Annotated in this window: 45 protein-coding genes and 2 pseudogenes (1 of these 47 running past the window's edge); 23 read left to right on the forward strand and 24 right to left on the reverse strand. The window is 60.3% G+C overall.

Annotated elements, in window-relative coordinates:
* From ASD95_RS29355 to ASD95_RS09360, 5 genes and pseudogenes are all read left to right on the forward strand, one after another.
* Positions 1-282, forward strand: a pseudogene (locus ASD95_RS29355) (calcium-binding protein); the annotation flags it as partial.
* A 54-nt stretch (positions 283-336) separates the two neighbouring features.
* Positions 337-1,047 carry a hypothetical protein gene (locus tag ASD95_RS29115; protein WP_156385755.1) on the forward strand — a complete coding sequence of 237 codons (711 nt, stop codon included), beginning with the start codon at positions 337-339 and terminating at the stop codon, positions 1,045-1,047.
* A 683-nt stretch (positions 1,048-1,730) separates the two neighbouring features.
* Positions 1,731-2,378, forward strand: a complete 648-nt coding sequence (locus ASD95_RS09350; protein WP_056724018.1) for a hypothetical protein — start codon at positions 1,731-1,733, stop codon at positions 2,376-2,378.
* A 264-nt stretch (positions 2,379-2,642) separates the two neighbouring features.
* Positions 2,643-4,682, forward strand: a complete 2,040-nt coding sequence (locus ASD95_RS09355; RefSeq protein WP_056724021.1) for an oxidoreductase — start codon at positions 2,643-2,645, stop codon at positions 4,680-4,682.
* A 69-nt stretch (positions 4,683-4,751) separates the two neighbouring features.
* Positions 4,752-5,678 carry a 1-aminocyclopropane-1-carboxylate deaminase/D-cysteine desulfhydrase gene (locus ASD95_RS09360; RefSeq protein ID WP_056724024.1) on the forward strand — a complete coding sequence of 309 codons (927 nt, stop codon included), beginning with the start codon at positions 4,752-4,754 and terminating at the stop codon, positions 5,676-5,678.
* 137 nt (positions 5,679-5,815) lie between these two features.
* On the opposite strand, the gene ASD95_RS09365 is transcribed toward ASD95_RS09360, so the two are convergent.
* The 3 genes from ASD95_RS09365 to ASD95_RS09375 all read right to left on the reverse strand — a co-directional run bounded on the left by ASD95_RS09365 (position 5,816) and on the right by ASD95_RS09375 (position 8,650).
* On the reverse strand, positions 5,816-6,376 hold the full coding sequence (locus ASD95_RS09365) for a cytochrome b (protein ID WP_056724026.1): 561 nt from the start codon (positions 6,374-6,376) through the stop codon (positions 5,816-5,818).
* Between the two features lie 181 nt (positions 6,377-6,557).
* On the reverse strand, positions 6,558-7,385 hold the full coding sequence (gene phnX, locus ASD95_RS09370; protein WP_056724028.1) for a phosphonoacetaldehyde hydrolase: 828 nt from the start codon (positions 7,383-7,385) through the stop codon (positions 6,558-6,560).
* A gap of 155 nt (positions 7,386-7,540) precedes the next feature.
* Entirely contained in the window at positions 7,541-8,650 is a 1,110-nt protein-coding gene (locus tag ASD95_RS09375; RefSeq protein ID WP_056724030.1) for a 2-aminoethylphosphonate--pyruvate transaminase, read from the reverse strand.
* 109 nt (positions 8,651-8,759) lie between these two features.
* On the opposite strand from ASD95_RS09375, the gene ASD95_RS09380 reads away from it, so the two are divergent.
* Positions 8,760-9,620: a LysR substrate-binding domain-containing protein gene (locus ASD95_RS09380; RefSeq protein ID WP_056724032.1), complete on the forward strand. Its 861-nt coding sequence runs from the start codon at positions 8,760-8,762 to the stop codon at positions 9,618-9,620.
* A 91-nt stretch (positions 9,621-9,711) separates the two neighbouring features.
* Here ASD95_RS09380 and ASD95_RS09385 read toward each other — a convergent pair whose 3' ends face one another.
* A complete protein-coding gene (locus ASD95_RS09385; protein ID WP_056724034.1) occupies positions 9,712-10,584 on the reverse strand; it encodes a LysR family transcriptional regulator in 873 nt (290 codons plus the stop codon).
* A 268-nt stretch (positions 10,585-10,852) separates the two neighbouring features.
* Here ASD95_RS09385 and ASD95_RS09390 point away from each other — a divergent pair, with 268 nt between their 5' ends.
* Together ASD95_RS09390 and ASD95_RS09395 are read left to right on the forward strand one after the other, a co-directional pair.
* Entirely contained in the window at positions 10,853-12,178 is a 1,326-nt protein-coding gene (locus ASD95_RS09390) for an MFS transporter (protein ID WP_056724036.1), read from the forward strand.
* A gap of 70 nt (positions 12,179-12,248) precedes the next feature.
* A complete protein-coding gene (locus ASD95_RS09395; RefSeq protein WP_056724038.1) occupies positions 12,249-13,640 on the forward strand; it encodes an FAD-dependent oxidoreductase in 1,392 nt (463 codons plus the stop codon).
* 3 nt (positions 13,641-13,643) lie between these two features.
* Here ASD95_RS09395 and ASD95_RS09400 read toward each other — a convergent pair whose 3' ends face one another.
* Positions 13,644-15,065, reverse strand: coding sequence for a type VI secretion system Vgr family protein (locus ASD95_RS09400; RefSeq protein WP_056724040.1), 1,422 nt, complete (start codon positions 15,063-15,065; stop codon positions 13,644-13,646).
* A gap of 225 nt (positions 15,066-15,290) precedes the next feature.
* On the opposite strand from ASD95_RS09400, the gene ASD95_RS09405 reads away from it, so the two are divergent.
* Positions 15,291-15,995 carry a YebC/PmpR family DNA-binding transcriptional regulator gene (locus ASD95_RS09405; protein WP_056724042.1) on the forward strand — a complete coding sequence of 235 codons (705 nt, stop codon included), beginning with the start codon at positions 15,291-15,293 and terminating at the stop codon, positions 15,993-15,995.
* A 118-nt stretch (positions 15,996-16,113) separates the two neighbouring features.
* Here ASD95_RS09405 and ASD95_RS09410 read toward each other — a convergent pair whose 3' ends face one another.
* From ASD95_RS09410 to ASD95_RS09425, 4 genes are all read right to left on the reverse strand, one after another.
* A complete protein-coding gene (locus ASD95_RS09410; protein ID WP_056724044.1) occupies positions 16,114-17,427 on the reverse strand; it encodes a leucine-rich repeat-containing protein kinase family protein in 1,314 nt (437 codons plus the stop codon).
* Positions 17,428-17,552: 125 nt separating this feature from the next.
* On the reverse strand, positions 17,553-18,677 hold the full coding sequence (gene zapE, locus ASD95_RS09415) for a cell division protein ZapE (RefSeq protein WP_056724046.1): 1,125 nt from the start codon (positions 18,675-18,677) through the stop codon (positions 17,553-17,555).
* 156 nt (positions 18,678-18,833) lie between these two features.
* Complete coding sequence (locus tag ASD95_RS09420; RefSeq protein ID WP_056724048.1) at positions 18,834-19,586, reverse strand: anti-sigma factor family protein; 753 nt, start codon at positions 19,584-19,586, stop codon at positions 18,834-18,836.
* Complete coding sequence (locus ASD95_RS09425; protein WP_056724050.1) at positions 19,583-20,089, reverse strand: sigma-70 family RNA polymerase sigma factor; 507 nt, start codon at positions 20,087-20,089, stop codon at positions 19,583-19,585. The genes ASD95_RS09420 and ASD95_RS09425 overlap by 4 nt, the downstream gene beginning before the upstream one ends.
* Before the next feature lie 163 nt (positions 20,090-20,252).
* On the opposite strand from ASD95_RS09425, the gene ASD95_RS09430 reads away from it, so the two are divergent.
* Positions 20,253-21,338: a catalase family peroxidase gene (locus tag ASD95_RS09430; RefSeq protein ID WP_056724051.1), complete on the forward strand. Its 1,086-nt coding sequence runs from the start codon at positions 20,253-20,255 to the stop codon at positions 21,336-21,338.
* Entirely contained in the window at positions 21,335-21,880 is a 546-nt protein-coding gene (locus ASD95_RS09435) for a cytochrome b (protein ID WP_056724053.1), read from the forward strand. Before ASD95_RS09430 ends, ASD95_RS09435 begins: the two co-directional genes overlap by 4 nt.
* A 102-nt stretch (positions 21,881-21,982) precedes the next feature.
* Here ASD95_RS09435 and ASD95_RS09440 read toward each other — a convergent pair whose 3' ends face one another.
* Positions 21,983-23,134, reverse strand: a complete 1,152-nt coding sequence (locus tag ASD95_RS09440; RefSeq protein ID WP_056724055.1) for a M14 family metallopeptidase — start codon at positions 23,132-23,134, stop codon at positions 21,983-21,985.
* Positions 23,135-23,621: 487 nt separating this feature from the next.
* The gene (locus ASD95_RS09445; protein ID WP_056724057.1) at positions 23,622-23,963 is read right to left on the reverse strand and encodes a DUF6124 family protein; all 342 of its coding nucleotides are present in this window, start codon (positions 23,961-23,963) and stop codon (positions 23,622-23,624) included.
* 129 nt (positions 23,964-24,092) lie between these two features.
* Here ASD95_RS09445 and ASD95_RS09450 point away from each other — a divergent pair, with 129 nt between their 5' ends.
* Positions 24,093-24,740: a LexA family protein gene (locus ASD95_RS09450; protein ID WP_056724059.1), complete on the forward strand. Its 648-nt coding sequence runs from the start codon at positions 24,093-24,095 to the stop codon at positions 24,738-24,740.
* Between the two features lie 39 nt (positions 24,741-24,779).
* Here ASD95_RS09450 and ASD95_RS09455 read toward each other — a convergent pair whose 3' ends face one another.
* The 4 genes from ASD95_RS09455 to ASD95_RS09470 all read right to left on the reverse strand — a co-directional run bounded on the left by ASD95_RS09455 (position 24,780) and on the right by ASD95_RS09470 (position 30,446).
* Entirely contained in the window at positions 24,780-26,735 is a 1,956-nt protein-coding gene (locus tag ASD95_RS09455; RefSeq protein WP_056724061.1) for an acetyl/propionyl/methylcrotonyl-CoA carboxylase subunit alpha, read from the reverse strand.
* Positions 26,735-27,547 carry a gamma-carboxygeranoyl-CoA hydratase gene (locus ASD95_RS09460; protein ID WP_056724063.1) on the reverse strand — a complete coding sequence of 271 codons (813 nt, stop codon included), beginning with the start codon at positions 27,545-27,547 and terminating at the stop codon, positions 26,735-26,737. Before ASD95_RS09460 ends, ASD95_RS09455 begins: the two co-directional genes overlap by 1 nt.
* Positions 27,548-27,662: 115 nt before the next feature.
* Positions 27,663-29,270 carry a carboxyl transferase domain-containing protein gene (locus ASD95_RS09465; protein ID WP_056724065.1) on the reverse strand — a complete coding sequence of 536 codons (1,608 nt, stop codon included), beginning with the start codon at positions 29,268-29,270 and terminating at the stop codon, positions 27,663-27,665.
* A 12-nt stretch (positions 29,271-29,282) separates the two neighbouring features.
* Positions 29,283-30,446, reverse strand: coding sequence for an isovaleryl-CoA dehydrogenase (locus tag ASD95_RS09470; protein WP_056724068.1), 1,164 nt, complete (start codon positions 30,444-30,446; stop codon positions 29,283-29,285).
* 206 nt (positions 30,447-30,652) lie between these two features.
* Here ASD95_RS09470 and ASD95_RS09475 point away from each other — a divergent pair, with 206 nt between their 5' ends.
* Positions 30,653-32,347, forward strand: coding sequence for an AMP-binding protein (locus tag ASD95_RS09475; RefSeq protein ID WP_056724070.1), 1,695 nt, complete (start codon positions 30,653-30,655; stop codon positions 32,345-32,347).
* A gap of 665 nt (positions 32,348-33,012) precedes the next feature.
* Here the strand turns inward: ASD95_RS09475 and ASD95_RS09480 are convergent.
* The 3 genes from ASD95_RS09480 to ASD95_RS09490 form a co-directional block, all read right to left on the reverse strand.
* The gene (locus ASD95_RS09480; protein ID WP_056724072.1) at positions 33,013-33,912 is read right to left on the reverse strand and encodes a hydroxymethylglutaryl-CoA lyase; all 900 of its coding nucleotides are present in this window, start codon (positions 33,910-33,912) and stop codon (positions 33,013-33,015) included.
* A 143-nt stretch (positions 33,913-34,055) separates the two neighbouring features.
* Positions 34,056-34,457: a MerR family transcriptional regulator gene (locus tag ASD95_RS09485; protein WP_046037804.1), complete on the reverse strand. Its 402-nt coding sequence runs from the start codon at positions 34,455-34,457 to the stop codon at positions 34,056-34,058.
* A 204-nt stretch (positions 34,458-34,661) separates the two neighbouring features.
* A complete protein-coding gene (locus ASD95_RS09490; protein ID WP_056724073.1) occupies positions 34,662-35,591 on the reverse strand; it encodes a LysR family transcriptional regulator in 930 nt (309 codons plus the stop codon).
* Positions 35,592-35,755: 164 nt separating this feature from the next.
* Here ASD95_RS09490 and ASD95_RS09495 point away from each other — a divergent pair, with 164 nt between their 5' ends.
* Positions 35,756-36,985: an acyl-CoA dehydrogenase gene (locus tag ASD95_RS09495; protein WP_008053616.1), complete on the forward strand. Its 1,230-nt coding sequence runs from the start codon at positions 35,756-35,758 to the stop codon at positions 36,983-36,985.
* A gap of 196 nt (positions 36,986-37,181) precedes the next feature.
* On the opposite strand, the gene ASD95_RS09500 is transcribed toward ASD95_RS09495, so the two are convergent.
* Together ASD95_RS09500 and xthA are read right to left on the reverse strand one after the other, a co-directional pair.
* A complete protein-coding gene (locus tag ASD95_RS09500; RefSeq protein ID WP_056724075.1) occupies positions 37,182-38,522 on the reverse strand; it encodes a substrate-binding domain-containing protein in 1,341 nt (446 codons plus the stop codon).
* 141 nt (positions 38,523-38,663) lie between these two features.
* Positions 38,664-39,476: an exodeoxyribonuclease III gene (xthA, locus tag ASD95_RS09505; protein WP_056724077.1), complete on the reverse strand. Its 813-nt coding sequence runs from the start codon at positions 39,474-39,476 to the stop codon at positions 38,664-38,666.
* A 309-nt stretch (positions 39,477-39,785) separates the two neighbouring features.
* On the opposite strand from xthA, the gene ASD95_RS09510 reads away from it, so the two are divergent.
* The 7 genes from ASD95_RS09510 to ASD95_RS09540 all read left to right on the forward strand — a co-directional run bounded on the left by ASD95_RS09510 (position 39,786) and on the right by ASD95_RS09540 (position 50,962).
* Positions 39,786-40,436 (forward strand): GNAT family N-acetyltransferase, encoded by a 651-nt coding sequence (locus ASD95_RS09510; protein ID WP_056724079.1) that lies wholly within the window; start codon positions 39,786-39,788, stop codon positions 40,434-40,436.
* A gap of 65 nt (positions 40,437-40,501) precedes the next feature.
* Complete coding sequence (locus tag ASD95_RS09515; protein WP_056724081.1) at positions 40,502-42,229, forward strand: autotransporter assembly complex protein TamA; 1,728 nt, start codon at positions 40,502-40,504, stop codon at positions 42,227-42,229.
* Positions 42,226-45,897, forward strand: a complete 3,672-nt coding sequence (locus tag ASD95_RS09520) for a translocation/assembly module TamB domain-containing protein (protein WP_056724082.1) — start codon at positions 42,226-42,228, stop codon at positions 45,895-45,897. Before ASD95_RS09515 ends, ASD95_RS09520 begins: the two co-directional genes overlap by 4 nt.
* Before the next feature lie 213 nt (positions 45,898-46,110).
* The gene (locus tag ASD95_RS09525; protein WP_056724084.1) at positions 46,111-46,584 is read left to right on the forward strand and encodes a MarR family winged helix-turn-helix transcriptional regulator; all 474 of its coding nucleotides are present in this window, start codon (positions 46,111-46,113) and stop codon (positions 46,582-46,584) included.
* Positions 46,581-48,050 (forward strand): efflux transporter outer membrane subunit, encoded by a 1,470-nt coding sequence (locus tag ASD95_RS09530; protein ID WP_056724086.1) that lies wholly within the window; start codon positions 46,581-46,583, stop codon positions 48,048-48,050. Before ASD95_RS09525 ends, ASD95_RS09530 begins: the two co-directional genes overlap by 4 nt.
* Positions 48,051-48,065: 15 nt before the next feature.
* Complete coding sequence (locus ASD95_RS09535) at positions 48,066-49,268, forward strand: HlyD family secretion protein (RefSeq protein ID WP_056724089.1); 1,203 nt, start codon at positions 48,066-48,068, stop codon at positions 49,266-49,268.
* 164 nt (positions 49,269-49,432) lie between these two features.
* Positions 49,433-50,962, forward strand: coding sequence for a DHA2 family efflux MFS transporter permease subunit (locus ASD95_RS09540; RefSeq protein WP_056724092.1), 1,530 nt, complete (start codon positions 49,433-49,435; stop codon positions 50,960-50,962).
* Between the two features lie 86 nt (positions 50,963-51,048).
* Here the strand turns inward: ASD95_RS09540 and lpxH are convergent, their stop codons facing one another.
* Positions 51,049-51,777 (reverse strand): UDP-2,3-diacylglucosamine diphosphatase, encoded by a 729-nt coding sequence (lpxH, locus tag ASD95_RS09545; RefSeq protein ID WP_056724094.1) that lies wholly within the window; start codon positions 51,775-51,777, stop codon positions 51,049-51,051.
* Entirely contained in the window at positions 51,774-52,277 is a 504-nt protein-coding gene (locus ASD95_RS09550) for a peptidylprolyl isomerase (RefSeq protein WP_034146890.1), read from the reverse strand. The genes lpxH and ASD95_RS09550 overlap by 4 nt, the downstream gene beginning before the upstream one ends.
* A 267-nt stretch (positions 52,278-52,544) precedes the next feature.
* On the opposite strand from ASD95_RS09550, the gene ASD95_RS09555 reads away from it, so the two are divergent.
* Both ASD95_RS09555 and cysS read left to right on the forward strand, forming a co-directional pair.
* The gene (locus tag ASD95_RS09555) at positions 52,545-54,242 is read left to right on the forward strand and encodes a glutamine--tRNA ligase/YqeY domain fusion protein (RefSeq protein ID WP_056724095.1); all 1,698 of its coding nucleotides are present in this window, start codon (positions 52,545-52,547) and stop codon (positions 54,240-54,242) included.
* A gap of 20 nt (positions 54,243-54,262) precedes the next feature.
* Positions 54,263-55,645: a cysteine--tRNA ligase gene (gene cysS / locus ASD95_RS09560; protein WP_056724097.1), complete on the forward strand. Its 1,383-nt coding sequence runs from the start codon at positions 54,263-54,265 to the stop codon at positions 55,643-55,645.
* A gap of 54 nt (positions 55,646-55,699) precedes the next feature.
* Here cysS and ASD95_RS28545 read toward each other — a convergent pair.
* Both ASD95_RS28545 and ASD95_RS09570 read right to left on the reverse strand, forming a co-directional pair.
* A pseudogene (locus ASD95_RS28545) lies at positions 55,700-56,203 on the reverse strand (transposase).
* Positions 56,204-56,283: 80 nt separating this feature from the next.
* Positions 56,284-57,671, reverse strand: the 3' portion of a protein-coding gene (locus tag ASD95_RS09570; protein WP_056724101.1) for an acyltransferase family protein. The gene runs 658 nt beyond the window's last position; the window shows 1,388 of its 2,046 coding nt (coding positions 659-2,046); the start codon falls outside the window, past its right edge; it ends in the stop codon at positions 56,284-56,286.

Consider the following 57,671-nt stretch of genomic DNA (forward strand, 5'->3'; position numbering starts at 1 on the left):
GGCAACGACACGATGGTTGCTTCTAATGGCGACGATATCTTCGTGTTCGCCGCGGGCTTCGGCAATGACCGGATCCTCGGCTTCGATACCGACGCGGCGGGAGGCCAGGATCTGCTCAACTTCGCCGCTCTCAACATCACGGCGGCGACCTTTGGCAGCAGTGTCAATGTCGTTGATCTCGGTGCGGATACGTTGCTCAACTTCGGTGCGGGTTCCATCACCCTGGTAGGTGTGGGTGATCCAAACACCGTTTCGGCCACAGACTTCATTCTGGCCTCTTGAGGTCCTGGCAAGGACTGTCGCAGGGAGCGTGGACCACGGAGGGGAGGGCAATGGATGCCCTCCCTTTCTCCATCCACTCAATTGCCCATTAGCTATCGGGGTGCCAGCAGCGTACTGGAACTCATCAAGGCGGCAGGTTGGAACCGAACTGCGAAATCAAAGAATCAATTGAAAAAGGGAAACCCGGCCTTGAACATTTCAGCCATCTGCCTCTTGAGCAGTCTATTGGTTTCGGTCGCGGCTTTTGCTACCGGTGTTAATCCGGTGTTCGACCTGGATTTCACCAGGTCAGCCACGGAAACGCTGAAAAAACTGGATATCAACGACGCTTGTATTGTCGCCATCTCAAGTCCTGCTGCTTTTACGTTCTGTCGAGAAGGGTCATCAACGCTCTGGAAGTATCAGGCGCTGGATCTGGAGCAACAGGCGGTGATCCAGATTGGCCAAAAGCGGTCTTCGGCGGACTACCGGCAAATAACCCTTGTGGAAGTCGATAGCGTTGCTTGCGAACAGGATCACCTTGTGGAATTGGTTGAACCGGCTATCAGGCATGGACTTGTCCTTGGCCTGATTACCCTGTTTCTGTTGGTCGGCCTGCGATATACCTACCGGGCGATCATGTATTGCTGTTATGAACAGGTCGGCTTTTCGAAGTTCGGCTTGCGGCGCCTGGACAAATCCCGGTCAACGCAAAATTCAACGGTAATGGCGTTGGTCGCATGGGGTGTCGTGGCCGCTACGGCATTTATCTACTTCGGATTTTGAGCGAGACCACAATTAGCGGGTATGCCGTTTCAAGGTACTTGCCATCCGATAGGGTTTGAATGCGTGCAGTTTCATTCGCTGACGACTAATTTGCTTTTAATATCCTGTTCCTTTCAGTTGATCCTGTATTGCTGTCTGCCTGAAAGGGTGGCTGGATCACCGTGAAGTCCGTCGTTGGAGTTTGCCTTGGATGAGAGTTACTCGCTATTGCGAGACTTATGGGATGTATAACAACTAGCGGATCCAATATGCAATGCTCGAAGTGCATCCAGGCAAGCAGGCCAGTTGCTGTGGGCAATAGCGGGGAAGTTGACTCATTGCTGTCGCTTCAGGCGAACTTGCGCTACGCACCGTTTGTCGGTGGCTTGTGCGGAAAATGAACATTGTAGCGTCTGTGGCCTCTGATCCTTGAGCACGTCAGCCATGACCTGCCCCCGCGATTGAAAAAAAAGAAGTGGAAATAGAATCTCAAGTGCAGTGAATGCCACTGGGGGTTTTTATCTGAAACTCAGGGAGGCGATAAATCAACCGGTCATTGATTCGCCAGGTGAATCAATGAGGTTGAGAGTGCCGAGTCCATGATTTGGCTTATCTTTTAGAAGTAAGGTCGTACAGAATTTTTAATAATTAAAGATTCTGTCAAGTAGTCGATCCGTACTCTCGAATAAGGTGGAGAAAATACCGTGGCGATAAATACCATTATGAGTCTGCTGGAAAATAAGGAATTCCTGGAGTTTTTGCGTCTGGGGGTTATTTATGTTCATTTGGTGGCGTGTTGTGTGGCCATCGGGCTGGTGTTGACCAGTGATGTCGCGATGGTCAGGGATCTTTTAAAACGGAAAATATTAACTGAGCATGATAATGCTCACATGGAAAGTCTTCAAAGATCTGTCATCGTTTCACTAATAGCGCTGTGGGTAACGGGCATCGCTGTCGTCGGTATCGATTACCTGGAAAAAGGTGTCGAGTACTTCATGAATCCAAAACTTCAAGCCAAAGTCATTATTGTGGCGTTGTTGACTTACAACGGCATCTTGTTGCATCGCCTGGTACTGCCGGCCCTGCAAAAGGCAGGCTCCTTGCTCAATCTCCGATTCAGTGCACGAATGCTGGCGTTGGCCTGCGGTTCGTTGTCGGCGGTGTCCTGGATGTATGCCGCCATGCTGGGTGTCGGTCGTCCCTTGGCTTGGAAGTATTCCCTTTCCGAACTGTTGATGGCCTATCCGGTACTGATTGCGCTCGGGTTCCTGACGATGCTGGTGTTGACCCAGCGAGCGAAACAACAGGACGTCTGCGTTGCGCCGGCGCGGGCAGTAGCAAGCGCATGCTAAGCCGGTTCTTCGCGTAAATCTTGCGGACTTGTCCAGAGCCCGAAAGGCGGCCTTCAGGGTGCAGGTTTCAATCCGGACCTGCACCGCAAGGTCGTTTTTGTTTTGAATCATTCCCGGCGGCCCAAAGCTTCTGCTCATTTCGATCAATAATTTGTCAGTTACGGTCATTGAGGGATGGTGGCGTGACTCTTAGTCTGTCGAACATGACTGACGGGGGCCGTAGAGCTCCTGCACTTTCCGTGATCGCTCGATGTGGAGTTACCGATGACCGCCGCTCAATACCCGCACCTGCTGGCTCCGCTGGACCTGGGTTTCACCACGCTGCGCAATCGCACCCTGATGGGGTCGATGCACACGGGCCTGGAAGAGAAACCGGGTGGCTTCGAGCGCATGGCGGCTTACTTTGCCGAGCGTGCCCGTGGCGGTGTCGGCCTGATGGTCACCGGCGGTATCGGCCCGAACGAAGAGGGTGGCGTGTATTCCGGCGCGGCCAAGCTGACGACAGAGGAAGAGGCGCTCAAGCACCGTATCGTCACCCGTGCCGTACATGACGCGGGAGGCAAGATCTGCATGCAGATCCTCCATGCCGGTCGTTATGCCTATAGCCCGAAACAGGTTGCCCCTAGCGCGATCCAGGCGCCGATCAACCCGTTCAAGCCCAAGGAGCTGGACGAGGAAGGCATCGAGAAGCAGATCAGCGATTTCGTCACCTGCTCGGTACTGGCGCAAACCGCCGAGTACGACGGCGTGGAAATCATGGGTTCCGAAGGTTATTTCATTAACCAGTTCCTCGCCGCGCACACCAACCACCGTACCGATCGTTGGGGTGGCAGCTATGAAAACCGCATGCGTCTGCCGGTGGAGATCGTTCGTCGCGTTCGTGAAGCGGTAGGCCCGAACTTCATCATCATTTTCCGACTGTCGATGCTCGACCTGGTCGAAGGCGGCAGCACCTGGGAAGAGATCGTGCAGTTGGCCAAGGCCATCGAACAGGCCGGCGCGACCATCATCAACACCGGTATCGGCTGGCACGAAGCGCGGATTCCGACCATCGCAACCAAAGTGCCGCGCGCGGCCTTCAGCAAGGTCACGGCCAAGCTGCGTGGTTCGGTCAATATTCCGCTGATCACCACCAACCGTATCAACACCCCTGAAGTCGCCGAGCAGATCCTCGCCGAGGGCGATGCCGACATGGTGTCCATGGCGCGGCCGTTCCTCGCCGACCCGGACTTCGTCAACAAGGCCGCTGAAGGTCGCGCCGATGAAATCAACACCTGCATCGGTTGCAACCAGGCCTGCCTCGACCACACCTTCGGCGGCAAGCTGACCAGTTGCCTGGTCAACCCGCGTGCCTGCCATGAAACCGAGCTCAATTACCTGCCGGTGCAGCAACTGAAGAAAATCGCCGTGGTCGGTGCCGGCCCGGCCGGTTTGTCCGCCGCGACCGTGGCCGCCGAGCGTGGCCATCAAGTGACGCTGTTCGATTCGGCCAGCGAAATCGGTGGTCAGTTCAACATCGCCAAGCGTGTTCCGGGCAAGGAAGAGTTCTTTGAGACCATTCGCTACTTCAACCGCAAGTTGCAGACCACCAACGTCGAGGTGTGCCTGAACACCCGCGTCGATGTGGCCGGGCTGGTCGAGGGCGGCTACGACGAGATCATTCTGGCCACCGGCATTGCGCCGCGCCTGCCGGCCATTCCGGGGGTGGAAAACGCCAAGGTGCTGAGCTACCTGGACGTGATCCTGGCGCGCAAACCGGTCGGCAAGCGCGTCGCGGTGATTGGCGCCGGTGGTATCGGTTTTGACGTCTCGGAATTCCTCGTCCATGAAGGCGTAGCGACCAGTCAGGATCGTGCCGCGTTCTGGAAAGAATGGGGTATCGATACACACCTTGAAGCGCGCGGCGGTGTCGCCGGTATCAAGGCCGCGCCCCATGCGCCGGCCCGCGAGGTATACCTGCTGCAACGCAAGAAATCCAAGGTCGGCGACGGCCTGGGCAAGACCACCGGCTGGATTCATCGCACCGGTCTGAAGAACAAGCAGGTGCAGATGCTCAACAGCGTCGAATACCTGAAGATCGACGACGAAGGCCTGCACATCCGCATCGGCGAAACCGGCGAGCCGCAGCTGTTGCCAGTGGACAACATCGTGATTTGCGCCGGGCAGGACCCGCTGCGCGAGTTGCATGACGGCCTGGTGTCGGCGGGGCAGAGCGTGCACCTGATCGGCGGCGCGGATGTCGCGGCAGAGCTGGATGCCAAGCGGGCGATCAATCAGGGTTCGCGTTTGGCGGCGCAGTTGTAACGCACATCGTTCGGGTTCACAGCACAAGTCGGCTGTTAAGATGCCGGATCTTTCCATAGATCCGGCATCATGCTTTCTCCTCCAGACAATTGGTTTCTTCAAGCCCCCCTCGACCCCCTTCACCTCGACTGGCTCACTCGAGCCGGCATCGAAGTGGCGGTCCTGCGGCTGGACCAGATCGACCCGCTGATCAGCGGCAACAAATGGTTCAAGCTCATCGAACACCTGAAAACTGCTGACCGCCTGGGGGCCGAAGGCATCATCAGTCTCGGTGGCGCGCACTCCAATCACCTCCACGCGTTGGCGGCGGCGGGCAAGCGTTTCGGCTTTGCCACCGTCGGCCTGTTGCGCGGGCATCCTCAGCAAACCCCGACGGTCAAGGACTTGCAGGCGTTCGGCATGCAGTTGCACTGGCTGGGGTATGCAGGCTATCGGGCAAGGCATGAAGCGGGTTTCTGGCAACCCTGGCAAACCCGCTACCCGAGGTTGCATCCGGTGCCTGAAGGGGGAGGCGGTTTGCCTGGTGCCTTGGGTTGCATGCAGTTGCGGGCCACTGTTTGCGCGCAATTGCCGGGCTTGGGCTGGAGCGACCATGACGGCTGGTGGCTGGCCTGCGGCACCGGCACGACCCTGGCCGGCCTGGTGCTGGCCGAAGCGGGGGATCATCCGGTGTACGGTGCCCTGGCGGTGCCTGACGATCATGGGGTGGCGCAGATGGTCGAGCGGATCGTGCAGGAAGCCGGTGTAGTCAATGCGAGGTATGAACTGATCGATGCAAGTCGCGGCGGCTTCGCCAAGGTGGATCCGCTGCTGCTCGACTTTATCGAAAAGACAGAGCAGGCCGGGAGTATTCCATTGGAGCCGCTGTACACCGGCAAGGCACTCATGGCCCTCAAGCAACAAGTCGAGGCGGGCAAGTTCGCCCGGGGCACACGACTGATCTTTGTCCACACGGGCGGCTTGCAGGGGCGGCGGGGATTTGACTCACAAGCCTGAAACGCACCGCAAACCAATGTGGGAGCGAGCTTGCTCCGGGCGGCGTTCCGACGATGGCGGTGGGTCAGTCGACAAATGCGCCGAATGCAACACCCTCATCGCGAGCAGGCTCGCTCCCACACTGCAATTCATTGGTCTCAGGAGTCGCGGTTCACGCGCTTGGGCATCATCCGCAGCAAGGTGTTATCGCCCACCACATAATGGTGATACAGCCCGGCCACGGCATGCAGGCCGATCAGCCAGTAGCCGATAGTGCCGCCGAGCTCGTGCCAGCCCTGGAGCTCTTTGGCCAGGTCCTTGTTTTCCGCTACCAGCATCGGCAGGTCGACACCGTAGAACATCACCTGATTGCCTTTGGCGCTGGTGACCAGCCAGCCGAGAATCGGCGTGACGATCATGAAAATGTACAGCGCCCAGTGCATCAGCCTGGCCAGCGTCGTTTGCCAGTGCGCCGAGGCCGGGAAGATCTGCGGCGCCGGGCCGAGGCTGCGTGCGAACAATCGCACCCAGACCAGAACGAATACGGTCAGGCCGAGCATGAAGTGTGTTTCGACGATCAGCGTGCGCCCGCCACTGCCCTTGGGAAAGAGCCCGCGAAACTCGATACAGGCGTAAACCAGCACCAGCAGGACCAGCATCAACCAATGCAGCGCGATCGATACGGTGCTGTAGCGCGATTCGGAGTTTTTCCACGGCATACGGTGTTCCTCAGAGGTCCGGTTTAAAGCCACCGCTCTTATCCGACGGTGTGCTCTAACTGTAATCCTGTTTCACCGGGTTTGCCTGAGGCGATTGGTCGCTGGATGCTCTGGTTTGGGTAATGCACAGAAGAAACCTGTGGGAGCAGGCTCGCTCCCACAGGGGCAATGCGGGGACTTATCAGCTCGACTGAGGCATTTCGCCGTTGGCCAGGCGCTTGTTGATGTCGGCGATCACTTGCGGCAGATCGGTGATGGTATCGATCATGTAGTGCGGACGCGAGCCTTCGAACATTGCGTGGATGCGCTTGCGCTCGCCGTCCAGTTGGTCGCAGCCCAAGGCGCGATAACCTTCGTAGTCCAGGCCCAGGGCGTTGCCCGAGCAGATCAGCGCCACGGTCCACATGCCGGCGCGGCGCCCCTCGAGAATGCCCGGCACCGTGTCATCGATCTTCACGCACGCGGCGACATCGTCGATGCCCAGGGCAATGACGTTGGCCAGCGCCTGGGCGGGCCATGGACGACCATTCGGGACTTCATCGGTGGCAACCACGTGATCGGCCACGTAGCCGTTGGTGGCAGCCAGTTCAACCACTTTGTCCATGACCTGTTTCGGGTAGCCGGAGCAGGAGCCGATCTTGATCCCTTGCTGGCGCAGGTTGGCGATGGTCTCCAGCGCTCCGGGAATCAGCGCCGAGTGTTCGGCGATTTTTTCGATCTGCAGCGGCATGAAGCGTTGGTAGATGGCGGTCACGTCATCGTCGGTCGGCGTGCGGCCGAACACTTTGCGATAGCGCTCGGCAACCTCCGGCAGATCGCACAGGGTGCGGATGTGGTCCCACTTGCCCATGCCCATCGGGCCACGGGCCTCTTCGATGGACACCTGGACGTCGAATTCGGCGAAGGCTTCGACGAAAATCTGCGTCGGGGCGAAGGAGCCGAAGTCGACCACGGTGCCGGCCCAGTCGAGGATGGCGGCTTGCAGTTTGCTTGGGTTGGAGTAGTTCATGGCAATTAATTTCCTGTAGAAAACTGACGATTGGAGAGCCGCTTTTACTGTGGGAGCGAGCTTGCTCGCGATGGCGGTCTTCCATTCAACCAAGGTGCTGACTGATCGGGCCCCATCGCGAGCAAGCTCGCTCCCACAGGGGAATGTGGTGTGGGTTAGATCTCTAACACTTCCATCTCGCGCAACACTTCAGCAATCGCCGCCACGGCTTCGCGCATTTCGGCTGGCTGGACATGGCCGATGCAGCCGACGCGGAAGGTTTCGACCTGGGTCAGTTTGCCGGGGTAGAGGATGTAACCCTTGGCCTTGACCCGCTCGTAGAACTCCTTGAATGCGTAGCGTGGATCTTTCGGGGCGTGGAAGGTGGCGATGATCGGCGCCTGGATAGCCGCCGGCAGGAAGCTGCGCAGCCCCAGTCTGCCCATCTCTTCCATCAATGCCTGGCAGTTGGCGGCGTAGCGTTCGTGCCGCGCCGGCAAGCCGCCTTCTTCGTTGTATTGCAGAAGGGCTTCGTGCAGCGCCGCGACCACATGGGTCGGCGGGGTAAAGCGCCACTGGCCGGTCTTGGCCATGTAGGCGTGCTGGTCCTGCAGGTCCATCGCCAGCGAATGCGAGTTACCAACGGCGTTGGCCAGGGACTCTTTGCGAGCGAAGACAAAACCCATGCCCGGCACGCCTTCCAGGCATTTGCCCGAGGCGGCGATCAGTGCGTCGAACGGCACTTGTTGCGCATCCACTGGCAGGGCGCCGAAGGAGCTCATGGCGTCGATGATCAGGCGCTTACCGTGTTGCGCAATGACCTGGGCGATCTCTGGCAGCGGATTGAGGATGCCGGTGCTGGTTTCGCAGTGAATCAGGGCGACATGGGTAATGTCTTGATCGGCACGAAGCAGGCGGTCGACGTCGGTGGCGGTGGTCGGTTCGTCCTCGGCGGTTTCGAAAGTGCTGAACGAGCGCCCCAGCACTTCGCAGATTTTCGCCAGGCGCTTGCCGTAGGCGCCGTTGATCAATACCAGAATCTTGCCGTCCCGAGGCACCAGCGTGCCGATCGCCGCCTCGACCGCGAAGGTGCCGCTGCCTTGCAGGGGCACGCAGTGGTGGGTGGCGGCGCCGTTGATGATGGCCAGCAGTTGCTCGCAGAGGCTGGCGGTCAGTTGATTGAAGCGGTCATCCCATGATCCCCAGTCAACCATCATTGCCTGACGGGTGCGGGCCGACGTGGTCAACGGGCCGGGGGTGAGCAGGATGGGTTCGGCAGTACTCATTCTCGTGTCCTCGCAATCGATGGGATGAAGCGTTGGTGCCTAAATTGCAATTTGCCGTGTTATCAATCAAATTGTTTGTTGTTATGCCAACCATCAATGAGGGTTATTCATGAACCTGTTCCAGCTCCGCGCCTTCGATGCCGTGGCCCGGGAAGGCAGCTTTACCCGGGCGGCGGCGCGGCTGTTCATCAGCCAGCCGGCCGTCACCGGGCACATCAAGGCCCTGGAGGAGCACTACCAGATCACCCTGCTGCGCCGCACCGCCCGCCGCGTGGAACTGACGGAGGAGGGCACCAAACTGGCGGCAATCACCCGGGCGATGTTCAGCTTGGCCGAAGAGGCGCAGGTAATGCTCGAAGCCAACCGGCAATTGCTGACCGGGCGCCTGGAAGTGGCGGCGGACGGCCCGCACATGGTCATGCCGATGCTCGCCAGCCTGCGTGCACGCTATCCGGGGATCACGGTGAACCTGCGCCTGGGCAACGCCCAGGAAACCCTGGCGGCGCTGCTGTCCGAACATGCCGACGTGGCGGTGCTGACCGAGGTCGAGCCGCGCAAGGGCCTGCATCTGCAGGCGCTGAATGAATCACGGATTTGCGCGCTGGTGCCCGATGGGCATCCTTGGGCGCAGAAGACCAAAGGCGTGCAGCTCAAGGAACTGGATCAGGTGATCATGGTGCTGCGCGAACCGAGTTCGATTACCCGGCGCACCTTCGATGAGGCATGCGCCCAGGCCAAGGTCAATCCACGGGTGCTGCTGGAACTGGACAGTCGCGAAGCGGTGACCGAGGCGGTGGCCGCCGAACTGGGTGTGGGGGTGGTGTCGTCGGTGGAGGTCAGTCACGATCCACGGGTGGCGGCGGTACCGATCATCGGCGAGGGGCTGGTGAATCGGCACATGATGGGGTGTATGGAGCGGCGGCGGGATTTGCGACTGATACAGGCGTTTTTTGGGTTGGCACCGGTGTAGGAGCTGCCGAAGGCTGCGATCTTTTGATCTTCGCTTTTAAAAACAAGATCAAAAGATCGCAGCCTTCGGCAGCTCCTACGGGGGGATGCGGTCAGTTAAGGCTCTCCCGCACCATCTCCAGAAAAGTCGCCACCACCCGCCGCGAACTCTGTTCGCGCAAACACACCAGGGTTTCAGTCAACCGTCGTTTGCAATCGATAATCGGCAACGCACACACCCGCGAATCCGCGCCAAACTCGGCAGCCGACACCACCCCCACCCCAATCCCCACAACCACCGCCTCCCGCGCTGCCTCGCGACCTTCAACCTGAATTGCCGGGCGGATGCGGAACCCGGCACCGGCCATTTCCTCCTCCAGCGTCTGCCGGGTCACCGAACCGACTTCCCGCAACACCAGCGGTGTGTCGTCGAGGTCGGCAAGGGTGATGGATTCGCGCTCGGCCCACGGATGATTGCGCGACACGAACGCCACCATCGGGTCGTTACGCAGGGGCAGGGAGATCAGGCGTTCATCGCTGACGTCACGGCCCAGCAACGCCAGGTCGGCCTGATAGTTGAACAGTCGGAACAGCGACTCATCGGTGTTGCCGGTTTCGATCTTCACGCTGATCCCGGGGTAGCGTTCGCAGAATCGGGCGATCTGCGGCAGCACGTGGACCGGTGCATCCACCGCCAGAATCAGGCTGCCGGTCTGCAAGGCCTGGGAGTCCTGGAGCAGTTCCTGGGCTTCCGCCTCAATCACGAAAAGCCGCTGGGTAACGCTCAGCAGCCGCTCGCCCAGATCGGTCAGGCGCACCGAGCGCTTGTTGCGGTGAAACAGCAAAACCCCGTAGCGCTCTTCGAGTTTGCGCACCTGGTCGGAAATCGCCGGTTGCGTCAGAAACAAGCGCTCGGCGGCCTTGGTGAAGCTTCCATGCACCGCCACGGCGTGGAAAGCTTTGAGCTGGGCGTGGGACACCGACATGGGAATCTCCAGTAACAAGCTGACCTTATATTTGAAATACGATAAATCGATTTCACTTATTAATCAGTAATTGTTTTTATCCACCTCAGCCCCGGTGACTGGTCAGTCGAACAGCAGCGGGAGCCATGAGCCTGTGCGTGCAACTACAGGACTCATCTGACCGGTATCCGCCGTAGGGACAGGGCGATATCGCAGTGCTCAACAATAAAAACACAGGCGTTTTCTTCCAATTCTGCCGGCACACTCACACCCTGAGGTCAGAACCACAATGAACAAGCACATCGGCACCATCAAGCGTTGGCGCGTGCAGATCTTCGCGATCACCTGGCTCGCCTACGCCGCCTTCTACTTCACCCGCAAAGCCTTCTCGGTCGCCAAGCTCGGTATTGGCGAAGACCCGACCTTCATGCTCGACAAAATGGCCATGGCCAACCTCGACGCCATCTACCTGACGGCCTACGCCTTCGGCCAATTCACCTGGGGCATCCTGGCCGACCGCTTCGGGCCGCGGGTGGTGGTGCTCGGCGGGTTGGTGATTTCCGCCGCTGCGGCGCTGGTGATGGGCAACTTTGCAACGCTACCGATTTTCGCTACCTGCATGCTGATACAAGGCCTGGCGCAGTCCACCGGTTGGTCGGGGCTGTGCAAGAACCTCGGCAGCTTCTTTCCCTCCGAGCAACGCGGACGGGTATTGGGCCTATGGAGTTCCTGCTACGCCTTTGGTGGTCTGGTAGCCTCGCCGTTTGCCGGTTGGTGGGCGTACACGCTCATCGGCAGCTGGCATGCGGCGTTCATTTCCAGTGCGGCGGTGGTTGGGCTGGTCGCCGTGCTGTTTTTTATTTTCCAACGCAACAAACCGGAAGACGTCGGCTTGCCGGCGGTGGAGCCGGAACCCGAGCTGACCGCCGAAGAGGCTGACGCGCAAAGTAAAATCAGCATGTGGGAGCCTTTGAAGGAAATCCTGCGCAACCGCACAGTGCTGGTGTTGGGGTTGGCGTACTTCATGCTCAAGCCGGCGCGCTACGCGATTCTGCTGTGGGGGCCGGTGATCGTCTTCGAACAGATGCCTTCAGTGGGCAAGGTCGGCGCGGCGATCATACCGACCGCGTTTGAACTGGCCGGGTTGCTCGGGCCGATCCTGATTGGCCTGGCCTCGGACAAACTGTTCGGCGCCCGGCGCATGCCGGCCTGCGTGATCAGCCTGTTGGCGCTGACGGTGTCCCTGGCGTTTTTCATGGGCGCCCTGCATACCGGCAGCGTGCTGCTGGTGGTGGCACTGCTGTTCGTCATGGGCCTGACCCTCTACGGGCCGGACTCGATGATCAGCGGCGCGGCCGCTATCGACTTCGGCACTGCCAAGGCCGGCGCCACGGCAGCCGGATTCGTCAACGGCTGCGGCTCGGTCGGGGCGATTCTCGGCGGGCTGCTGCCGGGCTACTTCGACACCGTTACCGTGTTCATCGTTTTCGCCGGCTGCGCCATGTTCTCGGCGCTGGTGTTGATCCCGCACTGGAACAGCCGCCCCGGTGGCCTGGGCACTCATTTCGCCTACGTGCCCAACCAGGCGATCACCATCAAACCCCTGCGTACCTGAATCCTGTCCCTCGTCGCCTGCTGCACCTGCGGCAGGCCGGCGTGTGGGCCACTGACCGGAGATTGACCCCATGAGACCCTTTTGGCTGGACCAGGCCTTGAAGGCTGATGCATCCGAAACCTGTCCGCCACTGGAAGGCGACACCCGCGCCGATGTCTGTATCGTCGGCGGTGGTTACACCGGGTTGTGGACCGCGATCATGCTCAAGGAGCAGAACCCCGAGCTGGACGTGTTGCTGATCGAAGCGGACATCTGCGGTGCCGGGGCCAGTGGACGCAATGGCGGTTGTGCGTTGTCGTGGTCGGCCAAGTATTTCACCCTTGAGCGTTTGTTTGGCGTTGAAGAAGCCGTACGTCTGGTCAAGGAGTCCGAGCGCAGCATCCATGCCATTGGCGCCTTCTGCGAACAGTATCGGGTGGACGCCGATTACCGTCTCGACGGTACGCTCTACACCGCGACCAACCGCGCTCAAATTGGCTCGACTGACGCTGTGATCGCGGCGCTGGAGCGCAACGGCATCAACTCATTCAGCCAGCGGCCGGTGGCCGATGTGCAGCGCATGGCGGGCTCCATCAAACACCTGGAAGGCTGGTTTTCTCCGGCAGCGGCCAGTGTGCAGCCGGGCAAACTGGTGCGTGGCTTGCGCCGGGTAGCCCTGCAACTCGGGGTGAAGATTCATGAAAACACCGCGATGACCGGGCTGGAGGAAGGTAGGCCGGCGGGCATTCAAACCCCTGGTGGCACTGTTCGCGCCGACCGCGTGGTGCTGGCGATGAACGCCTGGATGGCCCGGGCGTTCCCGCAGTTCGAACGCAGCGTGGCGATCGTTTCCAGCGACATGCTGATCACCGAACCACGGCCGGATTTGCTCGACGAAATCGGCTTGACCAGCGGCGTCACGGTGCTCGATTCGCGGATCTTCGTGCACTACTACCACAACACCCCGGACGGCCGGATCATGCTGGGCAAGGGCGGCAATACCTTCGCTTATGGCGGACGCATGCTGCCAGTGTTCGACCAGCCTTCGCCTTACGCCGGTTTGCTGCAGAACAGCCTGGCGGATTTCTTCCCGGCGTTTGCCGAGGTCAAGGTCGAAGCGACCTGGAATGGTCCGTCGGACCGCTCGGTGACCGGGCTGCCGTTTTTCGGGCAGATGAGCGCCAGTGGCAACGTGTTCTACGGTTTCGGCTATTCCGGCAGCGGTGTCGGACCCTGCCATATGGGTGGGCAGATTCTGGCGTCGATGGTCCAGGGCCTGGACAACCCCTGGACCCGTTCGCCGCTGGTCAACGGACCGTTGGGGTTTTTCCCGCCGGAGCCGATTCGCTACATCGGCTCGCTGATGGTGCGCAACGCCATCCGCCGCAAGGAACGCGCGGAGGATCACGGGCGTCGACCACGGCATCTGGACGTGCGCCTGGCGAAGTTCGCCGCCGCCGCCGGCAAGGCTGACAAGGGCTGAGCATCAGGGCGCAAGATCCGAGCGGGAGAGCAGCCAGTCGAACAGCAGGCGGGTATCGCCACGAGGCTCGCGCGGGCGAGGGCGGTGAGGTTGTGGCCGAGGGCCCATGGCCGTACAAAGCACTGGGCGATCCGGGTCACTGTCGAGAAAAACCACCAGTACTTCGCTGCCAGCCACGGGCAAACGGGCCGGATCGATCCATTCCTCGGCGGTGGTCAGCGCCAGTGGTAGCCACAGGCCGTCGGACCCCTCTGCGGCTGATGGTGTGGCGGGCCAGAGGTTCACCTGAACCCTGCCATCCTCGTCCACTGTCGCCGGTCGCCCGATCGGGCCGCACACCTGGCCAGGCTGATACCCGGGGATATTCGGCCTGGGTTGTTTGAGTGCGGGCCTGAACACCGTCGACCAGGGGATGGCGCTGAATTGATTGCGGTAACCCGGGGCCATGTCGGGTGTGTCATCGAGCAGAATGGATGAATGACGACCCTGATGGCGGATTTCGGTAACCAGCCATTGATCATTGAAATTCGCCAGCGGATGCTCGGCCACCTGCAGGATCCGGCCACTGCGTAATGCCCTCTGGTTACTTTGACCGTGGACCTGCAGGTGTCGGCAGCGCAGGCGTTCCAGTTGTCGACGGCTGAGCTGGTCGCGATGTTGTTGTTCGCCAGCGGGACAATGCCGTGCCGTGACGAACGAGTGATTGGCTGCGCCTTCGCTGATGTCCGCTGCACCCGGATTCCTGGCGCCTGGACGCACAGGGGAGAGCGGGGCGTCATGGCGTTGGAACAGTTCGCTGATCACGGGTTCCTGGTGTTCGTCGAGGGCGTCGCGGCTCATCGACATGAGCAGGGGGGCCTGGGGGAAACTCAGGCTGTCATCGGCCAGAACCAGCACGTGGCCGTCGCGTTGATGCTCGAAGTGATAGTGGATGCCTTCTTCCTCGCACAGCCGTTGCAGAAACGCCAGGTCGGTTTCTTCGTACTGAATGCAAAAAGGTCGCAGGGGATAGTGTCCGGTTGCCAGTTCAAAGTGATAGCTGCCGGCAGGCAGCCCATGTTCATCGAGCAACTGGCGCAGGATCATGGGTACGCTGGCGCGCTGGAAAATACGTCGGCGCCGTTGCTGATCCAGCGCCTGGACACTTGGCACCAGCACCAGTTTGTAAGCGACCCGGTGCCCGCTTCGATATTCACAACTGACGCTGTACAGCAGACCATGAATGCCTTGATCGTGGCCGAACTCGAGGAACGCCGGTTGGTGCAGTAATCGTTCAAGGTTCAGGGCCGGTGCCAGCCCGATCACCTCGATGTCGAATCGATAGGGTTGGTTGAGTGCTTCATGACCACTGAACCGGACCACCTGGAAGCTCAGGTCGTCGTCGAGAAGCGTGAGGGTAGTGGGACTTTCCTTGTCGTTGTGCATCGAACGCGCTACCGCCGTGGAGTAGGGTGCAAAGCGTACGAAACCCCGGCGCATTGCGGGCACGATAAAGCGACATTTCCGAATCGCCCTACAACCGCTGGTGAAGATGTCGATGCAAGTCGGGATTTTTTGGTCGATTGCCAACTTTAGGCCGTATAAACTTGCGCAAAGCGTCGGCCATTAGATGTCTCGGCGCCACAGATGCCACAGATAAGAGAGTGAGAAATGGGCGCACAGTGGAAGGTTAAACACAAAGAAGCGGCAGCTAATGCCAAGGGCAAGATCTTCGGCAAACTGGTAAAGGAAATCACCATTGCTGCGCGTAACGGCGCTGATATTGCTACCAACGCGCACTTGCGCCTGGTGGTTGAACAGGCCAAGAAAGCTTCGATGCCCAAGGAAACACTGGATCGCGCCATCAAGAAAGGCGCGGGCCTGCTGGGCGAAACCGTGCAGTACCATCGCGTGACCTATGAAGGGTTCGCCCCGCATCAGGTACCGTTGATCGTTGAGTGCGTGACCGACAACATCAACCGCACCGTCGCCGAGATCCGCGTGGCGTTCCGCAAGGGCCAACTGGGGGCTTCCGGTTCGGTGGCCTGGGACTTCAACCATGTCGGCATGATCGAAGCGTCGCCGGACACCCCGGACGCCGATCCGGAGATGGCCGCCATCGAAGCCGGTGCACAGGATTTCGAGCCGGGTGAAGAGGGTGCAACCCTGTTCCTGACCGAGCCGACCGACCTCGACGCGGTACAGAAAGCCCTGCCGGAACAAGGCTTTACCGTGCTGTCGGCCAAACTGGGCTACCAGCCGAAAAACCCGGTCACCGGCCTGAGCGATGAGCAGATGGCGGAAGTCGAAGCGTTCCTCGAAGGCCTCGATAACCATGACGACGTGCAGGATATGTTTGTCGGGTTGGCGGGTTGACCTGATTTGCCAGTGACACCGTCTTCGCGAGCAAGCCCGCTCCCACATTAGATCGCGCCTGGCCGGGCAACTCGATCAACTGTGGGAGCGGGCTTGCTCGCGATTGACCGCGCAGCGGTTACAGACTTTCCAATTGCCGCACGACTTCGCTGAACCCAGGCCGCGCCAGCACTTTCGGCTGACAGCAACGCCGCTCCAGATCCTCCAGCACTCCACGCAGTTCATCGCTCAACCCCGAGTCGATTCGCGCGAGCAATTCCCCCAGCAACACCCCGAACGCCCGCACTTCGATCCGTTGCAAGGCACGGCTTTCCAGACTGTCGGAAATTTCGTGGAACGACGCCGCGCCAAAGTCCCCCAGCAAGCAGTCACCCTGCTCATTCCACAGGATATTGTGCCCGTAGAGATCGCCGTGGGTGATGCCATGGCCGTGCAGGTGTTCGGCCACCGAGGCAATGCCCGAGGCAATGCGCAGCGCCACCGCGGCACTCAAGCGCAGGTCGTCGGGGTAGATGTCGCGGCTGCACGACGCCAGGCTCGGCAGGCTGGCGAGGTTGCGAAAACTCGGCGGGATCAACTGCATGACCAACCCGGCGGTTTGTTGCGGGTGATCGACAATCCGCCCTTCGACGCGAATCAGGTTCGAATGCAACCCGGCGGTGATGCAGGCGTTCATCTCGTGCAGGGGCGAGCCATCGCTGGTCATTTCGCCCTTGTAGAGCTTCACCGCAACTGGCGTGGACGGTTGGTCGGCCGGTTGCCAGACGGCCTGATGGATCACCCCGGACGCCCCTTCGCCGAGCTTTTTTTCCAGGTGCAATGCCGACCAGTCAATGCGCGGTGTGGCGTCGAGGGCGGCGGCATCGGCTTCGGTTTCCAGCGGGTTACCGGCATAGGCCAGCCAGGTCAGGCTCGGCAGCGTCAGTAGCCATTGTGGCAAGTCGGTGAACTGGTTGGCGGCTATGCGGATCAGCTCCAGCCGATGACAATTGTGCATCGACTCCGGCAACCCCCGCAGGCGGTTACCGGCAAGCATGAGTTTTTGCAGGTATGGCCGCTCTCCCAACTCGCTCGGCAGCGTCTCGATGCAGTTGTCGGTCAGGATCAGCCAGCGCAGCAGCGGTGGCAGTGCCGCTGCGGGCACGTGGGCGATGCGGTTGGCCTTGAAGCCGATCATCGTCAGTGCGGCGCATTGGCCAATACAGGCCGGCAACTCGGTGAAACGGTTATCGGAGCAGAACAGCACGCGCAAACGGGTCAGGCGATGCAAATCCTCTGGCAGCGCGCTCAGGGCATTGCCGCTGAGGTTGAGCACTTCCAGCGAATCCGCCAGATCGAAGATCTCCCGGGGAAACTCGGTCAGGCCTTCGGCCAGATCCAGCCGCGTGATGCCCGACAACTCGCCGGCGCGCAATTGAGCAAGGGTGTGCATGAACAGATTCGCCATTAACCAAAGGGAGGGCGCGGGGCCCTGGAAATGGGCGACATGATACCGGGAAAGATATGGGAGCGAGCCCGCTCGCGAAAGGGGCAGTCAATGCAACAAAAAAACATCGATCAGACCGGTTCGCTGACTTCGACCAGTTGCCCCAATCGGCTGCGGGTGCGCGCCAGATCAATGGCATCGCCACCCAGGCTTTCGCGCAATGAGTGCTGCCCGAGCAACGTCAGGTGCTTGTCCTGGTCGTACAGCACGTCGATGAGATTGATAAACCGCTGCTGGGCGGCAATCGTGCAATCGCCCAGCAGTGGCAGTTCATCGATGATCCAGCGGTCGAACTGGCGGCACAGTTCCAGATAATCCATCACCGCCGTGGGCTGATCGCACAACTCGGTGAAGGTAAAACCGATGCCGCGCCCTTCGCACAAATGCGCTCGCAAATGCCGGGTACCCACCGGCAACGAAACAGGCGGGGCATTGCGCATGGGCAGGTTCAGCGATTGTCGTTGCGCCACGCTCGCCGGCCAGACGTAGTGACCTTGAGTGAACAATTGATGCGCATGGTGTCGGGCCTGGCTGCGATAGTCGTGGGGCCCGCCGACTTCCATCACCTGCATGCGCGCATTGATCAGGTCGATCACCGGTTTGAAGCGTGCGTGGTACAGCGGATTGGGCAGCAGGCCTTCGGGTGGGTAATTGGAGGTGACCAGCAACAGGATGCCGCGCTGGAACAGTGCCTTGAACAACCGGGTGATGAGCATCGCATCGCCGATGTCATGCACATGGAACTCGTCGAAACACAGCACCTGGCAATTGCTGAGCAGTTCATCGAGGGTGATCGCCAGGGCGTCGGCCTGTTCGCGGTGCTTGAACATGCCCTGGTGCAGTTGAGCGAAAAACTGATGGAAGTGCAGGCGTTGTTTCCGCGCAAGGGGAATGGCCCGGAAAAACCCGTCGAGCAACCAGCTTTTGCCGCGCCCCACGGCACCATGCAGGTAAAGGCCCGGAAGGGGTTTGGCCGCAGTGCCCATCAGCAGGCAGGCATGCCGGGCCATGCAGTCGATCACCCGCTGTTGGCTGTGACTGAGGGTGTAGCCCTGGGCATGGGCCTGATGGCGAAAGTAGTCGTGGATGACTTGGCCTGCCGCGCCGCTGCCGGCAGCCGGTACCTTGCCGAGAAGGCGACGCAACGTTTGCCAGCGCGATTTGATTGGCGAACGGTTGGGCGGGCGAACGGCCACTGGGATATCACCTCTGGTGTGCGGGCAGGCTCTTTGTGTTGCGGCGCCATAGTGTAACCAGAGCAGGGAATCTGCTTCCAGCGGTGTCGGCATTGGTGGGCCACCGTCACGGGGTTCCAAAGGAACGCCGCAAACCCTGTGGGAGCGGTGGTGTGATCAGAATTGAGCGGTCTGGTTGAGCATCCGCGCCGCCGCCGTATCCGCCGGGCTGACCATCGCATAGTTGTAGCCACTTCCCGACCAGTACTCGGCCTGCAATTCGCCATCACTGCGACTGCCCCTGGGCAGCAGGAAATTTTTCGGCCCTGGCGGGCGCACATAGAAACTGATTTTCTGCCCGCCCTGGTTCTCGTAGACCACCATCGCCGCAGGGCCTTGCTCGGTACTCAGCAAGCGTCCGCTGGCCGGCTTGAACCCGGCACCAGAGAGGTCGGGCAGGCGATTGGCCTGGGTGAAGTAGCGGTCGAGCCACCCCTGCATGTCGCCGTCGTCGCCGACTTTGTAATCCGCCGGCAGGAGGCCTTGCTGGGCAATCAGGCGATACGCCTGCAGGGCATCGGTCATTGGCAGCTGGGGATTCGCGAGCGTCATCTCCCGCGCTTGCCAACCGCTGAAACCGCCGATGCTGACAGCGATGAGCAACACCGCGGCACTGGCCAGGTGTCGACGGGATTGGCGTTTGAGGCGCTGGCGTATCACCGCCGGATCAAGGTCCGGGTTCGAGGGTTGTTGCAAGGCACCACTCAGGGCTGCGCGCAGTGTCTGGGCATCCTGCTGCCAGGCGCGCACTTGCGCGGCCATCTCCGGGTTACCGGCCAGAAAAGTCTCCACCAGGCGTCGGTCGGCGTCGCTCAGTTGGTGGTCGACGTAGGCGTGCAGGTCTCGTTCGCTGGGGGGCATGCTGATCATTTGAGTCTCCGCAGGGAAGGGCGGTTGATTTCGCCATCGCTGAGTTGGCGCAGGGCCTGGCGAGCCCGAGACAGGCGGGACATCACGGTGCCGGTGGGGACGTCGAGAATCTCGGCGACCTCTTTGTAACTCAAGCCTTCCACCGATACCCAGAGCAGCAGCGCGCGTTGCTCGGTGGGCAGTCGGTCGAAGGCGTTGAGGGTCGATTGGGCAATCACGGTGCGCTCCACCGAGGGCTGGGCATCGTCACGCCCGGTGAAGAAATCGAGCATGCGCGCATAGCGCCGGGAGCGGCGGTGCGCATCGAGAAACTGTCGATAGAGAATCGAGAACAGCCAGGCGCGCAAGTCGCCCTCGGCGCGTTTGCCAGCCCAACTCGACAGCGCCCGCTCCAGGCTCGCCTGCACCAGGTCGTCAGCGCTGCTGGTGTTGCGTGTCAACGACACGGCAAACCGCCGCATTCCGGGAATGATTTCTCTGAGTTGTTCGTCGATATCGTTCATGAAGTTCTGGCTAGTCACTACGCTGGACTGTGGACCAGGAAGACGCCCGGCATTCGAGGTTATTCCACGTCAGAAAAAATAAAAACCGCGCGTGGGAATAAACCTGCGCGGGGTTCGTCTGCTTGATTCTTCTCATTTGTGGCCGATGGCCCTGGAGTCTTTCATGGTAGATCGATCATCACCGCCAACCCGGCCACCCTTGAGTGCGGCGAGCCTGACGTTGCGTCTGGCCGGCATTGCCGTGGTCGTTGCCGCCGTGGCTGGGGCATTTGCCTACGTCAACGGCACCTTCGACCCACAGCGCCTGACCCCGAAGAAACTGATCAACGTGCTGGAAACCAACAATGGCGTGCATCCGGGTTTCCGTCGCAACCATTCCAAAGGCGTGTGCGTGATCGGGCATTTCGAGAGCAGCGGTGAGGCGCGCAGCTATTCCACCGCCCAGGTGTTCAACGAAGCGCGGACGCCGGTGGTCGGGCGTTTTGCCTTGCCGGCCGGCAACCCCTATGCACCGGACAGTGCCGTGCCGATCCGCAGCATGGCCTTGCGCTTCACTCAGGCCAACGGCCAGCAGTGGCGCACGGGGATGAACAGCATGCCGGTATTCCCGGTTGGCACGCCCGAGGCGTTCTATCAATTGCAGCAGGCGCAGTCACCGGACCCGACTACCGGCAAGCCGAACCCGACCGCGGTTCCGGCGTTTTTCGGTGCGCATCCGGAAGCTGCACCGTTCCTGGCCTGGATCAAGACTGCCAAGCCGTCAGCCAGTTACGTCACGGAGACCTATAACAGCGTCAACGCGTTTTATCTGGTGAGCGCCGCCGGACAACGCCAGGCCGTGCGCTGGAGCATGGTGCCGGTGGATCAAGATGCGCCGGGTGCAGCGGCGCCGGAGGGGGCCGATTTTCTGGAGAAAGACCTGGTTCAGCGTATAGCCGCAGGGCCGTTGCGTTGGCAGTTGAACATCATCCTGGCCAATCCCGGCGATCCAGTGAACGATGCGAGCAAAGCCTGGCCCGAAGGGCGCAAGGTGCTGAACGCGGGTACCCTGGTGCTGGAAAAAACCCAGCCGCAACTCAATGGCGAATGCCGAGACATTAACTACGACCCATTGGTATTGCCCGCTGGCATCGAAGGGTCCGACGACCCATTGCTCGCCGCTCGCTCAGCCGGTTACGCCAATTCCTACCTGCGTCGCACCAGCGAAGTCAGCCAGTTGCCCGCCGCCAAACAGGAGGCCCAGCAATGAGCACTCAATCCAACCACTTCGCTCCATTGGCACGTCTGCTGCACTGGCTGATGGCGCTGATGATTATCGCCATGCTGTTTATCGGCGCGGGCATGGTTGCCTCGGTCTCCGAGCGGCATGAATGGCTGATTCATCTGCACAAACCCCTGGGCGTCGCGATCTTGCTGCTGGTGATCGTGCGGCTGGTGGTGCGCTTCTCCACCACGCAACCACCATTGCCGGCGGATCTGCCGGGTGTGCAAGTACTCGCGGCCAAGGCTTCGCATGTCTTGTTGTATGCGTTGATGCTGATCTTGCCGCTGCTGGGCTGGGCGATGATTTCGGCATCGGGCGAGCCGGTGATGCTCAGCAGCTCGTTGCAGCTGCCATCGATTGTGCCGGCCAATGCACAGGTGTTTGCGTTCTTGCGCAAGGCCCATGGGTATCTGGCGTATCTGTTGTTTCTGACGGTGTTGCTGCATCTGGCGGCCGCGCTGTTTCACGGCTGGGTGCGTCGTGATGAGGTGCTGGACAGCATGTTGCGGGGCAAGGATCGAGGATAATAGCCGGGAAAAAAAGATCGCAGCCTGCGGCAGCTCCTACAGGGAAACGCATTCCAATGTAGGAGCTGCCGCAGGCTGCGATCTTTTCATCTTAAAGGGCAATCAACGCAAGGTGTCGACCATATCCGCAATGGTGGTGAGTACATCCTTGCCCAGCTGCTTCGAGCGCTTGCCCGACCAGCCCGTCAACGGATTCGGATGATCGTCGTGGTCCTTGAACGGCATTTCCAGGGTCAATGACAGGCAGTCGTACTTCTGCCCCACACTGTTGCAGGCCAGTGTCATGTTGGCCTGGCCCGGTTCGTCGCGGATGTAGCCGTGCCTGGTCTGGAAGTCCTTGGTGGTGTGCTTCAAATGGTTGCGGAAGTGTTCTTCGAGTTTTTCGATCCGGGGTGTGTAACCCGGATTGCCTTCGCAAGCGGCGGTGAACACGTGAGGGATTTCCTCGTCACCGTGCACGTCGAGGAACATATCGACGCCATACTTTTCCATCTGCTGCTGTACGAAAAAGACTTCCGGGCTGATTTCCTGGCTGGCGTTCTGCCAGGCGCGGTTCAGGTCCTGGCCCATGGCGTTGGTGCGCAGGTGACCGTGGAAAGCACCATCCGGGTTCATGTTTGGCACCAGGTACAGGTCGGCGCTGGCCAGCAGCTTGTTCAGCACCGGATCGTCGTGCTTTTCCAGGCGTTCAATCACGCCTTCCATGAACCACTCGGCCATGTGTTCGCCCGGATGTTGCTGGGCGATGATCCACACTTTGCGCTGGCCTTCGGCGCCGGTGCCTTTGCGCAGTAACTGGATGTCGCGACCTTCGACACTCTTGCCGGTGGCCAGCAGTTCGGTACCGGCCTTGGTCAGCGCCTGCTCGATCAGCCAGTCGTGGCGACCACGGCTGTAGGGTTCGAAGTAGGCGAACCAGGCATGGGTCTGCTCGGCTTCGAGGCTGAAGCGCAGGCAGTCGCCTTCGAAGATGGTGGGTATGCGGAACCAGTTGACGTGATCGTAGGACGCCACCGCCTGATAGCCGGTCCAGGCCTTGTTGTAGGAGGATTGGCTGGCATTGTTCAGGCGAAACCAGTGCTCCTGGCCGACATGCAGGCCGCTGGCCTTGAAGTGGAACCATTGGAAATGGTTGCTTTTGGTATCGGGGCGGATCGCCAGCAGGGGCCTGAGTGGATCGCTGACGTCGATCACCTGGATGTTGCCGCTGTCGAAGTTGGCACTGATGTCGAAAGAGGATTTAGCCACGGCCATAATCGGGTCCTGAATATGATTTTTATGGTGGCTACTTTACACGCAAGAGTGGGGTGAAACCGAGGGGAATTGCGGGGTGTGAGGGTGGGGGCGTCCTCCTTGACGCCGCCGCAGCTTAGAGACTGTGCGACTGATTCTCAAGTGCTATCTGTCGCTGGTTTGAACCAATGATGCCGGGCTTTTCTTGCCAACTGGAATTCTTTTGATATCATCCGCGCCATCGAATTTGCGGTACCCAAAGACTTCATTAGCCTGAAGCCAAAGCCAGGGGAAACTGGCAAAAAAAAAGACCCGGCAAAAAGCCGGGTCAAAAACCGTGATTAGCCTGATGAGGAGATAGTCCAGGAGACCGACCTAAGGTCACCTGGTCCATCGACTGATCTCGCGATCAGTTGATGCAATAATAATCATTCTCGTTTACAGGTCAAGCGTTTTCACCTGCGCGACAGGAAAATTCTTTCCTGTCCTCTCGATTCGCCTTCTCGCCTCAACCGTTTTCATACTTCTCCAGCGATCGATCGACCATCGCCTTGGCCATGTCGATCATGTGCACCGTCGAAAACGCCAGGTCGCGGCTTGCGCCTTGCAGGTGACTGGCGGACTCGTACGCGGTGGCGGCAGCACAGCGCAACAGGTCCAGGGCATGGACCAGCGCCTCTTCGCCGCTGATATTGCGATTCACATCAAAAAAGCGCGGCTCGGTCACTTCCTCCGAAATAGCTGGTTTCAAGTAATAGTCCAGCGCGCGTTGTGCCGCCGCAGAGTCCAGGGGCGAGGTGAAGGTATTGTCGATTTGCATGTCCGGGCGGTCATTGGTGGGTTGGTTCATGGCGATGGCAAGCTCCGTGTTAGATTCAGATCCGTGGATCGATCCTAATACGAACTGTATTTGTGACGACAATTTAAATACTACATTTTGTGTTTTGATGGCTGGAGTCGCCCACGTATCGTGCCGCACATGGATAAATGGATTGAATTGGTCAAGGCCAAGATGAGTGAACTCAAAATCACTCAAGAGATACTCGCCGAGCGCCTCGGGATGTCCCAGGGCGGTATCGGCCACTGGCTCAATAAACGTCGTGAACCCGGCATCGACGACATGAACCGTGTGCTGCGGGCGCTGGGCCTTGAGTTTCTCGAGGTGGCGCTGGTGATCCGGGAGCCGCAGGCGTCAACGGACGACGAAATTCCCCTGACACAGAAGTACAATCCGTACTTTCGCTACCCGGTCAGTGACTGGCGAGAACCTGCCGTAGTGCGCGACGGCGAGGTCCCGGCGTACGGAAAAGGACACTTTGAACTGTCCGATTACCACGCCCGGGGGCCGGCATTCTGGTTGAGAGTGGCAGGCGATGCGATGACCGCACCCAATGGCATGAGCATCCCGGAAGGCATGCTGATCCTGGTGGACCCGGCCGTGGAAGCCGAGCCTGGCAAACTGGTCATTGCCCAGTGGCCGGACAGCACCGAAGCCACGTTCCGCAAGCTCATCGAAGAGGGCGGGCAGCGTTATCTGGTCCCGCTCAATCCGACGTATCCGAAAGCCTTGTACACCGAAGAATGTCGAATCATCGGCGTAGTGGTTCAGGCAACAGCCAGGTTCTGATCAGATCGGTCCTCGCGGTGCGTAGGACCGATCTTCATTTCATGCTTCTTCCAGTTCGACCAGTGCACTGCCTTCGCTGACCATTTCGCCTTCCTGGCAATACAGCGCCTTGATCACCCCGGCGTGGGGCGCGCGGATGCTGTGCTCCATCTTCATCGCTTCCAGTACCACCAGTTGCGCCCCGGCCTCGACCGATTGCCCGGCCTCCACCAAGACACGGACGATGCTGCCGTTCATGGGGGCGGTCAGCCCGCCCTGATGGCTGTGGCTGGCCTCGACGGCGCTGATCGGGTCGTAAGCCTCGATGCGACGCAATTCGCCATCCCACTGCAAATACACCTGTTCGCCACGGCGTATTGCGCGGTGTTGACGTCGCACACCCGCCTGCTCGGTCAGCAGATGCTCGCCCTTGAGCAGAGCGTTGTGGGCATTGATGTCGCCCAGCGTCAGGGCCCGGTCCTGGCCTTCACAGCTCAGGTGAAGGGTGATTTCTCGCGGCAAACCAGCCCGCAGGCCGTTACCCGCCGCCCATGGCGAACTCGGGTCGTCGGCGCGGGTGGCAGGCGGCTGGCTCTGGGCAAACGCCTGGGCGGCGGCCTGCCAGAAATCGTCGCTGAGTTCCGCAGGGGCCGGCAGCAACTGCTCCTGATAGCGCGGAATGAAGCCGGTATCCAGTTCGGCAGCAGCAAATGCCGGGTGACCGATGATGCGCCGCAGGAAATTGATGTTGGTCTTCAGCCCGCCGATGGCGAATTCATCGAGCATGCCAAGCAGGCGCAAACGTGCCTGTTCACGGTCTTCGCCCCAGGCAATCAACTTGCCGAGCATCGGGTCGTAGAACGGCGAGATCTCGTCGCCTTCTTCAACACCGCTGTCCACTCGGCGCCCCGGCCCCTGGGCTGATTCGCGATACAGTTCCAGGCGACCGGTCGCCGGCAGGAAATCATTGCCGGGGTCTTCGGCATACAGCCGCACTTCGATCGCGTGGCCCACCAGCGGCACCTGATCCTGAGTCATCGGCAAGGCTTCGCCCCGTGCCACGCGAATCTGCCAGGCCACCAGATCGAGGCCGGTGATGGCTTCGGTGACCGGGTGTTCGACTTGCAGGCGGGTGTTCATCTCCATGAAGAAGAACTCGCCGCGCGCATCCAGCAAAAACTCCACGGTGCCGGCACCGACATAACCGATGGCTTGCGCCGAACGCACGGCGGCTTCACCCATGGCCCGGCGCAACTCCGGGCTCAGGCCTGGCGCCGGGGCTTCTTCGACGACTTTCTGGTGGCGGCGCTGAATCGAGCAGTCACGTTCGTTGAGGTACAGGCAGTGGCCGTGCTGGTCGGCGAACACCTGTATTTCCACGTGACGCGGCTTGAGCAGGTATTTCTCCACCAGCATCCGCGAATCGCCGAACGACGATTGCGCCTCACGCTGGGCCGAGGCCAGGGCTTCGGCCAGTTGGCTGACGTCCTCGACCACTTTCATGCCTTTGCCACCGCCACCCGCGGTGGCCTTGAGCAGCACCGGGTAGCCGATGCGCTCGCAGGCGGCGCGGAAGGTTTCCAGGTCCTGGGCTTCACCGTGATAACCGGGCACCAGTGGCACGCCAGCGGTTTCCATCAAGGCTTTGGCGGCAGACTTGCTGCCCATGGCGTCGATGGCCGAGGCGGGCGGGCCGAGGAATATCAGGCCGGCGTTTTCGATGGCGCGGGCGAACCCGGCGTTCTCCGACAAAAAACCGTAGCCGGGGTGAATCGCCTGGGCACCGCTGGCCTTGGCGGCGGCGATCAGTTTGTCGATCTGCAGATAACTGTCGGCGGCTTTGCTGCCACCCAGGTCGACCCGAATGTCGGCTTCGCGGCTGTGCCGGGCGTCACGGTCGGTTGCGCTGTGCACGGCCACGGTAGTCAGGCCCAGGGCCTTGGCGGTACGCATTACCCGGCAAGCGATTTCGCCACGGTTGGCCACCAGCAGGGTGGTGAGGACAGGTGCGCTCATCAACGGGGCTCCTTGGTGGTTTCGGCTTGCCAGCTCGGCGGACGTTTTTGCAGGAAGGCGCGCAGGCCTTCCTGGCCTTCGGGGCTGACGCGGATGCGGGCGATGGCGTTTTCGGTGTAGCGGCGCAACGCCGGGGTCAGTGAGCCGTCGCCGACTTCACGCAACAGGTCCTTGCTGGCGCGCATTGCGGCCGGACTGTTGAGCAGCAGGTTGTCGATCCACTGCTCGACTTTCTGTTCCAGCTCGGCACTTGCATAGCTCTCTGACAACAAGCCGATTTCCCGGGCCCGTTGCCCGCCGAAGCGCTCGGCGGTCAAGGCATAGCGACGGGTCGCGCGCTCGCCAATGGCTTGCACCACGAACGGGCTGATCACCGCCGGCGCCAGGCCGATGCGCACTTCCGACAGGCAGAACTGCGCGTCATCGGCACCGATGGCCATGTCGCAGCAACTGATCAGGCCCAGCGCGCCACCAAAGGCTGCGCCTTGTACCACCGCCAGGGTCGGAATTTTCAGTTTGGCCAGGTTGTACATCAACTCCGCCAGTTCCCGGGCGTCATCGAGGTTGGTGGCGTAATCGAGCTCGGCCGATTGCTGCATCCAGGCCAGGTCAGCGCCGGCGCTGAAATGCTTGCCGCGACCGCGCACGATCAGGAACCGCAGGCTGGCATCGCTCGCGACTTTGTCGAGGGCGAGGATCAGTTCGCGGATCATTTCGGCGTTGAAGGCGTTGTTCTTTTCTTCGCGGCTGAGCCACAGCGTGGCAAAACCACGGGGGTCGGTCAGCAGTTCGAGGGTGTTGAAGTCGCTCATATTCGTCCGTCTCCACGGTCCTTGTGGGAGCGGGCTTGCTCGCGAAGAACGATAACGCGGTGCATCAGATGAACCGCGGCGAATCCTTCGCGAGCAAGCCCGCTCCCACAGAAAATCACATCCGGAACACGCCGAAGCGGCTCGGTTCGATTGGCGCGTTCAACGACGCGGACAAGGCCAGGGCCAGTACGTCGCGGGTCTGGGCCGGGTCGATGACACCGTCGTCCCACAGGCGTGCGCTGGAATAGTAGGGGTGACCCTGTTCTTCGTACTGGTCGAGGATCGGTTGCTTGATCTCGGCTTCCTGCTCGGCGCTGAAACCCTGGCCGCTGCGTTCGGCCTGCTCGCGTTTGACCTGCACCAGCACGCCGGCCGCCTGTTCGGCACCCATCACGCCGATGCGCGCATTCGGCCACATCCACAAGAAGCGCGGATCGTAGGCGCGGCCGCACATGCCGTAGTTACCGGCGCCGAAACTGCCGCCGATGATCACGGTGAACTTCGGCACCTTGGCGCAGGCCACAGCGGTCACCAGTTTCGCGCCGTGCTTGGCGATGCCGCCGGCCTCGTACTTCTGGCCGACCATGAAGCCAGTGATGTTCTGCAGGAACAGCAGCGGGATGCCGCGCTGGCAAGCCAGTTCGATGAAGTGCGCGCCTTTCTGCGCCGCTTCAGCGAACAGGATGCCGTTGTTGGCGAGGATCGCGATCGGGTAACCGTGCAGGTAGGCAAAACCGCAGACCAGGGTTGTCCCGAACAGCGCCTTGAATTCGTCGAACACCGAACCATCCACCAGCCGCGCAATCACTTCGCGCACGTCGAACGGTTGCTTGGCATCGGCCGGGACCACGCCGTACAACTCGTCGCTGCTGTAGAGCGGGGCGATGGGTGTGCGTTGCTGAACCTCACCTTGCTTGCGCCAGTTGAGGTTGGCGACGCTGCGGCGGGCCAGGGCCAGGGCGTGTTCATCGCTCTCGGCATAATGGTCGGCCACCCCGGAAATCTTGCAGTGCACATCGGCCCCGCCGAGGTCTTCGGCACTGACCACTTCACCGGTCGCGGCTTTCACCAGCGGCGGACCGGCGAGGAAGATCGTCGCTTGCTCGCGGACCATGATCGCTTCGTCGGCCATCGCCGGGACATAGGCGCCGCCAGCAGTGCAGGAGCCCATGACCACGGCAATCTGCGGAATGCCCATGGCGCTCATGTTGGCCTGGTTGAAGAAGATCCGCCCGAAGTGCTCGCGGTCCGGGAACACTTCATCCTGGCGCGGCAGGTTGGCGCCGCCAGAGTCCACCAGGTAGATGCACGGCAGGCGGTTCTGTTGGGCGATGGTCTGGGCGCGCAGGTGTTTTTTCACCGTCAACGGGTAATACGAGCCACCTTTGACCGTGGCGTCGTTGGCGACGATCATGCATTCGACGCCTTCCACACGGCCGATCCCGGCAATCACGCCAGCGGCGGGGACGTCTTCGCCATACACCTCGTACGCCGCCAGTTGGCTGATCTCCAGAAACGGCGAACCCGGATCGAGCAGGCGGTTGATGCGCTCGCGGGGCAGCAGTTTGCCCCGCGAGGTGTGGCGTTCCTGAGCCTTCGGGCCGCCACCTTGCGCCACTTGGGCGAGCAGGGTGTGCAACGCGTCGACCTGCTTGAGCATCGCCGCGCTGTTGGTGGCGAACTCCGCTGAACGAGGGTTGAGCTGGGTATGCAGGGTAGCCATGGACAGCTCCGTTTAGCGGGTTTCGTTGAACAGTTCGCGACCGATCAGCATGCGACGGATCTCACTGGTGCCCGCGCCGATTTCGTACAGCTTGGCGTCACGCAACAGGCGACCGGCCGGGAATTCATTGATGTAGCCGTTGCCACCGAGAATCTGGATCGCGTCGAGGGCCATTTGCGTGGCGCGTTCGGCGCTGTAGAGGATCACGCCGGCGGCGTCCTTGCGGGTGGTTTCGCCGCGCTCGCAGGCCTGGGCCACGGCGTACAGGTAGGCGCGGCTGGCGTTGAGCTGGGTGTACATGTCGGCGACCTTGCCCTGGATCAGCTGGAATTCGCCGATGCTTTGGCCGAACTGCTTGCGGTCGTGGATGTACGGCACGATCAGGTCCATGCAGGCCTGCATGATCCCGGTCGGGCCGCCGGACAGTACAACGCGCTCGTAATCGAGGCCGCTCATCAGCACCTTCACGCCGCCGTTGAGCACGCCGAGGATGTTTTCTTCCGGCACTTCGACGTCATCGAAGAACAGCTCGCAGGTGTTCGAACCGCGCATGCCGAGCTTGTCGAACTTGTTGCTGCGGCTGAAGCCTTTCCAGTCGCGTTCGACGATGAAGGCGGTGATGCCGTGGGGGCCCTTTTCCAGGTCGGTCTTGGCGTAGATCACGTAGGTGTTGGCGTCCGGACCGTTGGTGATCCAGGTCTTGCTGCCGTTGAGCACGTACTTGTCGCCGCGTTTGTCGGCGCGCAGTTTCATCGACACCACGTCGGAACCGGCATTTGGCTCGCTCATGGCCAGGGCGCCGATGTGCTCGCCGCTGATCAGCTTGGGCAGGTATTTGGCTTTCTGTTCGTGGTTGCCGTTGCGGTTGATCTGGTTGACGCACAGGTTGGAGTGCGCGCCATAGGACAGGGCCACCGAGGCCGAGCCACGGCTGATTTCTTCCATCGCCACCACGTGGGCCAGGTAACCCAGGCCGGCACCGCCGTACTCTTCCGGCACGGTAATGCCCAGCAGGCCCATGTCGCCGAATTTGCGCCACAGGTCGGCGGGGAACAGGTTGTCGATGTCGATCTGAGCGGCGCGCGGGGCGATCTCTTTGGCGACGAAGGACTGAACCTGATCGCGCAGCATGTCGATGGTTTCACCGAGGGCAAAGTTCAGGGATGGATAGCTCATGGGTCACCTTTTGGCTTTTTTTGTAGGGCGGGGAGGGCCGTGATTTGGTTCTCACCTTTACGTTAACGTAAGCCTGTGACGAATGGCTGTCAATCACCCTTTACGTTAACGTCAACTTGAGCGAGAGTAGAGCCAGTTCAAGATAGAACGCGGACCTACCCTGTGGGACCGCCGGTAGCCCATAAATAAAGACAATAGGGGTCGTCATGGATCAACCCAGTGCAAGCCCGCAACGCAGTTACACCCGTGGTTCCCAGGACAAAGCCTTGCTGGCGATGACCATCGGCCAGGCATTCGACAACACGGTTGCGCAGTACCCGGACGGGGAGGCGCTGGTGGTGCGCCATCAGCAGCTGTGTTACACCTGGCGGCAATTGGCCGAGGCCGCGGACCTGCACGCCAGAGCATTGCTGGCGCTGGGGCTGCAAGCCGGGGACCGCCTCGGCATCTGGGCGCCGAACTGTGCACAGTGGTGCATCAGCCAGGTTGCCACCGCGAAAATCGGCGTGATCCTGGTCAACATCAACCCGGCGTATCGCAGTTCCGAACTCGAATACGTGTTGAAGCAGTCCGGCTGCCAATGGCTGGTATGTGCCGGGGCCTTCAAGTCCTCGGACTATCACTCGATGCTGCAAGGCCTGGTGCCGGAGTTGGCGGAGCGATCCATCGGCAAGTTACAGAGCGGGCGGTTGCCGGAGTTGCGTGGCGTCATCAGCCTGGATGCACAGCCGCCGTCGGGGTTCCTGCCATGGTCGCAACTGGCCGATCTGGCGGGCAGCGTGACGGTCGAGCAACTGCATGAACGCCAGGACAGCCTGCATTTCGATCAGCCGGTCAATATCCAGTACACCTCCGGCACCACCGGTTTTCCCAAGGGCGCGACCCTCAGTCACTACAACATTCTCAACAACGGTTACATGGTCGGCGAAAGCCTGGGCCTGACCGCCGCGGATCGCCTGGTGATCCCGGTGCCGCTGTATCACTGCTTCGGCATGGTCATGGGTAACCTCGGCTGCATCACCCATGGCAGTACGATGATTTACCCGAACGACGCGTTCGATCCGTTGCTGACCCTCGGCGCCGTGGCCGAAGAAAAAGCCACCGCGCTGTACGGCGTACCGACCATGTTCATCGCCATGCTTGACCAACCGCAACGTGCCCAGTTCGACCTGTCGAGCCTGCGCACCGGGATCATGGCGGGTGCGACCTGTCCTATCGAGGTGATGCGCCGGGTCATCAGCGAAATGCACATGAGCGAAGTGCAGATTGCCTACGGCATGACGGAAACCAGTCCGGTGTCGCTGCAGACCGGTCCTTCAGACGATCTGGAACTGCGCGTGACCACCGTCGGCCGCACCCAGCCGCAACTGGAAAGCAAGATCATCGACGAAGCGGGCAACCTGGTGCCACGTGGCACCATCGGCGAGCTGTGCACCCGCGGTTACAGCGTGATGCTCGGTTACTGGAACAACCCCGAAGGCACGGCAGACGCCATCGATCAGGCAGGGTGGATGCACACCGGTGACCTGGCAAGCATGAACGACGAGGGTTACGTGTGCATTGCCGGGCGCAACAAAGACATGATCATCCGTGGCGGTGAGAACATCTACCCACGGGAGCTGGAAGAGTTTTTCTTCACTCACCCGGCCGTTGCCGACGTGCAGGTGATTGGCATTCCTTGCTCGCGCTACGGCGAAGAGATCGTCGCCTGGATCAAGTTCCACCCCGGCCACAGCGCCACCGAGCAAGAGCTGCAAGCCTGGTGCAAGGAGCGCATTGCGCACTTCAAGACGCCGCGCTACTTCAAGTTCGTCGAGGAATTTCCGATGACGGTGACCGGCAAGATCCAGAAATTCAGGATGCGCGAGATCAGTATCGAGGAGCTCAAAGCGATACGGTAGGAGCTGCCGAAGGCTGCGATCTTTTAGGGTTGGCGAAGGTCAAGATCAAAAGATCGCAGGCTGCGCCAGCTCCTACAAGGTTGTGATTCTCTTGGAGATCTCAAATGCCAGACAGCACAAAGGGGAGCCGAAGCTCCCCTTTAATTTTCGTTGCGCGTGCTCTTTTTTTATTATTGAGGGTCGGTCTGTTTTTGTTTTTGGCAACCGTTGCCCTTTACCGCTGTTTTTGGCGATCCCCATTCGGGATCAAGAGCAAACGTATTTTTTTGAGCGCTGATCTACTTTCTCGCTGAGCGATCCAACCAGTACGGGAGCTACCTGAAGGTAGTTTTATTATTCTCTGTCCGGTTGCGGGTAACTCCGAAAAGCACCCTGAAAAGCACATCTTCTCCAAAAAAATCTGTTAGCTGCGTCTCTGCCGTGTTGTTTTTGTTATGTCAGAGTCGTTACGTCTTGTTTTTATTAGGTTTGCCGCAATTTTTTTATTCTTGTTATGCGATAGATATAGCAGGAGGCATGCCAACTTTTTAAAAGCCTTTAAAATCAATGGCTTGGAAAATTGTAGGGTTTTTCGCCTCAGGCAAAACCCTACAATTTGTTTCCGTGTTACTCGCTTGCGCCCACGTTTCGGACACAGCGGTAACACCCGGACACACACAGCGTACTCACTGTGCGCTGCGAGCCTTGGCCACGCGGGAACCGGTAGGGCGACCCAGGACCGTGCAAATCTGCTGACCGGCGAGCATCAAGGTGTCGAGGTCGATTCCGCTGTCGATGCCCAGGCCGTTGAGCAGGTAAACCACGTCTTCGGTGGCGACGTTACCGCTGGCGCCCCTGGCGTAGGGGCAACCGCCGAGACCGGCGATGGAACTGTCGAACACCGAGATGCCTTCCAGCAGGCTGGCATAGATGTTGGCCACAGCCTGGCCGTAGGTGTCGTGGAAGTGCCCTGCGAGTTTCTCCCGGGGCACATCTTTCGATACCACTTCAAACATCCTGCGGGTTGCGCCAGCGGTGCCGGTGCCGATGGTGTCCCCCAGCGAGACCTCATAGCAGCCCATGGCATACAACTCGCGGGCGACCACGGCGACCTGCTCCGGGGCGACGCTACCTTCATAGGGGCAGCCCAGCACACAGGACACATACCCGCGCACGGTTACGCCATGTTGTCTGGCGGCGTCCATGATCGGCCCGAAACGCTCCAGGCTTTCGCTGATCGAGCAATTGATGTTGCGCCGGGAAAACGCCTCGGACGCCGCCGCGAACACTGCGACTTCCTTGACCCCGGCGGCGAGGGCATCTTCGAAGCCGCGCAGGTTGGGGGCGAGCGCACCGTAGACCACGCCCGGTTTGCGCTGGATCTGCGCGAAGACCTCGGCGGAGCCGGCCATCTGCGGCACCCACTTGGGCGAAACGAAACTGCCGACTTCTATATAGCCGAGCCCGGCTGCGGTCAGCGCATCGACCAGTTGCACCTTGTCGGTAACACTGATGGGTTGGGCTTCATTTTGCAGGCCGTCGCGTGGGCCGACTTCGACAATGCGTACGTGGGTGGGGAGGGACATAAGAGATTCACCTGTAGTCATGGTGAGTGGGAATCTAATGTGGGAGCGGGCTTGCTCGCGAAGGCGCCGGGTCAGTCGACATCAGTGTTGAATGACAAACCGTTTTCGCGAGCAAGCCCGCTCCCACAGGGAATTGTGTCGGGTTACTGAACCGATTCCTGGCTTTTGAGCGTCTGCTCCAACGCCTGCACGCAGCGTTCTTCAGCGGTATCAAGCTCGAGTTTCATCTGTTCGATGTCGAGCATTTGCTGTTCAAGCTGCTCCCTGCGCTCGCTGATTTTCGCCAGCATGCTGTGCAGTTGCTTGGTGTTACCGCTGGACGGGTCGTAGAGTTCGATCAGTTCGCGGCATTCCGCCAGCGAGAAACCGATGCGCTTGCCCCGCAGGATCAGCTTCAGGCTGACCTTGTCGCGGGGCGAGTAAATGCGTTCCTGGCCACGGCGCTCGGGGCTGAGCAGGCCTTGCTCTTCATAAAAGCGAATGGCGCGGGTGGTGATGTCGAGCTCGCGGGCGAGGTCGGAAATGCTGTAGGTCTGGCTGCTCATGGGCGCGCTCGCAAAAGGTCATGGCGCTAAGCTAATGTCAGGTTGACGTTTACGTCAAGGGGTGTGAGTTTTCAGTGTTCTTGCGGGCCTCTTCGCGAGCAAGCCCGCTCCCACATTGGATCTTCAGTGGACACAATACTTGTGCCCTACACAGATCCTGTGGGGGCGGGCTTGCTCGCGAAGAAGTCACCTCGGTATCAAGCCTTACACCTTCTCGAGCTTTTTCTCCTGCGCCGTCACCTGCTGGCACAACTCGATCATCTGCTCGCGCATCCAGCGGTTTGCCGGGTCCTGGTCGGTGCTTTCGTGCCAGTAGAGGTGGGTTTCCACCGGCGGCACGTCGTTGACCGGCAGATTAAAGGCGTGCAGATCGTTACGGCGGGCAAAGCGTTCCGGCACGGTCATGACCATATCGGTCTGCTGCATCACCTGTGATGCCATCAGGTAATGCTGGGAGCGCAGGGCGATCTTGCGCTGGATGCCCATCTTGCCCAGCGCCAGGTCGACATAGCCGAGGCCGCTGCGGCGGCTGGAAATATGGATGTGGGTCAGGCCCAGGTAATCATCCAGCGTGAGTTTCTCCTTGCCCGCCAGCGGATGCCCCTTGCGCATGGCACACACGTAGCGGTCCTCCATCAACTTGACGTGACGCACCTGCGGGTCGGTGTTGAGCGGCGCATCCACCGCAAAGTCGAGGCGACCGGCCGCCAGCTCCTTGGTGGTTTCCCGGCGTTTGGACAGGAAACTTTCGATGATCACCGCTGGCGCCAGGCGGCGCAGGCGCTGGAACAGCGGCGGCAGGATCACCGCTTCGGTGAGGTCGGTCATGCTGATGCGATAGGTCTTGACCGCTTGCTGCGGGTTGAAAATACGGCTTTCCTGCACCGACACGCGCAGCAGCGAGAGCGCGTTGCGCACCGGGCCGATGATGTTCTGCGCCATGGGTGTGGGCACCATGCCCTGGGCGGTGCGCACGAACAACGGGTCGTTGAAGGTCTCGCGCAACCGGGCCAGAGCGTTCGACACCGCTGGCTGGGTAATGCCCACAATCTGCCCGGCACGGGTCAGGTTGGCTTCGGTGTAGATCGCGTCGAAGACGATGAAAAGGTTGAGATCGACCTTGCTCAGATTCATTACGCGGCTCTCTTATTGTGTGGGCGGACTGACCGTGACGATCAGTCGATCATATATCGGTGATGAATGTTTATACACGCCGAGAATAGGCTAGGTAAATTATCAACGCTGTTCTAGCATCGATACATGACCTAAACAACCTCCCCCAAGAAGGTATCTCGCTCATGGATTTCGCTTATTCGCCCAAGGTTCAGGAACTGCGTGAGCGCGTAACAGCGTTCATGGACACCTACGTCTATCCCGCCGAAGCCGTGTTCGAGCGCCAGGTCGCCGAGGGCGATCGCTGGCAGCCGACCGCGATCATGGAAGAACTCAAACTCAAGGCCAAGGCCGAGGGCCTGTGGAATTTGTTTCTGCCTGAGTCCGAGCTTGGCGCCGGCCTGACCAACCTCGAATACGCGCCATTGGCGGAAATCATGGGCCGTTCGCTGCTCGGGCCAGAGCCGTTCAACTGCTCGGCACCCGACACCGGCAACATGGAAGTGCTGGTGCGTTACGCCAACGAAGAGCAGAAACAGCGCTGGCTCGAACCCTTGCTGCGCGGCGAGATCCGCTCGGCGTTCGCCATGACCGAACCGGACGTAGCGTCCTCCGACGCCACTAACATGGCCGCCCGTGCCGTGCGCGATGGCGACGAGTGGGTGATCAACGGCAAAAAATGGTGGACGTCAGGTGCTTGCGACCCGCGCTGCAAGATCCTGATCTTCATGGGCCTGAGCAATCCCGACGCACCGCGCCATGCCCAGCACTCGATGATTCTGGTGCCGGTGGATGCGCCAGGCGTGAAGATCGTGCGTCCGCTGCCGGTGTTCGGATACGACGATGCGCCTCATGGTCACGCTGAAGTACATTTCGAAAACGTGCGGGTGCCGTACGAAAACGTCCTGTTGGGCGAAGGACGCGGCTTCGAAATCGCACAAGGTCGCCTTGGCCCTGGCCGGATTCACCACTGCATGCGTTCGATCGGCATGGCCGAGCGCGCACTGGAACTGATGTGCAAGCGCTCGGTGAGCCGTACTGCGTTCGGCAAGCCTCTGGCACGTTTGGGCGGCAACATCGACAAGATCGCCGACTCGCGGATGGAAATCGACATGGCACGTCTGCTGACGTTGAAAGCGGCGTACATGATGGACACTGTCGGCAACAAAGTGGCGAAAAGCGAGATCGCGCAGATCAAGGTCGTCGCGCCGAACGTGGCGCTGCGGGTGATCGACCGGGCGATCCAGATCCATGGCGGGGCAGGGGTTTCCAACGATTTCCCGCTGGCCTACATGTACGCGATGCAGCGCACCCTGCGCCTGGCCGACGGCCCGGACGAAGTGCACCGTGCGGCGATCGGCAAGTTCGAAATCGGCAAGTATGTGCCGAAAGAGATGATGCGTAGCGGGCACTAAGAGCACTGCATCTTTTCTGTCGAGTGAATACTTGTGGCGAGGGAGCTTGCTCCCGCTGGGTCGCGGAGCGGCCCCAAATCCGGCAACCCTGGTGTATCAGATGCACCGGGTTGTCTGGTTTGCGACTGCTGCGCAGCCGAGCGGGACGGTGCGGCGTTCCGACAAGCTCCCTCGCCACATTTGTTCGCATTTCAATTCAATACACCCAAACCTCGACCCGCCGATTCTTGATCCGTCCCTCATCGGCGCTATTGGCCGCCACCGGCATTTCTGCACCGAATCCGCGTATCTCGCGAAACACCACGCCGCTCTTCACCAACTCCCGTCGTACCGCCATGGCCCGCAGCTTCGAGAGCAGATCGGCGCGCGTCGGGTCGCTCTTGGCATCGCCAAAACCCACCAGTGTCACTTGCCCGGCCATTTTGTCTTGCAGCTTTATATAGTCGAGCACTCGCGTCAGGTCTTGCCGCGCCTTGTTGTCCAGGCTGGCACTGCCTTCTTCAAAGCGAAAATTCACCGACAACCGTTGGGCATGACGACTGAGGGACTGGTATCCCTCGGGCATCAGCGCATTCGGCGTGACGGCCATGGCCTGGACGGTCTGGGCAATAAAGCCGTTGGCGGCGACAATCGCTTGCCCTTTGCTGCTTTGGGCATAGGCCACCAGCGCTTGGGCCCAGGGATTTTTTTCCGTCGGTGGCAGGTAAAAGAACAACCGACGGGACAGCGGATAATCTTCGGTGGCAATCAGGCTGTTGAGCGGCGGCATGGCTTGTGATTGACCGTCGATAATGGCCACGGCCTTGGCTTGGCGCACGTAGGGCAAGCCGATAAAACCGATGCCTTGCGGGTCTGCGCTGACCGCATCGGACAGTTGCTCGCTGGACTCGAAGCGTTTCGCCGCGCTGCCGAGGGTTTTCCCACGGCCGCTAAGGACCAGTTCCTTGAAGGTGTCGTAGGTCCCGGACTGATCATCCCGCGCGTACAGATGAATCGGCCCGCCGCGACCGCCGATGTCTTCCCAGGACTTCACCTCGCCACTGAAAATGCGCGCCAGTTGCACGGTGTCGAGTTGGTTCAGCGGATTGTCCGGGTGAAGGATGATCGCCAGGCCATCGATGGCGATGACCTGTTCGGCGCTCGGGCTTTTCAGGTCGCCGAGGGATTGCAGGCTGGCCAGTTCGCTGTCCTTGATCGGGCGCGACGAGGCGGCCAGATCGGCGCTGGCTGTTTTTAGTGCGGTGAAACCGGTACTTGAACCGTGGGCCGCCACTTCCACCACGATCCGACGGCCCTGAACGGTTTCGCCAACGATGCGCAGTTCGTTGGCGGCGTTCGGGGTTTCCCGATGGATCTTGCGCAGGCCCTGTTCACTGAGCAGGCCCTCGACCAGCGCCGGTCCCAATGCCGCGCCGATGGTGTTGGAACCCTGAATCCGCAGCACCGTGCCGTGTTCGGGTGTCGGCAAGTCGCCGGCCGAGGCCGCTTGCGACAAGCCTGTGCACAGCATCATCAAGAACAACACGCGCAGCATCATGCCGGCACCTTACATAACCAAAGGAGGTGTCGGGAGATTAAGTCAGTAAGGTTTCCGAAAGATGACAGTCAAAAGATCGCAGCCTGCGGCAGCTCCTACGGGTATATGTAGGAGCTGCCGCAGGGCGCGATCTTGTGTTTTTTAGCTCAATTCAAGCCAGATCGGCGCATGGTCCGAAGGTTTTTCCATGCCACGCAGTTCGTAGTCCACACCGGCGGCCTTCACCCGTGGCAGCAAACCGTGGGAGGCGAGGATCAGGTCGATGCGCAGGCCGCGCTTGGGCTCGTCTTCGAAGCCACGGCTGCGATAGTCGAACCAGCTGAAGGTGTCGCTCACGTCCGGGTTCAGGTGACGGAAACTGTCCACCAGGCCCCAGTTCTTCAGGCGGGCCATCCACTCGCGCTCTTCCGGCAGGAAGCTGCATTTGCCGGTTTTCAGCCAGCGCTTCATATTGTCCGGACCGATGCCGATGTCGCAGTCTTCCGGGGAAATGTTCACATCGCCCATCACCACCAGCGGCTGGTCGTTCTTGAACTGGCTTTCCAGCAATTGCTGCAAGTCGCCGTAGAAGCGCTCCTTGGCCGGGAACTTGGTCGGGTGGTCGCGGCTTTCGCCCTGTGGGAAATAACCGTTCATGATGGTCACCGGCACACCGTTGGCGTCGGCGAAGGTGCCCCAGATGAAGCGCCGCTGGGCGTCTTCTTCATCGGTGGCAAAACCTTTATGCAGGGCCAGGGGCTCCTGGCGCGAGAGCAGGGCGACGCCGTAATGGCCTTTTTGCCCGTGGAAATACACGTGATAACCCAGGGCCTGCACCTCGGCCAGCGGGAACTGTTCGTCGTGGACCTTGGTTTCCTGCAAGCCGATCACATCGGGCTGGTGCTTTTCGATCAGCGCCGCCAGCTGATGGGGACGGGCACGCAGCCCGTTGATGTTGAAGGAAACGATCTTCATGGTCGGCAGTCCTGGCAAAAGGGCGATGCTAGCTGACATGTGGGAATCGGGCCAGTGTGGGGTGAGGGGATTCGGCTGTGCCTGTCAGTTGTGTATGGGCAGTGATGGCCCTTTCGCGAGCAAGCCCGCTCCCACAAAAGCAAGGCCGGCTCATCACCTGTGGGAGCGGGCTTGCTCCGGGCGGCGTTCCGACGAAGGCGATTACATTGCCTACACTCATTTCGGATCTGTAAGGAACTGTGTCAGCACCGACAGGCTCGTAACAACAAGAGCGCAGCCGCCCGAGCTGTGCTGGGGAGATCAACCGTCATGCCCGAAACCTCGACCGCCATCGCCGATATTCACATGCTCGACAGCGGTTACGCCCGCGAAGCGCGTTCGCTGCTGTACCAGGCTTATCGACACGAGCCGACCTTCGGCTATCTGTTCGAAGCCGAGCGCCCCGGCTATGAACAGCGGGTTCGCGCCACCGTGCGCGAACTGGTGAGCCAGCACTTTCTCCAGGACCTGCCGGCCATCGGCCTGCTGGTCAACGACCGCCTGATCGGCATCGCCCTGATCGCACCGCCGCAACGTCGTCTCGGCGTCACCGAAAGTTGGGCCTGGCGCCTGCGCATGGTGCTCAGCACGGGATTTCGCTGCACCCGTCGCTACCTCGAATATCACGCTGCCGTGGAGGCCTGCGTGCCGAACGAATCGGTGCACGTCCTGCCGTTGCTGGGGGTTCATCCACAGTTCCAGGGCAAACACTTCGGCGAACAACTGTTGCAAGCCGTGCACAACTGGTGCGCCGTGGATGAAAACTCACAGGGCGTGATCCTCGATACCGGGAACCCTCGCTACCTGGAGTTCTATAAGCGCCAGGGCTATCAGGAAATTGGTGAAGTTGCCGTAGGACCGATTCGCGAGCACGTGTTTTTTCACCCCAATCCCCAGGTGTTACATACTGCAACCGCTTGATCGGCGAACTTTCCGGGTAAGTCAGGCTCTATCACGCTCTCAAGCTCGTGATAGCATCCGCGCCTATGAAGTTTCCAGGAAGAATTACCAGTGGTGTACTGATGCTGATGACCAGCTGCGCAGCGCTGGCACAAAGTGAATTGGATGTGCGGATCAAACCGTCCAATGATGAGCTGAAGGCCAATATCGAAGGCTATATCGGCAACCTCGGCGATCGCGATGAAGAAGCGTTGCTGCGCTTCAGCCGTGGCGCCGAAGAGCAGGCGCGTAAGGCCGCCCAGGCCTTGGGTTATTACCAGCCGCACATCGACAGCGAAGTGAAGGGCGGCGAAAAGCCGCGCCTGGTGCTTACGGTCGACCCCGGCGAGCCGGTGCACTTGCGCAACGTCACGGTGCGTGTCGACGGTCCGGCAGCTTCCCTCAAGGCCTTTCGAATCCCCAAGGGCGACACGCTCAAGCCCGGTGCCGTGCTCAACCATGGGCATTACGAGGACGCCAAGCGTCTGATCCAGAATCAGGCTTCGCGCTATGGTTTTTTCAGCGGCCGGTTCACCCGTTCAAAACTGTCGGTCGACCCCCGTGCCGGCGTCGCCGATATCGAACTGATCTATGAAAGCGGTCCGCGCTATACCCTGGGCAAGGTCAGTTTCGAGGGCGATACACCGTTCGATGACGACCTGCTGCAACGCATGGTGCCGTTCAAGACCGGCACGCTGTATGACTCGGAACTGATCGCCGAACTCAATCAGAACCTGCAATCGAGCGGCTACTTCGAAGGCGTTCGCGTGGACGCGGCACCCACGGCGTCCAGGGACGAAGCAATTCCGGTGGACGTCAAGCTCGAAACCCGCAAACCGCGGACCATGGGCCTGGGCCTTGGCTTTTCCACCGACGTCGGTCCACGGGCCAAGGCCAACTGGACCCGGCACTGGGTCAACGCGCAAGGGCACAGTTATGGCTGGGAAACCGAAGTCTCGGCACCTCGGCAAAACGTCGGGCTGTTCTACGACATTCCGTTGGACCCGCCCCTGACCGACAAACTGCGTTTTGCCGGTGGCTACCAGAATGAAGACATCGCCGATAAGGAAAGCCACAGCAAGCTGCTGACCCTCGGTCCCGAGTGGCACAGCAAGTTGCCCAGCGGCTGGCAACGGGTGGTATCGCTGAAGTGGCAGCGCGAGGATTACCAACTGGGCGACGACTCGGGACTCAGTACCTTGCTGATGCCCGGTGTGAGCTATTCGTACCTCAAAAGCGACAACCGCATCGACCCGCACAACGGCTATCGCCTGCAATTTGAATCCAAAGTGGCCAAGGAAGGTTTGGGTTCCGACAGCAACCTGCTCTACGGCACGGCATTGGTCAAAGGCTTGACCACGGTGTTCGATAAACACCGCTTCCTCGGGCGGGTGCAGGTCGGCGGCAGTGCAACCAACGGCTTCAAATCGGTACCGCCATCGTTGCGCTTCTTCGCCGGTGGTGACCAGAGCGTGCGTGGCTACGATTATCAGAGCCTGTCCCCGGAAAACTCCGACGGCGACCGCATCGGTGGTCGCTACATGGTCGCCGCCAGTGCCGAATATCAGTATTCCGTCGCCGAAAAATGGCGGGTCGCGACCTTTGTCGATCAGGGCAATGCCTTCAACACACTCGAACTGCCGAACCTCAAGACCGGGGTCGGTATCGGCGTGCGCTGGGTATCGCCGGTGGGGCCGATCCGCCTCGACCTGGCCCATGCGCTGGACGACGATGGCGGCATTCGACTGCACTTTTCCATGGGGCCTGAGCTGTGAAGCGTGGTTTGAAAGCAACACTGCTGACAATGGCTGCGCTGGTGGCAGTGGTTGTCCTGACGCTGGCCACGGTGCTGGGCACGGCGACGGGCAGCCGCTGGGCGTTGGGCTTCGTGCCGGGCTTGACCCTGGACAACTTCCAGGGCCGGTTGGGCGGGCAGTGGAGTGCCGATCGGGTGCTGTGGCAGCAGGACAGCAACCAGGTTGAGCTGAGCAAAGTGATTTTCGCCTGGTCGCCGTTGTGCCTGACGCGAATGACCCTGTGCATCGAGCAGTTGCAGGCCGATCAGGTCAGCCTGACGTTCCCGCCGGGTGCCGAAGAGCCAGACAGCGGCCCGATAACGCTCCCGGAACTCAAATTACCGTTGGCCCTCGAACTGGGGGAAATCAAGGTCGGCAGCCTGTTGTTCAACGGCAGCGAAGAACTCAAGGGTTTGCAACTGGCGGCGCACTGGACGACGGCCGGCTTGAAGATCGACGCGGTGTCGATACAGCGCGATGACCTGAGCCTGAACCTGTCCGGACTGCTGCAACCCTCCGGCAACTGGCCCCTCAGCGCCTCCGGCAAGCTGACGCTGTTGTCGACGCCAGAACCCCTGGCGCTGGCGCTGAAAGTCGATGGCGACCTGCTCAAGACCCTGAACCTGAAAGCCGACAGCAGCGGTTACCTCAACGGGCAACTGACCGGCGAACTGCAACCACTGGTGGAAAACCTGCCGGCCAAGGTACGGATCACCGCCGATGGCTTCAAGCCCAGTGCCGATCTGCCGGATACCCTGCAACTCAATCAGCTGGAACTCACCGGCGCTGGTGACCTGAAGAACGGCTACGCGCTGCTCGGCAAAGCCACGCTGCCCGCCGAGCAAGGGCCAGTCGCCCTGGCGCTGCAAGGCAAGGTTGACGCCAAGGGCGCGCAGATTGCCGCGCTGGACCTGACCGCCAACGACAAGCAAAGCCTCAAGCTCACAGGGCTTGTGGATTGGAGCAAGGGCCTGAGCGCCGAGGCGAAGATCGACTGGCTGGATTTCCCGTGGCACAGGCTCTATCCGCTTATCGACGAACCGCAAGTTGCGCTTCGCACGTTCACCGGCGAAGTCTCTTACACCGACGGCAAGTACCTCGGGCATTTCGTCGCCGCGGCGGACGGTCCGGCCGGCGCCTTCACCCTGGCCAGCCCGTTCGCGGGCGACCTGACGAAAATCTACCTGCAACAGATTCAACTCCAGGCCGGGCAGGGCAAGGCTGAGGGGCACCTGAACCTGCAATTCGCCGATGGCATTGCCTGGGACACCGCGCTGGACCTGTCGGCGATCAACCCTGCGTACTGGGTTGCGGAGCTGCCAGGCACACTGGCCGGGCCGTTGCGCAGCACGGGCGAGCTGAAAAACGAAACGCTCAGCCTCAATGCCGACCTGGATCTCAAGGGCAAGCTGCGCGGTCAGCCAGCGGTGATCCAGGCTAAGGCCGACGGCCGTGGCGAGCAATGGAGCCTCAATACCCTGCAAGTTCGCCTCGGCGACAACAGCATCAGCGGCAAAGGCAGCCTGCAACAGAAACTCGCCGGCCAGATCGATCTCAAGCTACCGCGCCTGGCCCAGCTCTGGCCGCAACTGCGCGGCCAGCTCAATGGCCGCGTGGATGTCGCCGGCACGCTCAAGGCGCCCCAAGGCAAGCTTGACCTGCAAGGCTCGCAACTGGTTTTCCAGGACAATCGCCTGCAAAGCCTTAACCTGGACGCCACGCTGGACAGTGCGCAACGGGCGAAAATCGGCCTCAAGGGCAGCGGCATCCAGGCCGGCGACACTGCACTGGGAACCCTGACCGCCAGCGGCCAGGGCGACATCAAGAACCAGAAGCTGAGCCTCGACCTGCAAGGGCCGAAGCTGAAACTGGCGCTGGGGCTGGACGGTGCGCTGGACAAAGGCAACTGGCGCGGGCGCCTGGCCAGTGGTGATATCCAGGCCGGTGGCCAGGACTGGAAGCTGCAAGGGCCGGCGAAACTCGAACGCCTGGCGGACGGCAAGATCAGCTTTGGAGCCCATTGCTGGGCATCCGGCCAGGCCAGCCTGTGCGGTGAAGACTCGCGCCTGATGCCCGAGCCAAAGTTGCGTTATCACCTCAAGCAATTCCCGATCGACAGTCTCGCGCAGTGGTTGCCGAAGGATTTCGCCTGGCAGGGCCGGCTCAATGCCGACCTGCAACTGGACCTGCCGGCCAGTGGCCCGAACGGCCAGGTCAGCGTCGATGCCGGCGGCGGCACATTGCGCATCAAGGACAAGGACCAGTGGCTGGACTTCCCGTACCAGACCCTGAAACTCACCAGCAAACTCACGCCCAAGCGCATCGACAGCGAGCTCAACTTCGTCGGCGGCAAACTCGGCGAACTGATGGTGCAAGCGCAGCTCAATCCGCTGCCAAAGAACAAGCCGTTGAGCGGCTCGTTCCGTTTGAGCGGGCTGGACCTGTCGGTGGCGCGACCGTTCGTGCCGATGGTCGAGAAACTGACCGGGCGCTTGAATGGCAGCGGCACGATTTCCGGTGGGCTGCTGGCGCCGCAGGTCAATGGCAGTCTGCAACTCAGCGACGGTCAGATCTCCGGGCCTGAATTGCCGATGGAGCTGAAAAACCTGCACGTTCAAGCGCTCATCGCCGGTGAAAGCGTGCAATTGAACGGTGGCTGGAACAGCGGCAAGGCCGGGCAGGGCAGCCTGAATGGCAACATCTCCTGGGGCCAGGCGCTGGTGGTGGACCTGGCGCTCAAGGGGTCGCAACTGCCGGTCACCGTCGAGCCTTACGCCAAGCTGGAAGTGGCACCGGACCTGAAGATCTCGATGAAGGGCGACGAACTGGCCATCGCCGGCAAAGTGCTGGTGCCCAGGGGCGACATCACCATTCGCGAGTTGCCGCCGTCGACGGTCAAGGTTTCCGATGACACGGTGATCATCGGTCAGCAGACCGAGGAGGGCAAAGCACCGCTGGCAATGAAGATGGACATCGAAGTGCTGGTCGGCGAGGACAAGCTGAGCTTTGCAGGATTTGGCCTGACCGCAAATGTCCAGGGGCATGTGCACATCGGCGACAACATGGACACCCGCGGCGAACTGTGGCTTAACGACGGCCGATATCGCGCCTACGGCCAGCGGCTTTCGGTGCGCCGGGCGCGCTTGCTGTTTGCCGGGCCCATCGATCAGCCGTACCTGGACATCGAGGCCATTCGCAAGACCGACGACATCATCGCCGGCATTCGTTTGAGTGGCAGCGCCGAACAGCCGACCACGCAGATCTTCTCCGAGCCGGCCATGAGTCAGGAGCAGGCCCTGTCCTATCTGGTGCTCGGGCGTCCGCTGAGCAGCAATGGCGAAGACAACAACATGCTCGCCCAGGCGGCTCTCGGGTTGGGCTTGATGGGCAGCTCCGGGGTGACCAGCGGCATCGCCAAGAACCTGGGCATCCAGGACTTCCAGCTCGACACCCAGGGCAGTGGCGACGCCACCAGCGTGGTGGCCAGTGGCAATATTTCCGAAAAGCTCAGCCTGCGCTACGGTGTCGGCGTGTTCGAACCGGCCAACACCATTGCCTTGCGCTACAAGCTGAGCAAGAAGGTCTACCTCGAAGCCGCGGGTGGCGTGGCCAGTTCGCTGGATATCTTCTACAAGCGGGATTTCTAGTCCCTTCAAAATCAAAAGATCGCAGCCTTCGGCAGCTCCTACAGGGTTTTGTGTACACCTGTAGGAGCTGCCGAAGGCTGCGATCTTTTTGCTTATATCCGATGCCTTTAGTCAACTAAATACAAAGCTTCCTAACTATTGCGTTGACATTCGCTGCTTAGGCAGTAATATCTCGACATACATTCACTGCCTAGGCAGCTAATTGGTGGTCAGATGAAACATTTCTCTCCTGAAGATTTCCAGAATTGCCATCTCGGCCTGCTGCTCGGACGTGCCGCGCTGCTCAAGGACCGGATCATCGACACCCACATGGAACCCCACGGCATCACCGCCGCGCAGTTCAAAGTGTTGATCATCATCGCCCAGTTCGGCGTCGATTCGCCGGGCGAGTTGTGCCGTCACCTGTCCCTGGACAGCGGCTCGATGACGCGCATGCTCGATCGTCTGGAACAGAAAGGTTTCCTTGCCCGCCAACGCTCCGAGGCGGATCGCCGTCAGGTGCAGTTGGTACTGACCGAAGAAGGGCAGAAGCTGGCCGACCGCCTGCCGAACATCGGCGCCGAAGCCATGAATGAACTGGCCGGCGCCATCACTCCGGACGAACTGAAAACCCTGGAGCTGATCCTGAAGAAAATTCTGGTGGCAGCCGGTGACGCGATCACCCTGCTGCGGGTAGGTGACAAATGAGCAGTAACCCCTTGCGTACCGGCCTGAGCCTGGTGCTGTTGGCCATGAGCGTCGCCGGTTGCGCCAGTTACAGCGGCCTGAAAACCGAAGGTGTCAGCCTTGACGCGAAGACCCTCAAGGCCGGGCAATCCCTCAGCGGTGTGACGTTGTCACCCGCGGCCTGGCCGAAAAGCGACTGGTGGAAAAGCCTCGGCGACCCGCAACTCGACGGCCTGATCCGCGAGGCCTTGCGCGACAGCCCGGACATGCAGATCGCCGACGCCCGTGCCCATCAGGCCAGCGCTGCCGCTTCCGCCGCCGACGCCGAGCGGATGCCGACCCTGGATGCCAGCGCCGGTGTCAGTCGCTCACGCCTGGCCCGGGACCAGGATCCGCTCGGGCAGGGTGACGCGTACGCCACCGTGCGCAACATCAGCACCAGCTTCAACTACAACTTTGACCTGTGGGGCGGTCAGCGCGATGCCTGGGAAGCGGCCCTCGGCCAGGCCCGCGCCGCCGAAGTCGACCAGCAGGCTGCGCAACTGACCCTGGCCGCCGATGTCGCCCGGGCCTATAGCGATCTTGGCCAGGCACACATCGTCTATGACCTGTCCAGCGAAGACCTCAAGCGCACCCGGCAAATGCTCGACCTGAGCCAGCGACGCCTGACTGCCGGGATCGACAGCCAGTACCAGTTCCAGCAGACCGAAAGCCTGGAAGCCACTTCCCAGGCCAACCTGATCGACGCCGAAAAACGCTTGAACAGCGCGAAAATCGCCCTGGCCGTTCTGCTCGGCAAAGGCCCGGACCGCGGCAATGAAATTGCCCGCCCGAACATTCTTCAGCCGGGTGCGGTAGCGCTACCTTCGGTGCTGCCGGCCGAGTTGCTCGGGCGCCGACCGGACCTGGTGGCCGCGCGCTGGCGCGTCGAAGCGGCGAGCAAAAGCATCGACGCCGGCAAGACCCGGTTCTATCCCAACCTGAATCTCAGCGCCGCTGCCGGTGCCGAATCCTTGCTGGGCGATGCGATGTTTGGTTCGGCCAGTCGTTTCTTCAACATTGCACCGACGATCTCGGTGCCGATCTTCGACGGTGGCCGCCTGCGTGCCGACCTCGATTCGCGCGACGCCGATTACGACCTCGCCGTGGCGCAGTACAACAAAAGCCTGGTCAAGGCGCTGGGGGATGTCAGTGACAGCATCAACCAGTTGCGTGATATCGGCCGGCAGATCGCTGCCCAGCGGCACGCCACCGACATCGCCCAGGATTCCTACAACACCGTGGTCCAGCGTTACGGTTCCGGCATCGGCAACTACCTGGACGTGCTCAGCATCGAGCAGCAATTGCTCCAGGCCCAGCGCCAGCTGGCCAACCTGAATGCCGAGCAGATTGACCTGTCGATCCAACTGATGCAGGCGCTGGGCGGCGGTTTCCAGCCTGAGGCCATCGCCTCGGCCAGCGCCACGCCAGCCACGTTGACCCACTAATTCAAGGTACTTGTCATGGCCACTGCCGATACGACCCAACCTCCTGAAAACACCCAAGGCAACCCCAATTCGGGAAAGCGCAAGTTCATGCTGCTGGTCCTGGCCGCCGCCGTCGTGCTCGGTGGCGCGGGCGTCTGGGCCTACCACGAGTTCTACGGGCGCTGGAGCGAAAGCACCGACGACGCCTATGTGAACGGCAACGTGGTGGAAATCACCCCGCTGGTCACTGGCACCGTGGTCAGCATCGGCGCCGATGACGGCGATCTGGTCCATGAAGGCCAGGTGCTGGTGAACTTCGACCCGAACGACGCCGAAATCGGTCTGCAAAATGCCCAGGCCAACCTGGCGCGTACCGTGCGCCAGGTGCGTGGCTTGTACAGTGATGTGGATGGCATGAAGGCCCAGGTCAACGCCCAGAAAGCCGAAGTGCAAAAGGCCCAGGACAACTTCAGCCGGCGCAAGAATCTCGCCGCCGGCGGGGCGATTTCCCAGGAAGAGCTGTCCCACGCCCGCGACGACCTGACCTCGGCGCAAAACGCCCTGGCCAATGCCGAACAGAAGCTCAAGACCACCAGTGCGCTGGTCGATGACACCGTGGTTTCATCGCACCCGGACGTGATGGCCGCCGCCGCGCAACTGCGTCAGGCCTATCTGAACAACTCGCGCAGCGTCCTGATTGCACCGGTCACCGGTTACGTGGCCAAGCGTTCTGTACAGCTTGGTCAGCGTGTACAACCGGGTACCGCGCTGATGGCGGTGATTCCCCTGGATCAGCTGTGGATCGACGCCAACTTCAAGGAAACCCAGCTGCGCGACATGCGCATCGGCCAGCCAGTGGAGATCGAGACTGACCTGTACGGCAGTAGCGTGAAATACAGCGGCACCATCGACAGCCTCGGCGCCGGGACCGGCAGCGCCTTTGCCCTGCTGCCGGCGCAGAACGCCACCGGCAACTGGATCAAGATCGTGCAGCGCGTGCCGGTGCGGGTCCACGTCAACGCTGAGGAGCTGGCCAAACACCCGTTGCGGGTCGGTCTGTCGACCATGGTCGATGTGGACCTGCACGACCAGAGCGGGCCAGTGCTGGCGCAACAGCCGCCGCAAAAGGCTTCGTTCAGCACCAATGTCTACGACCGTCAGTTGGCCGAGGCCGATGCGATGATCACCCAGCTGATCCACGACAACAGCGCAGCGGTCAGCAAGACCGCGCAACGCTGATATGCCATTACATCGACCCTGTGGGAGCGGGCTTGCTCGCGAAGGCGGAGCGTCAGGCGACATCCATGTCGAGTGTGCCGACCTCTTCGCGGGCAACCCCGCTCCCACAGGGTTAGCTGCGTCTGTAACAGGCACAGCGCCAGATCAGCTCCAAAGGATTCGCGATGAGCAATAACGCGTCTTTCACACCGCCCAGCCTGTTGCTCAGCACCATCGGCCTGTCGCTGGCGACCTTCATGCAAGTGCTCGACACCACCATTGCCAACGTGGCGCTACCGACGATTTCCGGCAACCTGGGCGTGAGCTCGGAGCAGGGCACCTGGGTCATCACCTCGTTCGCCGTGAGCAACGCCATCGCCTTGCCGCTGACCGGTTGGCTCAGTCGGCGTTTCGGCGAGGTGAAGCTGTTTGTCTGGGCGACGCTGCTGTTCGTGCTGGCTTCGTTCCTGTGCGGGATTTCCACCTCGATGCCGGAGCTGGTGGGCTTCCGGGTGCTGCAAGGGGTAGTGGCCGGACCGCTGTACCCAATGACCCAGACCCTGCTGATTGCGGTCTACCCCCCGGCGAAACGGGGGCTGGCGCTAGCGCTGTTGGCGATGGTCACGGTGGTCGCGCCGATTGCCGGGCCGATCCTCGGCGGCTGGATCACCGACAGCTACAGCTGGCCATGGATTTTTTTCATCAACGTGCCGATCGGTCTGTTCGCGGCATGGGTGGTGACCCAGCAGATGAAAAAGCGCCCGGTGGTCACCAGCCGCCAGCCGATGGATTACGTCGGTCTGATCGCACTGATCATTGGCGTCGGGGCGCTGCAGATCGTGCTCGACAAGGGCAACGATGCCGATTGGTTCGAATCCAGCTTCATCGTGATCGGCTCGGTGATTTCGGTGGTGGCCCTGGCGTTTTTCGTGATCTGGGAAATGACCGACGAACACCCGGTGGTCAACCTGCGCCTGTTTGCCCATCGCAACTTCCGCTACGGCACCATCGTACTGATCCTGGGCTATGCCGGGTTTTTCGGGATCAACCTGATTCTGCCGCAGTGGCTGCAAACGCGGCTGGGCTACACCGCAACCTGGGCCGGTTTTGCGGTGGCGCCGCTGGGGATCCTGCCGGTGCTGCTGGCGCCGTTTGTCGGCAAATACGCACCGAAATTCGACATGCGCCTGCTGGCGGGCGGGGCGTTCCTGGCCATCGGCCTGAGCTGTTTCATGCGCGCCGGCTTCACCAATGAAGTGGACTTCCAGCACATCGCACTGGTGCAGTTGTTCATGGGGATCGGCGTGGCGCTGTTCTTCATGCCGACCCTGACCATCCTGCTCTCGGACCTGCCGCCGAGCCAGATTGCCGACGGCTCCGGCCTGGCGACGTTTTTGCGGACCTTGGGCGGCAGTTTTGCGGCGTCGCTGACGACCTGGATCTGGATTCGACGGGCTGATCAGCATCACGCCTACCTGACCGAAAGCATCACCCCGTTCGATCCGGCGACTCGCGAAGCATTGACCAACCTGGGCGGGGCAGGGGCCAAGGCCTACACGCAGCTGGAGCAGACTGTGATCAGTCAGGCGTACATCATGTCCACGGTGGACTACTTCACCCTGTTGGGCTGGATGTTCATGGGTTTGATACTGATTGTGTGGCTAGCCAAACCGCCATTCACCGCCAAGGCGGGGCCTGCTTCGGCAGGGCACTGACTAGCCAAGATCGCAGCCTTCGGCAGCTCCTACAGAGGCATGTGTACACTCTGTAGGAGCTGCCGAAGGCTGCGATCTTTTGATCTTTAAGGCGCTGCGAAATCAAAGGGCGCCAGCGCAAACCCTTGCTCATCCACCTGCAACGCCCACCCTTGACGATCCCAATCCCCCAGCACAATGCGCCTGGCCGCTTGCTCGCCAAGCTGCAACTTGTGAATCGCGGGACGGTGGGTGTGCCCGTGGATCAAGGTCTTCACGCCGTATTCCTGCATGATCCGCGGAATCTCTTCGGGCGTGACATCGACAATGTCGTTGGCCTTCATCCGCGTTTGCGCGCGGCTTTCACTGCGCAGCTTGCGCGCCAGCTTGTGCCGGGTGCGCAGCGGCAGATGCCGCAGGATGAACAGGGTAATCGGGTTGCGCAGGTAGCGACGCAGCTTCATATAGGCTTCGTCGCGGGTGCAGAGGCTGTCGCCGTGCATCAGCAGCACCGGCTCGCCGTTGAACTGCACGACACTCGGATCTTTCAGCAAGGTGCAGCCGGCTGCTTTGCAGAAGGCCTTGCCGAGCATGAAGTCGCGATTGCCGTGCATCAGGAAAATGGCCGTGCCGCTGTCGCTTAACTCGCGCAGGGCCTGGCAGATGGAGCGCTGGAAGGGTGTCATGGCGTCGTCGCCAATCCACACCTCGAAGAAGTCGCCCAGAATGTACAACGCACTCGCCGAGCGGGCGCGTCCGGCGAGCAAATCCAGAAACGCCCGGGTAATGTCCGGGCGCTCCTCTTCCAGATGTAAATCTGAAATCAGCAATATCACTCAATGATCTCGGCTTTCTCGATGATCACGTCGTCTGCTGGTACGTCCTGGTGGCCGGACTTGGAAGTGGTGGCCACGCCTTTGATCTTGTCGACAACGTCGGTGCCTGCGGTCACTTTACCGAATACCGCGTAGCCCCAGCCCTGAACGTTCTTGCCGCTGTGGTTCAGGAAGCTGTTGTCGGCCACGTTGATGAAGAACTGTGCGGAAGCCGAATGCGGCTCCATGGTGCGGGCCATGGCGACGGTGTACTTGTCGTTGGAAAGACCGTTGTCAGCTTCGTTCTGGATGCTTGGGCGCTTGTCTTTCTTTTCTTTCATGCCTGGCTCGAAACCGCCGCCCTGGATCATGAAGTTACCGATGACACGGTGGAAAACGGTGTTTTCGTAGTGACCGGCTTTAACGTACTCGACGAAGTTGGCCACGGTGATCGGGGCCTTCTCGGCGTTCAGTTCGAGGACGATGTCGCCGTGGTTGGTAGTCAGTTTGACTTGGGTCATGATCAACACTCTTTTAGGGAGAAGCATACTTTATGAATTCGTGGTTTTGGGAGGTTCCATCCCGCAACCGGTTCAGCCTGTCTCGGCCAAGGTGCGCAGTTTAGCGTGACAGGCGCGAATTTCGAGGCTGTTTTTTCATTTACGGCCTATTAAATGCGACGGTTTACAGAGTGCGCTCTGTCAGGTACTTGACGGCATCGGCTATGATAGCGGCTTTGTTTTGTCCGGCCTTCATTACGGCCACGCACTTGTACGTTCAAGGATCCTATGAGCAAGCCCACTGTCGACCCTACCTCGAATGCCAAGACCGGCCCTGCCGTGCCGGTCAACTTCCTGCGGCCGATCATCCAGGCAGACCTGGACTCGGGCAAGCACACGCAGATCGTCACCCGTTTCCCGCCTGAACCCAACGGCTACCTGCACATCGGCCACGCCAAGTCGATCTGCGTGAACTTCGGCCTGGCCCAGGAGTTCGGCGGCGTCACGCACCTGCGTTTCGACGACACCAACCCGGCCAAGGAAGACCAGGAATACATCGACGCGATCGAAAGCGACGTCAAATGGCTGGGCTTCGAATGGTCCGGCGAAGTGCGCTACGCCTCGCAGTATTTCGACCAGTTGCATGACTGGGCGGTGGAGCTGATCAAATCCGGCAATGCCTACGTCGACGACCTGACCCCTGAGCAAGCCAAGGAATACCGTGGCAGCCTGACCGAGCCGGGCAAGAACAGCCCGTTCCGCGAGCGCAGCGTCGAAGAGAACCTGGACCTGTTCGCCCGCATGAAAGCCGGCGAGTTCAAGGACGGTGCGCGGGTGCTGCGGGCCAAGATCGACATGGCCTCGCCGAACATGAACCTGCGTGACCCGATCATGTATCGCATCCGTCACGCGCACCACCACCAGACCGGTGACAAGTGGTGCATCTACCCGAACTACGACTTCACCCACGGTCAGTCGGACGCCATCGAAGGCATCACCCATTCGATCTGCACCCTGGAGTTCGAAAGCCACCGTCCGCTGTACGAGTGGTTCCTCGAGCATCTGCCGGTGCCGGCCAACCCGCGCCAGTACGAGTTCAGCCGCCTGAACCTGAACTACACCATCACCAGCAAGCGCAAGCTCAAGCAGTTGGTCGATGAAAAGCACGTCAACGGTTGGGACGACCCGCGCATGTCCACGCTGTCGGGTTTCCGCCGCCGTGGCTACACGCCGAAATCGATCCGCAACTTCTGCGAAATGATCGGCACCAACCGTTCCGACGGCGTGGTGGACTTCGGCATGCTCGAATTCAGCATCCGTGACGACCTCGACCACAGCGCCCCGCGCGCCATGTGCGTGCTGCGTCCGTTGAAAGTCGTGATCACCAACTACCCGGAAGGCCAGGTCGAGAATCTCGAACTGCCGTGCCACCCGAAAGAAGACATGGGCGTGCGCGTCCTGCCGTTCGCTCGCGAAATCTACATCGACCGTGAAGACTTCATGGAAGAGCCGCCGAAGGGCTACAAGCGCCTGGAACCGGCCGGTGAAGTGCGCCTGCGCGGCAGCTACGTGATCCGTGCCGACGAAGCGATCAAGGACGCCGATGGCAACATCGTCGAACTACGCTGCTCGTACGATCCGGACACCCTGGGCAAGAACCCGGAAGGTCGCAAGGTCAAAGGCGTGGTTCACTGGGTACCGGCCGCGGCCAGCGTCGAGTGCGAAGTGCGTCTGTACGATCGTCTGTTCCGTTCGGCCAACCCAGAGAAGGCCGAAGACAGCGCCAGTTTCCTGGACAACATCAACCCTGATTCGCTGCAGGTACTCACCGGTTGTCGTGCTGAACCCTCGTTGGGCAATGCACAGCCGGAAGACCGTTTCCAGTTCGAGCGCGAAGGTTACTTCGTTGCTGATTTGAAGGACTCGAAACCAGGTCAGCCGGTATTCAACCGTACCGTGACCCTGCGTGATTCGTGGGGCCAGTGATTTAGCGTCAAGGAACTAACGTGCTAACGATCTACAACACGCTCACCAAGAGCAAAGAAGTCTTCAAGCCGCTCGATGGCAACAATGTGCGCATGTACGTGTGCGGCATGACCGTGTACGACTACTGCCACATTGGTCATGGCCGCAGCATGGTCGCGTTCGACCTGGTGACCCGCTGGTTGCGGTTCAGCGGTTACAACCTGACTTATGTGCGCAACATCACCGACATTGAAGACAAGATCATCAATCGTGCGAAGGAGAACGGCGAGCCGTTCGACGCGCTGACCGAACGCATGATCACCGCGATGCATGAGGATGAGGCGCGCCTCAACATCCTCAAGCCGGACATGGAACCACGTGCCACGGATCACATTCCGGGCATGCTGAGCATGATCCAGACCCTGATCGACAAGGGTTATGCCTACGCCCCGGGCAATGGCGACGTGTACTACCGCGTCGCCAAGTTCATGGGTTACGGCAAGCTGTCGCGCAAGAAGATCGAGGACTTGCGCATTGGCGCACGGATCGAAGTCGACGAGTCCAAGCAGGACCCGCTGGACTTCGTGCTGTGGAAAGCCACCAAGCCGGGCGAGCCGAGCTGGGAATCGCCATGGGGCGCCGGGCGTCCGGGCTGGCACATCGAGTGCTCGGTGATGTCCACCTGCTGCCTGGGCGAGACTTTCGACATTCATGGTGGCGGCAGCGACCTTGAGTTCCCGCACCACGAAAACGAAATCGCCCAGAGCGAAGCGGCCACCGGCAAGACCTACGCCAACGCGTGGATGCATTGCGGCATGATTCGCATCAATGGCGAGAAGATGTCCAAGTCCTTGAACAACTTCTTCACCATTCGCGACGTGCTCGACAAGTACCACCCGGAAGTCGTGCGTTATCTGCTGGTATCGAGCCACTACCGCAGCGCGATCAACTATTCGGAAGACAACCTCAAGGACGCCAAGGGCGCCCTGGAGCGTTTCTACCATGCGTTGAAGGGCCTGCCGAGCGTGGCGCCGGCTGGCGGCGAAGCGTTCGTCGAGCGCTTCACCCAGGTGATGAACGACGACTTCGGCACGCCGGAAGCCTGTGCGGTGCTGTTCGAGATGGTCCGCGAGATCAACCGCCTGCGTGAGAGCGATCTCAACGCAGCGGCCGGTCTGGCAGCCCGTTTGAAAGAACTGGCCAGTGTGCTGGGTGTGTTGCAGCTGGAAGCCGATGACTTCCTGCAAGCCGGCGCCGAAGGGCGCGTGGACGCAGCTGAAGTCGAGGCGCTGATTGCTGCGCGCCTGGCGGCGCGTGCCGGTAAAGACTGGGCCGAATCCGACCGCATCCGCGACCAGCTCACCACGATGGGCGTGGTGCTGGAAGACGGCAAGGGCGGCACGACCTGGCGTCTGGCTGACTGATTGCTGTCTTTGTTACAGACAAAACCCGCCTTGTGCGGGTTTTTGTTTGGTTCTTCACGGATTACCGGGAAAGACGCTCTTGATCTTCATGAAAAAGAATTCGCTGTCCCGGTAACCGTACGCCATCCACTTAATGACCTTTATTCGATTGTTTATGCCTTCCAGCAGCTCCGTGTGCATCGGCCAGCGAATTCAGCTGACGATACCCCACCAGTAACCCTCGCTTTGCAAACTGGATCAGAGCCGGTATTCACTTTCTTGAGCATGGCGCAGCCATTGCTTCCAGGCCGATCGCCAGCCCCAGGTCGTGCTCGGCGTCCAAAGTGTTTTGAGTTCAGTCTTCATCACGTAGACCGTCATCAACGCTTGGTTGGCCGCCAGCAGATCCTCCAAACGGACCTGTTGCTCCGGCGTTTTCAGGTTCTGCGGATTACGCAAATCTGATGGCCTTGGGTGTCCCGGCCATGCAGATGAGCACTGTGTTTGCCAACGTCGATACCGAGAAGTGTCATTGTGTTCATGAGAGATCCTCCGCCGAAAACGAGAAAAGCCCTGCAAGCGTAAACCTGCAGGGCTTCTCGGTCAGGCTGAGCATCTCATTAAGCCCGCTCTAAGCGGGCTTAAATGTTTCGAATAAATTACATAGACGCAGTCATATGATTGGAGTCACCCATAAGATTCAGGAGCTTGTCTTTAAAGTGGTCAACAAAATGTTTTGAACCAGATTTTGAAAGGTGGTGCCCATCGCTGTAGAAAACTTCACCACCGGAAAACGACTTACATAACCCATCCGCACAGAAAGCCTCATACGGGCTAATGTATGTCACTTCCTTATGCTCTTCTGCATAGTTCTTAAGAATCATGTTTCCAGGAACTGTACTGATGGTGCTTTCTTTCTGGCTGAGCCTTGTTGCACAGTCATAGTTTATGAATGATGGGCGACTGAAGCAGCTTATCGCGTCAACAACACCTGCGCCAGGTACATTACCTACAACCACTAGCTGTCGGGAACCAATTAGCTTTCTGAACTCTTCAATCTTTCCGGTAATGTATTTGTACCCTTCAACAGTGTTGCCGCCTGGCGTAGGCGTTTTAGGGTTAAGCGTACCAGAAACCAAAAGCTGGCCTTCCCACGCCTGAGCCAAAAACACCACGGCATTAGGGCTGTTATTGATGACTTTCATAGCAGTGTCGAGCACGCCTGGACAGACAGTGTCCCAGTCTAGGTCTGAGGTAACGCGAGTCATTCCAGGTAGTGGTATACAGCTAGAGGCACTGATATAAATATTTTTCCCAAGAGGTTTACCAATCAAAGCATCAAGACCGCTAGCATACTGCAGAGCGTGACTGTCTCCGATCAATACCATATCTGCAACACCAGTAGTGCCACCAGAAATCCAGCCAACATACTGATATCCAGATCCGCCATATTGGTCGACGTGAAACTGTTTTGAATTTTCAAGCTGCGCAGCAATCTCGGGTGCCATGTCGGTTCTCCATTTCCACCCCTCAGACGCCCAAATTGTCGCAGCGGGGAGAACCAGGCCGAACGAAAGCATTGCGCACACTAGGCCAAATGCTGGCTTAGATAGTGTCACACCGCTTTCTTTTTTGACCCTGAATGGAGTTTCAACATAACGATAAAGCGCGTAGCCAAGGATAATGCTCGCAGCAAACAGGGCTGACTGCTCAAGCAATCCAAGCTTTGTCATTGTGTAGTACTTGTAGAAAACAATTAGAGGCCAGTGAACAAGATATACTGAATAACTAATCAAGCCTACAAACACTGGAATTCTGCTTGAAAGCAATCCACCTACATATTTTGAGTCATGCGAACAAATTACAAGAGCCGTGCCAATACACGGAATCAAGGCGTTATATGATGGGAAAAGGGTTGTTTCGGAAAACTGAACAATAGAGAATGCAATAAGAGTAACACCCGTTGCGCTAGCAATTTCCTTTAATAAACTACGCTTCTCAAACGCACCGATAGCCCAAACTGCTGTAGCTCCGATTGCAAACTCAA

It is taken from the genome of Pseudomonas sp. Root71, from assembly GCF_001429045.1.
Taxonomy (GTDB): Bacteria; Pseudomonadota; Gammaproteobacteria; order Pseudomonadales; family Pseudomonadaceae; genus Aquipseudomonas; species Aquipseudomonas monachiensis.

Coding starts and splice junctions, on each gene's coding strand:
- ASD95_RS09500 (WP_056724075.1), bottom strand. CDS start 38,522: ATGATGCTGCGCGTGTTGTTCTTGATGATGCTGTGCACAGGCTTGTCG.
- ASD95_RS09355 (WP_056724021.1), top strand. CDS start 2,643: ATGACCGCCGCTCAATACCCGCACCTGCTGGCTCCGCTGGACCTGGGT.
- ASD95_RS09385 (WP_056724034.1), bottom strand. CDS start 10,584: ATGTCGGTGTCCCACGCCCAGCTCAAAGCTTTCCACGCCGTGGCGGTG.
- ASD95_RS09515 (WP_056724081.1), top strand. CDS start 40,502: ATGAAGTTTCCAGGAAGAATTACCAGTGGTGTACTGATGCTGATGACC.
- ASD95_RS09360 (WP_056724024.1), top strand. CDS start 4,752: ATGCTTTCTCCTCCAGACAATTGGTTTCTTCAAGCCCCCCTCGACCCC.
- ASD95_RS09365 (WP_056724026.1), bottom strand. CDS start 6,376: ATGCCGTGGAAAAACTCCGAATCGCGCTACAGCACCGTATCGATCGCG.
- ASD95_RS09485 (WP_046037804.1), bottom strand. CDS start 34,457: ATGAGCAGCCAGACCTACAGCATTTCCGACCTCGCCCGCGAGCTCGAC.
- ASD95_RS09405 (WP_056724042.1), top strand. CDS start 15,291: ATGGGCGCACAGTGGAAGGTTAAACACAAAGAAGCGGCAGCTAATGCC.
- ASD95_RS09460 (WP_056724063.1), bottom strand. CDS start 27,547: ATGAGCGACTTCAACACCCTCGAACTGCTGACCGACCCCCGTGGTTTT.
- ASD95_RS09410 (WP_056724044.1), bottom strand. CDS start 17,427: ATGCACACCCTTGCTCAATTGCGCGCCGGCGAGTTGTCGGGCATCACG.
- ASD95_RS09450 (WP_056724059.1), top strand. CDS start 24,093: ATGGATAAATGGATTGAATTGGTCAAGGCCAAGATGAGTGAACTCAAA.
- ASD95_RS09400 (WP_056724040.1), bottom strand. CDS start 15,065: ATGCACAACGACAAGGAAAGTCCCACTACCCTCACGCTTCTCGACGAC.
- ASD95_RS09455 (WP_056724061.1), bottom strand. CDS start 26,735: ATGAGCGCACCTGTCCTCACCACCCTGCTGGTGGCCAACCGTGGCGAA.
- ASD95_RS09530 (WP_056724086.1), top strand. CDS start 46,581: ATGAGCAGTAACCCCTTGCGTACCGGCCTGAGCCTGGTGCTGTTGGCC.
- ASD95_RS09495 (WP_008053616.1), top strand. CDS start 35,756: ATGGATTTCGCTTATTCGCCCAAGGTTCAGGAACTGCGTGAGCGCGTA.
- ASD95_RS09425 (WP_056724050.1), bottom strand. CDS start 20,089: ATGAACGATATCGACGAACAACTCAGAGAAATCATTCCCGGAATGCGG.
- ASD95_RS09550 (WP_034146890.1), bottom strand. CDS start 52,277: ATGACCCAAGTCAAACTGACTACCAACCACGGCGACATCGTCCTCGAA.
- ASD95_RS09510 (WP_056724079.1), top strand. CDS start 39,786: ATGCCCGAAACCTCGACCGCCATCGCCGATATTCACATGCTCGACAGC.
- ASD95_RS09390 (WP_056724036.1), top strand. CDS start 10,853: ATGAACAAGCACATCGGCACCATCAAGCGTTGGCGCGTGCAGATCTTC.
- ASD95_RS09535 (WP_056724089.1), top strand. CDS start 48,066: ATGGCCACTGCCGATACGACCCAACCTCCTGAAAACACCCAAGGCAAC.
- ASD95_RS09540 (WP_056724092.1), top strand. CDS start 49,433: ATGAGCAATAACGCGTCTTTCACACCGCCCAGCCTGTTGCTCAGCACC.
- ASD95_RS09475 (WP_056724070.1), top strand. CDS start 30,653: ATGGATCAACCCAGTGCAAGCCCGCAACGCAGTTACACCCGTGGTTCC.
- ASD95_RS09480 (WP_056724072.1), bottom strand. CDS start 33,912: ATGTCCCTCCCCACCCACGTACGCATTGTCGAAGTCGGCCCACGCGAC.
- ASD95_RS09465 (WP_056724065.1), bottom strand. CDS start 29,270: ATGGCTACCCTGCATACCCAGCTCAACCCTCGTTCAGCGGAGTTCGCC.
- xthA (WP_056724077.1), bottom strand. CDS start 39,476: ATGAAGATCGTTTCCTTCAACATCAACGGGCTGCGTGCCCGTCCCCAT.
- ASD95_RS09555 (WP_056724095.1), top strand. CDS start 52,545: ATGAGCAAGCCCACTGTCGACCCTACCTCGAATGCCAAGACCGGCCCT.
- phnX (WP_056724028.1), bottom strand. CDS start 7,385: ATGAACTACTCCAACCCAAGCAAACTGCAAGCCGCCATCCTCGACTGG.
- ASD95_RS09420 (WP_056724048.1), bottom strand. CDS start 19,586: ATGATCAGCATGCCCCCCAGCGAACGAGACCTGCACGCCTACGTCGAC.
- ASD95_RS09430 (WP_056724051.1), top strand. CDS start 20,253: ATGGTAGATCGATCATCACCGCCAACCCGGCCACCCTTGAGTGCGGCG.
- ASD95_RS09525 (WP_056724084.1), top strand. CDS start 46,111: ATGAAACATTTCTCTCCTGAAGATTTCCAGAATTGCCATCTCGGCCTG.
- ASD95_RS09435 (WP_056724053.1), top strand. CDS start 21,335: ATGAGCACTCAATCCAACCACTTCGCTCCATTGGCACGTCTGCTGCAC.
- ASD95_RS09440 (WP_056724055.1), bottom strand. CDS start 23,134: ATGGCCGTGGCTAAATCCTCTTTCGACATCAGTGCCAACTTCGACAGC.
- ASD95_RS09445 (WP_056724057.1), bottom strand. CDS start 23,963: ATGAACCAACCCACCAATGACCGCCCGGACATGCAAATCGACAATACC.
- ASD95_RS09375 (WP_056724030.1), bottom strand. CDS start 8,650: ATGAGTACTGCCGAACCCATCCTGCTCACCCCCGGCCCGTTGACCACG.
- ASD95_RS09470 (WP_056724068.1), bottom strand. CDS start 30,446: ATGAGCTATCCATCCCTGAACTTTGCCCTCGGTGAAACCATCGACATG.
- ASD95_RS09380 (WP_056724032.1), top strand. CDS start 8,760: ATGAACCTGTTCCAGCTCCGCGCCTTCGATGCCGTGGCCCGGGAAGGC.
- ASD95_RS09395 (WP_056724038.1), top strand. CDS start 12,249: ATGAGACCCTTTTGGCTGGACCAGGCCTTGAAGGCTGATGCATCCGAA.
- ASD95_RS09490 (WP_056724073.1), bottom strand. CDS start 35,591: ATGAATCTGAGCAAGGTCGATCTCAACCTTTTCATCGTCTTCGACGCG.
- ASD95_RS29115 (WP_156385755.1), top strand. CDS start 337: ATGCCCTCCCTTTCTCCATCCACTCAATTGCCCATTAGCTATCGGGGT.